The following is a 54,593-nucleotide window of genomic DNA, read 5'->3' as shown; positions in this document are numbered from 1 at the left end:
GCCGCCACGGTAGCCACCACGATCCGAGTTGCCGCGGTACCCACCACGGTCGTTACCACCACGGAAACCGCCGCGGTCGTTGCCGCCACGGTAGCCGCCGCGGTCGTTGCCGCCACGGAAGCCGCCACGACCGCCGCGATCTCCACGGTCTCCGCGGCCGAAAGACTTGCGGTCATCGCGATCATCGCGCTTCTTGGCAAGGCGCTCCTGCTCGCGCTCCTTCCAGTCCTCACCGATCTCGGTTGCGACGCCAGCCTCAATGCGATCGAGGAACGACGCAAGCACGTCTACCTCATCGTCCGTGAAGCCGTCGAGTGCAACGTTCTGGAGGTCACGCGGCTTGGGCTGCTCCTCCTGGCCCTTCTCGCCAAGCGTGACAGACTGGATGTTGTCATCCTCGTCCTTAGTGACAACGACGAGGTCATCGTTAGCCATGTTTCCAAGCGTAGTTCCGAGTGCGTCCGCACCAATGCCGAGGACTGTCGACATCTCCTCGACGGAAATCTCGCTCTTGAGACGCAGGAGCGCAAGCACACGCGCGACGTTGGCGTCGGTGGCCTCCTCCTGCTCCTTGCGGTTGTGGCGAGCAATGTTCAGCATGTGCTGGACCTCGCCGAGCTTCTCCATGATCTCTGCTCTTGTGGCCATGTACTAATTTCTCCTGTCTTGCGTGATGTGAGGGCCGTAGCCCCTTAAGTCCGTGCCCGTAGGCTGGGAATTGCCACACCGTTTCCTTTAGAAGCAACTCATTATTGCGGCAACGGAGGCTGCATTTTCTCGGAATTGTTGGCCTACGCAAATTGACCACCTGGGAGAGGCATGAGACAAAGGGACTGTCCCTTTGTCTCATTTGCAGGTATTTTCTCTTTTCTTGTAGACGGCGCGAAGCGGGTCTCTGGCGGCACGCGGTTGTTAGCCTTGGCTTATACCTGACGGAGCGCAGGCCCCGTGTGCTCGTTGCCTGCTACGTGACCGGTCACGCCGACCCGCACGTTCACGCCCTTGTTGGCCTTCTCTTTGTGGTCCTTCTGGTGGTGCTTGGCGTGGTGAGTCACAGAAAGATTGCCCAGACAACCAGGCATGTTGCTTGCAAGGGTATGAGCAGGGAGACACGCATCGACTGCTGCTTGGGCCTTGCCATGGTGGTGCTTCTCGCCATCGTGCTCGTAAGCCGCGGGAGCCTGATGCACGCGCGTATGGCGGAGGGCCTGAGCTGCGATGGCACCGTTGGGACGCCGGCCTTTGTCGCCCACGCCTGCGGTGCCATGCTCTTTTTGCTCTGTGCCCTGGCCCACGCGTGGATCAACCGAGAGCGCCTGGAAAAGCTGCTGCACTACACCGACGAGAAGGACTAGGCCACCGTCGACCGCGGGGGGCGCGGCAACGCGGGTCGTTCTCGCACGCTGCACCGTGGTGTTATTGCGCTGATTTCTAGCATTAGCAGTCCTGACGCTGCGAGGAAACACTCGGCGCATAGCCTGTTCAGCGTTTTAACAGACAGGTTAAGCCCATGGTTGGCCCGCCGGGCAGGAGGAGAGTCGCATGGCATCGTGGAGGCGCGTGGGCGAGCTCATTGCCCACAACATGGTGTTTATCGTCCCCCTCTGCCTGGTGCTGGGTGTTTGCCTGCCCGACACGTTCGCCGCGCTCAAGCCCCTGGTCACGTCCATGTTCGCCTTCGTGACCTTCCAGGGCTCTTTGGGGAACAACTTCTCCAACCTGGCTAGGATCTTCAAGCGACCCGCGCCCATGCTCGTTGCCATCGCAATTTCGCAGGTACTCATGCCGCTCATTGGGTGGGTGCTGGGTGGGCTTCTCTTCTCGGACCCAAACATCGTGGCTGGCATCGTCCTTGAGTACTCGGTACCCATCGCCGTAACGTCCACCATGTGGATAGGCATCTACGCTGGCGACATGTCGCTCGCGCTGGGCACGCTGCTAATCTCTACGCTCATCTCGCCCGTGACCATCCCCACCACGCTCAGAATCTTGGTAGGCGCCACGGTGCAGGTGGACGCTGCCGGCATGTTCTTTGACATGCTCGTCATGATTGCTCTGCCGGCCTTTGCCGCCACGGCGCTCAACCAAGCCACGCAGGGACGCGTGAAGACGAGCCTCTCCCCCGCCCTGGCCCCGCTTGCCCGCATCTTTGTGATTCTCGTCATCACGACCAACTCGACAAGCCTGCATGACTTCATCTTCAACCTCACTCCGGAGCTAGCTTGCGTCTTGGTGTTCATTGCGTTCATGGCGTCCTCGGGCTACATCTGGGGCTTTGCGGCCACGCGCCTCATGCACCTTGGTCGCGAGCAGGCTGTGACGCTGACATTCTGCTCGGCGCTCAGAAACATCTCGGCCGGCGCCGTCATCGCACAGGCGTACTTCCCCGCAGCGACCATGTTCCCCGTGATGACGGGCACGCTCTTCAACCAGTTCCTGGCTGCCGTCTTTGGACGGGTGTTCTCGCGCACGTTCACGCCGGAAGCTGACGAGAACGGTCTGCGTGCAACAGGCGCGGATACCCGGCAGCCGGAGGCCTCTCGGCCAGCGCGCGCCTAACGCGGCCCCAGCTGGCAGACGTAGTGGGACCCAGCGACCCACTGGCGGCTGAGAAAATCGCGCATGCAGAACTCGATGGCCTTCTCGTGATGGCGAACGAGCCAGCCAAAGGAGTCATAGCTGCCATCGTCGCTGAGGTAGGTCTCGCCCTGGGCGTATGCGTATGCCACGGACCCCGTGCCCACAAAGAGGTTGGCGCCGGGGACGCGCTGCACGACGTCGGGGTAGGAGTGGGTGTGTCCGCTAAAGAGGATGGCGCCCGGGTGAGAGAAGATGACCGAGCGCAGGTCATCGTCGTCCTCAAGGGAGTTCTCGTAGCCCCATCCGCCGGGGTAGGAGTCCGTGACGGTGTACTTGAGCGGCTCATGCACAAAGACGAAGGAGGGCACGGCCGCGGACTGGTCCTCGTCGAGAAGGCTCGAGAGCCATGAAAGCTGGGCGGTGCTGAGCTTGAAGGTGTCCGTTGAGGTGACGTCATAGGGCGAGACGTACTCGTCCGGGCCAAGGACGACCACGTGCGATCCGCCCACGTAGCGGTCGTAGTAGATGGAGCTTTCGCCGGTACGCTCGAGGAAGTTGGCGTGCAGGTTCTCGACGCTCTCCTGCGTGTGGGTGCCGTCACCCATCTGCTCGTGGTTGCCCATCACGCAGGTAAAGGACTCGGGAAACGAGAGGCCCGCGGCCTTCGCGCGCTGCTCGAAGATGTCGTACTGGTACTGGTAGCCGTTGTTGGTCATGTCCCCGTTGACCACGATGGAATCCACCGCGTCCCAGTTCTGTACGATGTCGTCGAGCGCGTTTCCGAGGTTGTTGTCGTAGTCTGGCGCATCGTCGTCCACGTGCGTGTCGCTCATGACCGCGAAGGACGAGACGAGCGAACCGTATGTTCCCTCGGCGACGGGCGCGGCATCCGCGAGCGGCTTGAGCATGAGGCCAGCCTCGCCTGCCGAGGCGGAATCTGCCGTACCAATTGCCGCGAGAGCTGCTGCCGATGCGCAGGTGATGGCGCCGGCCTGGAGGAACGTCCTTCTCGTGAGACTCATGGTGACCCCCTTCGTTCAGTTACCTTGAAATCCAAGGTATGACGTGGGGCTTAAACGCCGCTGAATCAGCGTCTTCAGGGACCCAAAATGGGCGAGGCCACACAGAGGGAGCGCAACGCTCAACGCTAACTGAAGCGGAGGTTGACGTTTGCTGAAAGCGACGAGAGAAGCACGAGGGGTCAGCGGCGCAAGGGGCGGGCAGCGCCACAGCGGGGGCTTCGTACGGAGTTGCTGCGAAAAGCGGCCTTCGGGTGTCACGCGACACCGGGGCACCACGCGTGCCAAGCCGTCACGCGGCGCCAAGGCGACGCCGCGCCCCTACAGGCGATCGGCCATGTCGCGTACCAGGCGCTCCGTGCCCGCCCAGCCAATGCAGGCGTCGGTGATGGACTTTCCGTACACGCCACCGCCCACGGGCTGGTTGCCATCAACCAGGTACGACTCCACCATGAAGCCGCGGAAGAGCCCCGCGATGCGCTCGGAGCGTCGCACGGAGTCAAGCACCTCGTCCACAATGCGCGGCTGCTCAAGCGGCCGCTTGCCGGAGTTGTCGTGGTTGCAGTCAATGACCACGGCGGGGAATTCGAACTTCTCGGGATCGTACCTGTCTGCCAGGCGTTCGAGATACTCGTAGTGGTAGTTGGGATAGGTCGCGCCGTCCGGCCCCACATAGCCGCGGAGCACCGCGTGCGCCAGCGGGTTGCCGGTGGTCTCAACCTCCCAGTTGCGGAAGATGAAGGTCTGCGGCGCCTGGGCAGCGTAAATGGAGTTGAGAAGCACCGCCGTGGATCCACCCGTGGGGTTCTTCATGCCCACGGGCATGGGCACCCCGCTCGCCACCAGGCGATGCTCCTGGTTCTCCACCGAGCGCGCACCCACCGCCACGTAGGCGAGAAGGTCGACGAGGTACTGGTAGTTGGCGGGATAGAGCATCTCGTCGGCAGTGAACATGCCGGTCTCCTCCACCACGCGCAGATGCATGCGGCGGATGGCCTTCACACCCTCGAGGAGGTCCGCCGGCGCCTCGGGATCGGGGTTGTGGAGAAGCCCCTTGTAGCCGGTGCCGCGTGTGCGCGGCTTGTTGGTGTAGACGCGGGGCACCACGAGGAGCTTGTCCTTGACCTCGTCGGCAAGCTTCGCAAGGCGCGTCACGTAGTCGAGAACCGAGTCCTCGCGGTCGGCCGAGCAGGGGCCAATCACCAGCAGGCGGCGCGGGGACTCGCCGCGAATGATGGCCGCCACCTCGGCGTCGAAGGCGGGCTTTCTCGCCGCCATGTCCGCGGAGAGGGGCATCTCCTCGCGGATCTCCATGGGGATGGGCAGGCGGCGCTTGAAGTTCATGGTCATGGTAGGAAGATCCTCTCGTCATGCTTATGGCAGCTCCTGGCAAGAAATGCCACCAAGGCAGCCGCGATTGGTGCCCCCCACAGTATGACGGGGACCCCATCCGACGTGCGGCGTCAACCGTCCACTCGTGCGTCTTCCGTAACATGCACGCAAGCCTGAACGCGCTGCGCAATCGGCGGGCATACTATGGCACGTGAGAGTCCGTCGGCGCACGCCGCCGGCAACCGCATCGGACCAAGGAGGCACCATGCCCTGCACCACCATCCTGGTTGGCAAGAATGCCAGCTACGACGGGTCGACCATCGTCGCCAGAAACGAGGACTCCTCCAACGGGGAGTTCAACCCCAAGCGCTTCTGCGTGGTGGACCCAGAGGGACGCACCAGCTACACCTCGAAGATCTCGCACCTAACGGTTCCGCTGCCCGTCGAGGACGGCGTGCGCTACACGGCCGTCCCCAACGCGGACCTCGCCCGCGGCCTCTGGGAGGAGTCGGGCTTCTCGGCACGCGGCGTTGCCATGAGCGCCACCGAGACCCTCACCTCAAACGAGCGCGTCCTGGGCGCGGACCCCATGGTGGTCTACCGTCCCGCCAAGGGGACGCCCGGCAGCGACGACTATGAGCCCGAGCAGCCCGGTGGCATTGGCGAGGAGGACATGGTCACGCTGGTGCTGCCCTACGCGCGCTCCGCTCGCGACGGCGTTCGCATCCTGGGCGAGCTCCTCGAGCGCTATGGCACCTACGAGATGAACGGCATTGCCTTCTCGGACGTCGACGAGATCTGGTGGCTGGAGACCGTGGGCGGCCACCACTGGATTGCCAAGCGCGTGCCGGACGACTGCTACGTCACGATGCCCAACCAGCTGGGCATTGACTCGTTTGACCTGGCAGACGCGCTGGGTGAGCAGGTCGAGCACATGTGCTCGCCTGACCTTGCCGAATGGATGGCGGCCCACCACCTTGACCTCGCGCTTCGCGCGGAGGGCGAGGGCGAGAACGTCTTCAACCCGCGCGACGCCTTTGGCAGCCACTCCGACGAGGACCACCTCTACAACACCCCGCGCGCCTGGTCGATGCAGCGCTTCCTCAACCCGCACGCCCAGAGCTGGGACTCCCCCGAAGCGCCCATGGGCCCCGAGGCAAACGACCTCCCCTGGGCGAGCGTCCCCGAGCGCAAAGTGACCATCGAGGACGTGAAGTACGTCCTTTCGCTTCACTACCAGGGGACCGTCTATGACCCGTACGGCAGCTTTGGCACCGAGGCCACGCGCGGCCACTATCGCCCCATCGGCATCAACCGCAACAGCCAGCTCTCCGTGCTGCAGGCACGCCCGTATGGCCCCGAGGCCACGCGTTGCGTGCAGTGGATTGCGTTTGGCTCCAACCCCTTCAACGCGCTCTTGCCTTTCTACGCCAGCGTGACCCAGACGCCCGCCTACCTCGAGCAGACCGACCCCAAGCGTGTCTCGACCGAGAGCTTCTACTGGGCAAACCGCCTGATTGCCGCCATGGCCGACGCCAACTACGGCGAGTGCGTGCCGGCGGTCGAGGCCTACCAGCTTGACCTGGGCTCTGAGGGAGAGCGCGTGCTGGCGGCAACAGATGCACTCGTGGCCAAGCAGGGCCTGGACGCCGAGGCGGCGCTGGACCTTCTCGAGAGCGCCAACCAGCATATGGCCGATTACGCGCGCGAGAAGACCGACGAGCTTCTCGCCAAGGTGCTCTACGAGCGCAGCATGCATATGGCAAACCGCTTCGCGCGCTCGGACGCATAGCGGAACGACAGGAGCAAGTCGCGGGGAATCAGGGCGAACGGGCAGCAAGAAGGGCGGTCGAGACGGACATGGGCATCTTCAGGCACGGGGAGAAACGCGCGGAGCGCGAGGCCGAGAAGATCCTTGGCGGCGACGGCTGGCGCGAGCTGCCCGTTCGCTGCGAACGGGACGGGCGAGGGGTGCAGGCGCGCCTTCTCGTACCCGATGACCCCGGTCCCCTACCCGTGATCGTGTGGGCTGGCGGGGAAGACGTGGCGGTAAAGCTGCCGCTCGAGGAGCTTGCATCGCGTGGGGTCGCGAGCTGCGTGGTGAGTGACGGCGGCATAGCGGCTGGCACGGCGTCGTCAAAGGTGTCGCGTGCCCTCGAGGACGTTGAGGCCGCCTCCGACGCCGTGGGGCGTCTGGAGCTGATCGACAACTGCCGCGTGTTTCTCGCCGGCGCCGAGCGTGGATGCGTAGTGGCGACGCTGGCGGCAACCCGTCACCCCCGCGATGTATCCGGGCTGGTACTGCTCTCGCCAGACTTTTCCTCTGAGGACGCGATCGGCAGCGACCTGGACGCAGGAGGCATCTGGGGAGGCATGCGTCGCTTCCGGGGGCCCGTGCTTGTATGCCGCAACGGGACCGCAAGCCACCGCGCCTTTGATGATGCGCGTCGAGCGGCAGAGGATTTCCCCAACGCGCGCCTTGTCACGCTTGGAGAGGGGCCGCGCGTGGTAGGCGAGGCCATGTGGCTCTCGCACGCTGTAGACGAGGTGGTCCGGTTTATCCGGCAGGCATAGGCTCCGTAGCATCGCCCCTCTCGGCACGGCGCACCGACGCACGCCAAACGCCAACCGTCAGGCAATGCTAGCTGTGTTGCTCGCCATTATTGCGCGTTTTTTCTCGCCAGAAGAACGTTTTCCCAGTTGAGCGATTTCATATCGTGGAATATCGCGCAATAAATGGGGGCGGACAATAGGCAACCGGCTCGAAAAGAGGCTCGGCAGGAGGGCAGAAACCCTCCCGTCGAGCCTCCATTTTTGGCGAGTGCGCGTTACGCGCGGGCGTCGGACTCCGCAGTGCCGCGCTTCTCAGCAAAGCCCAGACCCAGCAGCAGTCCAAACGCAGCAAAGACCACCGGGACCTTGATCGCGGCATACACTACCAGCGCAAACATGATGGCGGCCGAGTTTGTTGCCATCGTCGCAACGACGGGCGCAAGCAGCAGGAAGCCCAGCACGACCCAGCCCAGCGCGGCAAAGACCACGCGCGGCAGATTGGGCATGCGCAGGTGTGCGAGAGACCCCGCCACCAGCGCCACCAGCGCTCCCGCGGAGAACGCGGCGAGGCCGGACGAGACTGCATACAGGTAGCTCAGCGGCAGGCTGGTGCGAATCGTGGCGATGTTGGCGTCGGGATCTGCGTTGAACCATACGAGAAACGCGACGCTCACGACAAGCGCGGCGGCAAAGCAGATGACGGCGACGAGCACGGTCCTTTTCATGGCGACCTTCATCGGTCGGGACCCCCTTACGTGTCGGTTGCAGGAGGTGGCATTGTAGCCGGAGGGCATGGAGTCCTCGCGGAGGGAGTGCCCATAGCCATCTCCCACGCCACGTGAACGCGCCGCGACAGCACCTCTACCCCGACAAGCGTCTAAGATGGTGGGGCACGATTACCAACCCAACGGGAGGACGCATGGCACAAACCAACGACGACCAGCTCAAGGCCAAGGTCGACGCATACGTGGACGAGGTCTGGGAGGACGTTGTCGAAGACATCCGCACGCTTGTGAAAATCGAGTCGGTCGAGGACCTCTCGGCCGCCGAGCCCGGAAAGCCCTACGGCCCCAAGGCAAACGAGGCCCTGGTGGCAGCCGAGGGCATTGCCAGCCGCCTGGGCCTTGCCGTGACGGACCTGGATGGCTGCATTGGCTACGGCGAGGTCGCCGGCAAGGAGGGTGCGCCCTACGTGGCGACCATCGCACACTCCGACATCGTCCCCATAGGCCTTGGCTGGAGCGTTCCCGCGCTCGACGTGACGCGCCGCAAGGGCTACCTCATGGGTCGCGGCGTGCTCGACGACAAGGGTCCGCTGGTCCTCTCGCTCTGGGCCGCGCACTTCTTTGCCCTCCAGGTGAAGGAGACCGGCGAGCCTCTCCCCTATGCCCTTCGCTGCATCATCGGTAACAACGAGGAGACCAACATGGCAGACGTCGAGCACTACCTCGAGCGCTGCCCCGAGCCTGCCTTCTGCTTCTCTCCCGACGCCGACTTCCCCCTCATCTGCGGCGAGAAGGGCCTCTATGGCGGCAGCTTCACCTCCGAGCCCATGCTGGGCGGCGTGATCGAGGAGCTGGACGGTGGAACGGTCTCCAACGCAATCCCCGGCCAGGCCACGGCCCTTGTGCGGGTTGACGCCGAGGAGCTTCCCGAGGCAGCGAACGTGGATGTCGAGACGGCGGGCGCGGGGCTTGCCCGCGTGACGGCTCACGGCAAGGGCGGCCACGCCTCCATGCCCACCGGCACCGTAAACGCCATCTGCGTGCTTGCCGACTACCTGCTTGCCAACGTCCCCAACCTCACCGACGCCGAGAAGTGCTGGCTGCACCTTGAGCACGAGGTCTGTCACGCCAGCGACGGCAAGCCTCTGGGCATCGCGGCGGCAGATGACAAGTTTGGCAAGCTCACCTGCATTGGCGGCACCGTGCGCACGAAGGGCGACCGCTTTGTCCAGACCGTCGATTCGCGCTATCCCACCTCAACCTCGGGAAGCCGCATCACGGTGGAGCTCAGGCGCTTTGCCGCGCGCTTCAACGCGACCTTCGAGGAGAGCCGCGACGCCGAGCCCTTCTACATCGACCCAAGCTCGCCCGAGATCACGACACTGCTCAAGACCTACACGGAGTACACCGGCCGCGAGGGCAAGGCGTTCACCATCGGCGGCGGCACCTATGCGCGACACTTCCGTCGCGCCTGCGCCTTTGGCCCGCACGAGCCGTACGCAAAGGTGCCCTCCTGGGTGGGCATCGAGCACGGTCCCGACGAGGCCATCTCCGAGGAGAGCCTGCGCCGCGCGCTCAAAATCTACATTGTGAGCATCGCACGCCTCATGGAGCTGGAGCTTTCCCAGCCCGAGGCGTAGCCTGCGCCCAGACGGGCGGTCCGTCTCGCAAGCGAAGCGTCTAGACGGTGCCGCTGGCTTGGTTCATCTTGCCGCCAGTTGCCTGGCCCTCGCGGCCATGCGGCTGGCGGCGAATCTTTACGCTGAGGTACGTGCAGGCGCCGTAGAGAAGGGCGTCGGTGAGGGAGCTGGACTGGACGCTTCCCAGGCCGCCCGTGGTGAGGATTACCGTCACAAGCTGAACCACCGCATAGCCAAAAGAGATGGCAGAAATCAGGAGGAACGGCCCGATCTTCTCGGGCTGGTTGGCTCCACGCAGGCCAAGAAGGCCCACAAGCAGGTTGACCCCGGCGGACGCAAGGCCAAGCCCAAGGGCCTTGGGGGCAAGGTCGCCCGCAGAGAGACGAGACTCCGCAAGGGTGACTTGCGCGGAGGGGTCCATCTGCGAGACGGCGTACCACACGATAAGGGTGATCACGGCGTTGAGCACCGCCGTCACGATGATGACCTGCGAGATGAGCCTCAGTGCGCGCTGGTGACCGCCCAGCATGAAGGACTCCCCTCGCACGCCCTCGTCATGCTCGCGCTGCACGCGGTCGGCGAGCGAGGAGCACACCACCACGTAGGTGATGGTGGTCGAGAGCACGATGGGGTTGAAGATGAGGATGGTCCCCGCGCCCCAGCTCCAGAGAATGGCAACGAGAAGCACCAGGCCAACCAGATAGCAGAGGAAGCGATAGGGCCCAACGCGCCCGGAGTCGCGCGACGCGGCAAACCCCAGCCAGGCCGTCGCAAGGAGCAGTGCGCCAGCGGCAAGGGTGACAATGGCAAGGCCCATGGGCGACCAGCCGGAAAGCGTGACGCCGGCGATGGTGAGACCGGAGTCCGAGGCATCCGCCTGCCCCGTCACTGCCGCAAAGAGGATCAGGCCTCCGGCGAGCAGCACCACTCCGCCGAGAATGCCCATGACGGCAGAGACGATGCCGAGCGTCGCCTGTGCGGGAGTCTGCGGAACAGAGGCAACCTCGTCCTTCTCAGCAGCCGCCCTACGCAAGGGCGACGCCTCCCAACCAGCCCCAGCGCGGAGTGGCGGTGACGCCAAACTGGCTGATCCAGGAGTCCAGGCTCTGCGTGGTAATGACGCCGCTTAGGCAGTGCCTGACGGTACCGTTGCCCACGTAGATGCCAATGTGCCCGTACAGGCGCGCAGCGGCGGAGTAGGGCTCGGTAGGCACGGCGATGATCATGCCCGCCTGGATGGATGACCTGTTCGAGCTTGTGCAGTACGACCAGTACATGTCGCAGGCGTTGCCGCCAAACGAGCCCACGCCCGCGTTGGCAAAGACGTTGGAAACCCAGGCGGCGCAGTAGCCCGCGCCGGTAGCTCCCGTGCTGTACGCGGCCGAGATGACTGCCGCCTGGGAGCCGGAGGCTCCGGAGACAACGGTCACCGGGCCGCTTGAGCTACTCGAGGAGCGAGTGCTCGCCACGCGGCGGGCCTCCTCCTGCGCGGCAAGAAGCTCGGCGTTGCGCTGGTCGATGAGGCTCTGGACGTTGGAGTTGAGCTGGTCAACGAGGGTCTGGGCCTCGTCCTGCTTGGCCTGGACGTCAGCGAGCTGGGACTCCTGCTCGGTCTTGAGCTGGTCGAGCTGGTCCTTCTGGGACGTGAGGTCCGCCTGCTTGGACTCGAGGGCGGCCTTGTCGTCCTCGAGCTGCGCCTTCTGCGTCTCGAGGTCTGCCTTGAGGCTCTTGACCTCATCGATCATGGCGTTGTCCTGCTCGGACACCTTGTCGAGATAGTAGATGTTGGACGTGAGCTCCTCGAAAGATGCCGATGAGAGAAGCAGGTCAAGGGTGCTGGCGTTGCCGGACTTGAATGCCGCGGACATGCGCTGGCCCAGAACCTCCTGCTTCTGCTCGATCTCCTGCTGCTTGGTATCGATGTCCTGCTGCTTTGCCTCGATGTCCGCCTCTTTGGCGTCTATGTCCGCCTGGGTCTGGTCAATTTGAGCCGAGACGTCATCAATCTGGCCGACGGTATCTGAGAGCTGAGCAGAGAGGTCCGATACCTCCTGGCTGATATGGTCAAGCTGTTCCTGCGCGGCGTCGGCGTCCGACTGTGCGGCGTCGATGTCCGACTGGGAGGTGGCGAAGGCGGCAGCGGGGCTGGCAAATGCGAGCACGCCCGCGCCGATAAGCAGCCTGAAGGCATCCCTGCGCGTGACGGTACGCGCGGGAGCGAGTGCGTTGGACGCACGTCGGCTGCTGGTGCCGCTAGTCTGCATGAGGCCTCCTAGAGTACGGATGGGTTGCGTATAGGTCACGAATGCCATTCTACTCGTTCGCCTGGAGTCGGACGAAAAACACATGGGCCGGACGGCCAACGGCAGGCGGCGCAGCCGGGTTGCTGGCAGGCGCGCGATTGCCGGCAGCAGGCGGTGCCGTCGCCACAGCCCCTAGCGGTTCTCGATGCGCGCCACGTTGCTGATCACAATCGAGATGCTGCCATCCTCCTGGTGTGAGAACTCGATGTAGCCCGGGCGCTCGGCCAACTCTGAGGGGAAGGCAATCTCCACCCCGGTATCGGTGCGTATGCGATGCGTGCGCGTCAGACGGTTGGCGGCACCGCGGCGCACCGGCACCTCCTCGGGCAGCTCGCGCTCGCGAGTGCGCTCCTCGAAGCGCTGGGCCATCTCGGGATTGTCCTCGAACACCTCACGGCCAACGTCTGCGGGCTGGATTGCCTCGTCGGTGTCCGCGTGGCGGGCAAGCGCAGCCTTTGCGCGCGAGACCTCGACGGCAGGCGTAAGGCCGTACTCCTCCGAGAGGTCCTCCACGATGCTCGTGACCTCGTCGATGACCTCGTGGCTCGAGGCCTCTTGGGAGCACTGCAGGAAGAGCTCGGGGATAATCTGGCGCGATTCGCCGGCTACGCTGCGCTCCTTGTCGTGGAAGTCGATGGCCAGCGTATCAGCGTCGATGAGGACGTAGGCGTCAACCTTCTGGGTGGGGTTGGGCAGCGTGGCATCCTGCCGGGCAATCTCGTTGCCGTTCTCGTCCACCTCGTGGATGAACGCCTGCTTTCTGGGGAGAAGCACTACTGCAAAGAGCCGGGTTCCCTCGGACTCGTAGGCGTCTGCGACCTTGTCCTCCTCGGCGTTGTCGGAGGCGCGCATCTCGCCGGTGTCCGTGAAGTCCGCGACGAGCAGGTCGCACTGCTCGAGGTCCTCCGCCCGACGAAGCTCCTCCCAGAACCACTGGGCAATCTGCACGGAGAAGTCCACGAACGGCACCTGGCCGGCAAGGTACTCCTTGAGGCCGGAGGCAAAGTTGCTCTCGGGGGCAAAGGTGCCGTGCTTGCTCTCGGCGCTCGAGCGAATGCGGCGCAGGCGGCGGGTGACGTAGGAGCGCGTCTGGCGGTTGTCGAGGTCAAGCTCGCGCTCCGAGAAGAAGGTGCTGCCGCTATCAAAGTCAAAGACGTGCAGTATGGCGTGGCCGATCCTGAGCATGTGCCCTCGCATTCCCTTTGGTGCGCCGCTCGCCCCGTGCGGACCCGACGCGCGACCAACAAGGATACCGCAGCGGTATGCGGCAAGACAGCGGGGCTTTTTGCGAAGGCAGCGGTCGCCGATCGACGCAGAAAAGGGCGAGCGCCCTTCCGGGCGCCCGCCCACCTACGTGATACTTTGGACTCTCCCCCTTAGGGAGGTCGCTCCCGTGCGGGATGCGACAACAGTGAAAGGCACGTGCTATCTAAGATGGCTCGCTCGGTGCGAACCCGTTCTCCGTTCCTCTCGTGGTATTAGGAACCTGTCTGGGGTTGTCGGTTCTTCACCGACCGGAGAAAAACGATGCGCCTGCCCTCTTTGTGATTCACGTCGCTGCCTGTTCAGCGTATTCGCGGTGCCACCGTATCGACTTTGACATTGCGAGGGATCTGCTACCGCCTCTGGGGTGAATTCATGCATCCAAAGGCAGGCGCTTGTTTGAACTCTCGTCACTGCCCATCGGAATGCACCTCCTACCTCGGTCGTCCTTGCTGAGACGACTCCTTTACTTACTGTCTTTATAGCCAATCTCGAGGACTTTGAACCCTGGAGCACGCATTTGTGCCGCAAGCGGTGGCCTATTGTCCGCGACGGACACAGCCGTGCAAAGTCTTTGCCGAGGTGGGATACTTAGAAATTGGTGTGAGACCGAATGAATTGAGTCGCATCCGCCTACCTCGCATGCTCCTGGATACACCCGCAAACCCGCGATGGCATAATTACCAGAACCTTGCCTGTTGCTGTCAAAAATTCTTTTGCGCCCACCGATTAGCCCAGGCTTTTGCACTTCGCGAACATACCCTCTCCTTACGCGCGTTGGCACCGTGCCGCATGTCGAACGGCAGCCGTTTGCGGATGGGAGACTCTCGTGCAAAAGAAACTTATCGTCGCTGGCAGAACGCTTGACCGCCTCATATGCGCTATGCACGAGGGAGATGTGCTTTTCGAGCCGTGTCGGGTTTCGTCGCTGCCTCCGGGATCCTGTGTGAAATCGCAAGAAGAGTTCAACCAGGTGAGTCTCTATAACCTTCGCTGGCTGCTCGAAAGTCAGGGCAATCGGCCCCTGGAGCTTTTCGTATCCTCAAGTAGCGAGCGACGCGCAGACTCGGCAGTGCAAACATACGTACTTCCTCAGAGCCTTCCGCGAGGCGCGCTCGTCCACCTGAGAGACAACATCTATGCCCTCTCCCCCGAGCATTACTTCATCTGGAAATGCCGCCAGTTGCCAGACATGATCGCGAGGTTGCTCCTCTGCGACGAGCTGTTGGGCCGTTACTCTCGACCAACACCTGGTGAGACCAACCCCACCTGCACATACTTCAACGAACCCCTCACCTCAAAGCACAGACTTATGGCGTACCTCGATCGCGCAAAGGGAGTCTATGGAGTAAACCAAGCACGAGATGCAGCGTACTGGTCAGTCGACAACTCCTATTCGCCGATGGAAACCGCACTCGCTTCTGCAAATCTTCTGCCATTACGCCATGACGGCTGGGGTTATACGTTTCCGCAGCTCAATCCAATGCTCAGCGTTCCGGAGGACAAGCGGCACCTTACTCACTCAGATACCTTCATGCCTGACGTCTTCTGGCGGTTGTTTCGACTGGACCTTGAATACGACAGCAACGAGCGACACGACTCCATTGCCGAACGCAAGAAAGATGCCATACGCAAGAGCGACATCGAGACGCTGGGCTACAGAGTCATCCCCGTGCATCCCGAGGAGCTTTACAGCTTTGAAGAGGCGGAACGGCTCCGCCTCAAGATCGGCGAGCACATGGCGCGGACCTCAGGCCGGCTAATGAGGGAGCATCTTCGTAGGCTTGACAACCCCGAACTTGCAAAAAGAAGGCGAGCGCTTCTACAAAGGTTGCTCCCATAGGAGATAACTCGAAGCCGAGCAAGAAGCCTCAGGCAAATTACGTTCAAAAGTGAGGTTGTGTGTAAGTAGGTCGCGGCGAGAGATGCACATTTGGCTTACTTGGCGCGCGAAACCCAACCTAACCCACCATGGTAAGTAAGAAAACAATGAAAGGATCGCTCCCGGAATCCCTGGTGGCCGTTATAAATGCCCCGCGCTGTCCTGCACCAAGAAAAATAACCCACATATCCTAACTTTTGCACGTAATACTGGGGTTCCTGGGTGCGCAAGCGGTCTACGGGCGACCATAAGACGGTACAGGTGACCCCCAAAGTGAGGGCTTGGCAGCCTGCTGCGGATACTGTCCTTTCGGCGCCCGCCAAAACGACGCCGCAGCGCGGGTTTCGTACGGAGTTGCTGCCAAAAGCTGCCCTTGTAGAGCCAAAACGGCGCCATAGGGAGTGCTTTCGCAGCTTTCTCTGCTAAACATGTCCCTATGGCGCCACCGCACTAATACCACGGCGTTATCGATCGAACTCAAGGGTAACTATACCTGCGGCACCTCGCCGGTCTCGAGAATGCGCTCGAGTGCCGTCTCGTCCAGCACGGGCACGCCGAGCGACTGGGCCTTTGTGAGCTTGGAGCCAGCGGCGGCGCCGGCAACAACAAAGCTCGTGCGCTTTGAGACGGATCCCGAGACCTTGGCACCCAGCGCCTTGAGCTGCGCGCCCGCCTCGTCGCGGGTAAAGTGCTCGAGCGTTCCCGTGAGGACAAAGGTAAGACCGGCAAGCGTCTGCGGACGCTCTGGCTCGGCAACCTCCTCCTCGAGGACCACGCCCGCCTCGCGCAGGCGCTCCAATACGCGGACGTTCTCGGGTACCGAGAAGAACTCACGCACCGATGCCGCAATCTTGGGCCCAATGCCATCGATCGCAGCGATGTCCTCCTCGCTTGCGGCCATAAGCGCCTGGAGCGAGCCAAAGTGGCGAGCGAGCAGCGTGGCCACGTTCGCACCAACGTGGCGGATTCCCAGGCCAAAGAGGACACGCGCGAGGCCGCGCTTGCGGGACTCGTCCACCTGGGCCATGACCTTCTCGGCTATCGTGCGTCCAACGAGGATGTCCTCGCCCTCGGTGTGGTCCTTGGTGCTCGTCTCGTAGGCGCGGCCTGTGGGCGTTTCCGCCAGCGCGTCGACGGTGAGCTTGTCGTAGTAGTCGGCAACGTCGGTAAGCACGCCGTTCTCGACCAGGCGACCCACCAGCTCGTCTCCCAGCCCATCGATGTCCATGGCGTTGCGGCTTCCCCAGTGGATGAGACGCTCGACCGCCTGCGCGGGGCAGTCAATGGAAACGCAGCGGTATGCGACCTCGCCCTCCTCGCGCACAACGGGGCTTCCGCAGCTGGGGCAATGCGTGGGCATCTGGAACTCCTGCGCGTCCGCGGGACGCAGCTCGAGCACGGGGCCCACGACCTCGGGAATCACGTCGCCGGCCTTGTGCACCACGATGGTGTCTCCCACGCGAACGTTCTTGCGGCGAATCTCATCGATGTTGTGGAGCGTGGCTCGCGCAATGGTCGAGCCCGCAACGCTCACGGGGTCGAACTCCGCAACGGGCGTGAGCACGCCGGTGCGGCCCACCTGGATGCGGATGTCGCGAAGGACGGTGCGCTTCTCCTCCGGCGGGAACTTGAACGCGATTGACCAGCGCGGTGCACGGGCAGTAAAGCCAAGCGCCGCCTGGCTCGCGAAGGAGTCGACCTTCACCACCACACCGTCAATGTCGTAGTCGAGATCCTCGCGGTGCGCGAGCGCGGTGGCGCAGAAGTCGTGGACCTCGGCGGCACAGGTGCAGCGGCGGGCGTTGGGGTTCACGTGGAAGCCGCAGCTAGAGAGCCAGTGCAGGAACTCCCACTGGCTGGTCACCGAAAGCGGCGACTCATCGGCCACGGCATAGATGAAGGTCTCGAGGTCACGATGAGCCGTGATCTTGGGGTCCTTCTGGCGCAGGCTGCCGGCGGCGGCGTTTCTCGGGTTGGCAAAGGGCTCGCGGCCGGCGGCGTCCGCGGCCTCGTTCAAGCGGACGAACGAGTGCTTGGGCATGTAGACCTCGCCTCGCACCTCGATGGAACGCCCAAGCCCGGCATCTGCCACACGCTCGAGGCCCTCGGGCGCAAGCGCGCGGGGCACGTCATGGATCGTGAGCACGTTTGCCGTGACGTTCTCGCCCGTCGTGCCGTCGCCGCGAGTGGCGGCGCGCACGAGCTGGGCATCGGTGTACGTGAGGGCCACACCCAGGCCGTCAATCTTGAGCTCACAGGTGTAGGCCACGGGGTTCTCCGGCGTAGAGCCCAGGGCCTCGTCGGTACGGGCAAGCCAATCGTCCAGCTCGTCCAGGTTCATGGCGTCGTCGATGGAGTACATGCGGCTGGCGTGGCGAACCGGCTCGAACTGCTCGGAGACGTAGCCGCCCACGCGCTGGGTGTAGGAGTCCGGCGTGACCAGCTCGGGATTGGCCTTCTCAAGGGCGAGAAGCTCTTGGAGGTAGCGGTCGAACTGGGCGTCCGTCATCTCTGGCGCGTCAAGGGCGTAGTAGGCGTACGCCGCGTGGTTGAGGATGCGGTTAAGCTCGGCGGCACGGGCGCGCGCCGTGCGAGCAGGACCGTTGGGCGTCTCGGCAGGCTTTTGGGCCGAGAAGGACGGCACGCCGGCGTCGCCAAAGAGCGAGCCTTGCGTTCCGGCCGCATCCGCGTTGATGGTGTTGGTCTTCTCAGCCATGCTGTCCCCTCTCGTGCCCGGCAATTACCAAGCAAGGGTAGCGCAAACAGCCGACAGAATTGGGGCCGCGCCACAAAGGACGCGGCCCCACAACGTGCTGAGAAGTTAGTAGGCACCCCTGCCCGCGGGCCGCCTCCAGCGCGCGGACCCTACCCGCGGGCGGCCTCAAGCGCGCGGCGGCCCAGCTCGATGCAACCAAGGACGCCCTGGTCGCCCTTGCAGCCTGCCTCGACAATGTAGGAGTCGATGTCCGCCAGCTCGGGCGTCACGAGGTAGCCGTTAAGGTTCTCGAGCACCTTTTTGCGCACCAGCGGGAAGAGCTGGGTCTGCTTCATCACGCCGCCGCCAAGCACGATGCGCTGCGGCGAGTAGCACAGCACGTAGGTGGCGATGCCTTGGGCAAGATAGGTGCTCTCGAGGTCCCAGACCTCGGGGCGATCGGCCAGCTCGAAGCCCTTCTTGCCCCAGCGGTGCTCGATTGAGGGACCGGCAGCCAGGCCCTCAAAGCAGCGGTCGTGGTAAGGGCACACGCAGTTGCCCTCGTCGCCTGGCTGGACCTCAAGCAGAATGTGGCCGGCCTCGGGATGGAGCATGCCATGGAGGAGCTGCCCGCTCACCATGACGCCCGCGCCGATTCCCGTGCCAATCGTGAGGTAGACCACGGTGTCGAGGCCCTTGCACGAGCCGTACGTGACCTCACCCAGGCAGGCAACGTTGACGTCGGTGTCGTAGCCAATGGGAATGTTCAACGGATTGAATGCGCTCAGGAAGTCGAAGTTGCGCCACGCCGTCTTGGGCGTCTCGAGGATCTTTCCGTAGCTGGGAGCTGCCGGGTTCACACCCGTGGGCCCAAAGGCGCCAATGCCCAGCGCATCGATGTTGTGCGAGCCAAACCACGCAACCATACGGTCCACGCAATCATGCGGCCCTTGGGTGGGAATCTCTTCGCGCTCAAGTACCTCTCCCTCGGGCGTCCCCACAGAGAGGACCATCTTGGTTCCGCCAGCCTCGAGCGCGCCGATCCTTGCCATCTTATCCCCCGTTCGCCTGGTGGCGTCGCATTCCCCAGCGCTCGCCACGTGAGACATGCCGCGCTAAGCATAAGGGCCTCGCGGCGAAATGCCCGCGAGACCCTTAAACGGCTTGTTCTTCGTGCCGAGAAGCACAGGGCACAACTGCGCGCTACGCGACCGTCGCCTCGTACCCGGCTTCCTTCACGGCCGAGACAAGCGCCTCGTCCGTGACCTCGGGAGATGCCTCAACAACGGCATCCTTGTCCGCAAGCGAGACCTTGACCGAGCTCACGCCCGGAACGCCCTCAAGAGCCTTGGTCACGTGGGCAACGCAGTGTTCGCACATCATGCCCTCAACGTTAAGCTTCTTCTCCATGGCAACGCTCCTCTCCTTGGCGGCCGCGAGACTGGCAGCCGCATCCTTAACTTCGACCGTACCTGCGGCATCGTGCTCCGCAACGGCCGGAATGACCTTTGTATCAACAGGTGCCGCATCGTCCTTGCTAGCCTGGCTGGGCTTCCAGACAAAGAGCCTGAGCGCGTTCGAGACCACGAATACGGACGAGAAGCCCATTGCCGCCGCGCCCACCATGGGGTTAAGCGTCACGCCCAGAGGCGACAGCACGCCCATGGCCACGGGGATGCAGATCGCGTTGTAGAACAGCGCCCAGAACAGGTTCTGGCGGATGTCTCGCATGGTTGCGTGGCTCAGCTCGATGGCAGTGGCGACGTCTGCCGGATCGGAGTGCATGAGAACCACGTCCGCCGAGCTAATGGCAACATCGGTGCCGGCGCCAATGGCAATGCCCACGTCTGCACGCGCGAGCGCCGGGGCGTCGTTGATGCCGTCGCCCACCATGGCCACCTTGTGGCCCTGGCCCTGCAGCTCGCGGACCTTTTGCTCCTTCTGGCTGGGAAGCACGCCGGCCACGACCTCGTCGACGCCCACCTGGCGGGCAACGGCCTCGGCGGTTTTGGCCTGGTCACCTGTAAGCATGATGGTGCGCACGCCCATGCGGCGAAGGCGCGCCACGGCAGAGGCGGAGGTCTCCTTCACCACGTCAGCCACGCCGAGAAGCCCCAACGCACGGCCGCCAAGCGCAAAGAAGAGCGGCGTCTTGGCCTGTGCGGCAAGCTCGTCTGCCTCAGCGGCAAGCGCCGAAACGTCCACCCCGACCGATGCCATGAGGCGGGCGTTGCCCGCGATGGCGGGGACCCCGTCGATCGTTGCACGCACGCCACCGCCAGCAACCTGCTGGAAGTCCACCGCACCTACGCCCTTGTCCGCCCCGGCGTGCGACTCGTCCACGAAGTCGCAAACGGCCTGGGCCAGCGGATGCTCGCTCTTACGCTCGAGCGCCGCGGCAACGCGGGCAAGCTCCCTCTCGGCCACTCCCGCGGCCAGGCGCACGTCGGTCACGCGCGGCTTGCCCTCGGTGATGGTACCGGTCTTGTCGAGCACCACGGTGTCCAGGTCGCAGGCGCCCTCCAGGGCCTCGGCGCTCTTGATGAGAATGCCCACCTTGGCGCCGCGCTCCGTGCCCACCATGATGGCTGTGGGCGTGGCCAGGCCCAGTGCGCAGGGGCACGAGATAACCAGCACCGAGACGGCGTGGTTGAAGGCCGTCGCAAAGTCGCCTGGGGCAAAGACGGCAATCCAGCCCAGGAAGGTCACGGCAGCTATTGCCATGACCACGGGGACAAAGACGCCCGCGATCTTGTCAGCCTGGCGCTCGATGGGCGCCTTGGAGCTGGTTGCCTCATCCACAAGGCGAATGATGCTCGCCAGCGCCGTGTCATCGCCCACGGCCGTGGCCTCCATGGCAAACCAGCCGCGCTGGCTCACGGTGGCGCCGGTCACGCGGTCACCCACGCCCTTCTCGGCAGGAACCGGCTCACCCGTGATGGCCGACTCGTCGATCGATGCGGAGCCCTCACGGATCACCCCGTCAACCGGCACGGACTCGCCGGCACGCACCACAACGACATCACCCACGCGCACCTCGTCGGTGGGCACTTCGACCTCCTGGCCGTCACGACGCACGCGCGCCGTCTTGGGCGCGAGGTCCATGAGCGCGCTGATGGCCGAGGTCGTCTTGCCCTTGGCGCGGGCCTCGAAGTACTTGCCCAGCGTGATGAGCACGAGAATGGTGCCAGCCGAGTCAAAGTACAGCGAGTGCATCATGGTGTAGTGGGCACCTTCGAGGTCCAAGGCGCCAAGCGCCAGGGCCATCTGGTAGACGCCCACCAGGCTGTAGGCGTAGCTCGCCGCCGACCCAATGGCAATGAGCGAGTCCATGTTGGGCGAGAGGTGCGAAAGCGTCTTGAAACCCATGACAAAGTAGCTGCGGTTGACAAAGAGCAAGCAGGTGGCGAGAAGGAGCTGCGTCACCGCGGAGGCCATCATGCCCGCCATGCCGGCGAGACCTGGGACCTCCGGCCAGCCAAGCATGGGGCCCATGGCCAGGTAGAAGAGGGGCACGCCAAAGACGATGGACCAGATAAGCTGCTTCTTCTTGGCGTCTATCGCCCGCTGGGCACCCTCCCTGGGGTCGACGAACGTGGTGTGCGATGCTGAGCCGCTTGTTTCCTGACGCGCGGACGCGCCATAGCCCGCCTCCTCGATGGCGGCGACAACCGCCTGGGCTGTCTTGGGACTGCCGTCATAGTCGAGCTCCATCGAGTTCTTGAGCAGGTTGACGTTTGCCTCGGTCACGCCGGGAACGCCGGACGCAGCCTTGCCAACCCGTGCCGAGCAGGCCGCGCAGGTCATGCCCGTTATGTCGAACGTTTGCTTCATGGTGCTTGGTTCCCTTCGCTGGTGCGTCCCTGGGAGCAGGGAGTTTATAGCCGGCCTCGCCGCGGCGAGACTCACATGAACTTCTTGAAGAGGCGCATGACCTCGTCGACGACCTCGGTGTCGCCCGCCTGGATGCGCTCGACCACGCAGGTCTCGAGGTGGTCCTGCATGACCTCGCGACTCACCGCCTTCACCGCAGACTCGACGGCAGCGAGCTGCGTCAGGACGTCACCGCAGTAGCGGTCCTCCTCGACCATCGCCTTGATGCCGTTGAGCTGGCCGATGGCACGGTTGATGCGGCAGGTGACGTCGTGCTTGAGCTCCTCGGAGCGCGGCGTCTCCTTCTTGTGGGCGCACGCCCCGCAGCACTCCTGTGGCTCGGAACCCATGCTGGCCTCCTTTCTCGTACGCGTGGGGAGAAATACACCCCACGGGTATCTATCAACGCGAGAGGATATACCCCTTTGGGGTACCAGTCAAACAAGAATGTCGCGTTTCTGTGGGGTCCGGGTGACGGCGCCGCCCGGATCTTGGACGGTCGCGCGGGCAGCAGTGCCGCCCGGGCGCCGGAAGGCCGCGCGGGGCTACTCCACCGCGTCCGGCTCGACGGCGTTAGCGGGATCTCCCTCGTCATGCCCCGCAGGATTGGCGCCTTCCCCTACCGTGACCTTTTCCGCGCGCACCTGTGCAGCCTCCTCGAACGCCGCCTTCATGGTCTTGTTGCCGTGCGTAAGGCGCCTGATGGTGAGGTCTTCCGCCTTGTCGTTTGCGAGTCTCAGCTGATTCTCTGACTTGGTAAGGCTCTCCTTCACCTTCTGCAGCGACGCGATGGAGCGGTCTATCTGGTCGATTGCCTCCGAGAAGCGCTTGGAGGCCTGCTCGTAGTTGCGGCCAAAGCCCAGCTTGAACTTTTCGAGCTTCTCCTCGAAGTTGGTGACGTCGAGGTTCTGTTGGCGCACCTCGGCAAGCTCGCGTCGCGCCGAGACGGCGTTCAGGCCGGCGTTTCTCAGCAGGCTGATGATGGGCAGGAAGAACTGCGGGCGCACCACGTACATCTTGGGGTACCGATACGAGACGTCCACAATGCCCGCGTTGTAGAGCTCGCTCTCCGGCTCGAGCGTGGAGACGAGCACCGCATACTCGCAGTGCTTGTTGCGGCGGTCGCGGTCGAGCTTGGCAAAGTGGTCCTCGTTGCGCTTGCGGTTGACGGAGTTGTCGTCCTCGTTCTTCATATCAAACATAATCGAGACGATCTCGGTGCCGGACTCGTCGCACTCCCTAAAGACATAGTCGCCCTTGCTGCCGTCGACCACGTCGTTGTCCTTGTGGAACTCCGCGCGCGGGAACGCCATCATGCGCACCTTGTTGAACTCGGACTCGCAGTGCTGCTCGAGCGTCTCACCTATGAGCTTGACCGAGAGGCGCGAGCGCTGGTTCTTGATGCGCTCTATCTCGTCGTCGCGGTCGCGGATCTCTTGGTCCTTGTACTTCTCCTGCTCTACCAGGCGCTGGTTGAGCACGGCAATCTCTTGGTCCTTCTTGGCCGCGACCTCCTGAACCTGGGACTCGAGCTCGACCACGCGACGGTCGCGCTCGGCGGTGGCGCGCGTCACCGCAAGCTCCTGCGCACCCTTGGCACGCTCCTCCTGCGCGCGGAGCTGCTCGGTGAGGCGCGCGATGCTTGCGTCCCTCTCGGCAAGCTGGCTCGCGGACTCCTGCCGAGCCGCGGCAAGCTTCTGCGCTGCCTCGTTCTGGGCCTGCGCAAGCCGCTCCTGTGCGTTCTTCTCGGCGGTTGCCTGCTGAACCCTGGCCGATGCCTGTGCCTGTTCAAGCTGCGAGGATAGCTTTGCCACCTCGGCGCGCAGGGCCTCCTCGGCCTTGGCGCGTGCTGCCTCGACAGCAGCAGCCTCGCGCTGCTCCATAAGGGCGCGCTGCTCGTCCAGCTGGCGCTTGAACTCGGCGTCGCGCACCTGCTGCAGAATCTGCGCGTAGCCCGCCTCGTCCACCTGGAAGACCTTCCCGCAGTTGGGGCACTTTATCTCGGCCATGGGACCTCCTTTTGCGATATTCCTCACTCAAGGGTACACGGCACGCGCGACACAAATAAGCGAGACAGAAAAGCGCGGCGGGAGCCCGTGGACCCTCGCCGCGCCTGTTATCGCCGTATGCCGGATGCCGCGCTAGGCCGCCCAGCCCTCAGCCGAAAGGGTCGTGGCCTCGGCGTTTGTGGAGTAGCTCGCGCAGTTGCCGGTGGTGTAGGAGCCGGTGGAGTTCTGGCGCTGCTGCAGGCGCTCCTCGATCCACTGCTCGAGCTCGTCCTGCGTGGTCCCGTTGGTGCCATTACCGTTCAGCCCGGTGCCGTTGTCGTTCAGACCGGTGCCGTTGCCGGTGGTTCCATTGGTCGTGGAGGAGTTCTCCTGCTCGCGCTGGGCCTGCAGGGCCTCGTCGGAGCCAAGGGTGACGGTGAGGTCCTTGGTCTCGGTGCCGCGCACGACCGTCACGGTAACGGTGTCGCCAATCTCATGCGAACGCACCGCGAGGACCATGCCGTCGGCTGAGGTGATCTCCTCGCCGTCCATGGCAACAATGATGTCGCCCTGCTGAATGCCGGCCTGGTCAGCGGGGCCGTTGGCGACAACCTCGGCCACGTAGGCACCCTGGTTCACGGACAGGCCGTTGGAGCGAGCGTTCTGTGCGTTCACGGTCTGCATGGAGAGGCCGATGTAGGCGTGCGTGACCTCCTGGCCGCTGATGATCTTGTTGGCGATCTCGACGGCGTAGTTGCCGGGGATGGCAAAGCCGATGCCCGCAAACGATTCGGTCGAGGACGAGTAGAGCGTTGAGATGCCCACGAGCTGCCCCTGGTCGTTCACGAGCGCTCCGCCGGAGTTGCCGGGGTTGATGGCCGCGTCGACCTGAATGAGGTTGGTGTAGATGGTGTCGCCCGAGCTGGACTGCAAAAGCTCGTTGCGGTACAGCGCCGAGACAATGCCCTCGGAGACGGACTGGTCAAGGCCAAACGGGCTGCCGATGGTCATGACCCAGGAACCCACGTTGAGCTGGGAGGAATCGCCAACCTCGATGGGGGTCACGGAGTCGCCGTTGAGGTCCGCCTTGATAACGGCGAGGTCGGAGGACGAGTCGGAGCCAACCACACTGGCCTCGTAGCTCTTGCCGTCAATGGTCACGCTGATGGCGGTGGCACCGTCGATCACGTGGTAGTTCGTGATGATGTCGCCGTCGGTGTCGAGAATGACGCCCGAGCCCAGGCCCTGGCCGCTGTCGGTCGTGACGTTCACCGATACCACGGAGGGCATCGCCTTCGCGGCCACAGCCTCTGCCGTCGAGGCGTCGGTGTCGTTCGACGTGATGTTGATGGTGCCGTTGCTCGAGCTGGAGCCGCCTGAGGTCGAACCGGCGCCCGTCGAAGCCGAGGGCTTGCCAAAGAAGCCCGTGAGGCCAAGTACCAGCACGAGAACAAGCGCAGCCACGACACCCGAGATGGCGCCGGCAACGATGGGCTTGCTCAGGCCGCCTTTCTTCTCGAGCCCGGGCTTATCGTCCTTGCCCGTGCCGCCCGTCGCGGGAGGCTGTGACACGGGCAGCGGTTGCTGCGCCGTCTGGCCAGGCTGCTGCTGGCTTGCGTCAACGTAGCCGGCGCTCGGGGAGTACGCCGCGCCCTTGCCGCCGTAGTTCGCGTAGTCGTAGCCCTGCGTGGGCTGAGACTGCGTTGGCTGAGCCTGAGTTGGCTGGGCACCCTGACTCTGCTGAGGGGTCGAGCTGGCGCCTGTCATGCCCTCTCCAGGCTTGCCCGTGGAATAGTCTGCCATGGAAACGTCCCACCCTTCGTGTGTATCGGTCGCTTGGCGACCGGTCGCTTACGCAAGTGAATGTACCCCGATATTTAGGCGGAGCCACACTGGTCATGGCATCGTCACGCTCGTGAGACAAGGCTTTTGTGTTCCTGAAAATGCAGAGGCTCCCCGGTTGCTGTCGCGGCGCCGTCCGGGCAGCCGCGGCGTTGCCGGCGCGGCCGTTGCGCGCGGAGTTTATCGCTATTTCTTAAAACTGCGCCACCGCAACTGGGAAAACGTCCGAGCCGATTAAGAAAAAGCGATATTCTCCGCAGAGAAGCGGCAACAAAAAAGGGCTGCCCTGCGGCAGCCCCAGAAGTCACGTTACTCAAACTCCCCGTTACACGCGGAAGAGGTACCCCACGCCGCGGATGGTCACGATGTGCGCCGCGACCTGCGGGCCAACCTTGGAGCGCACGCGACGGATGTGCACGTCCACGGTGCGCGTTCCGCCGCAGTACTCGAAGCCCCACACGCGGTGCAGCAACGTCTCGCGCGAGTACGCACGCGACGGGTGCGTGGCCAGAAACGACAGGAGCGAATACTCCATGAGGGTAAGGTCGACGGGCTTCTCGTCAATGTAGACCTGATAGGTTGCCAGGTTGATGGTCATGTTGTCCACGGTCACAATGTCCGCAGGCGCGCTCTCCTCGCCCGGCCACAGCAGCAGCGAGCAGCGAACCTCCAGCTCGTCGACGCCGGCAGTGGAGAGAATGAAGTCGTTCTTGCCCTGCGTGGGCATGCGCATCGAGGAAAGCTTGTCCGGGTCCTGCACAAGCAGCATAGGAATGAAGCCGTTCTCGGCGACAAAAGAATCCACAGCGTTTAGCGTATCCTGCGACATTCCATCTGCGTCGAGAATGACGAGGTCAAACTCGTGACCAGAGGAGACAGCCTGAGAGAAGGTCTCCTCATTCGCTAGGGCAATGGAGACGTCGATGGCATGGGAGAGGTCGCGCATGCGGTCGTGCAGGCGCGTGGTACCCGATATGAGCAGGATGTTCTTGTGATGCACTCGTAGCCCCCTGCCGGTAGGTCAAAGCTGTTACAGCATGTTCATAGTCCAGGGAACAGAGTAGCACAGCAGCACACGCGGCTGGCAAACCACAACAAAAACCAAATGAAGTGCAGCTAGTAAGGGGTGCCTCGCTCGGCAACTGCCCACGAGGCACCCCCACATCACAAACTGTGCACATATCTTGCAACAGGGCGAACCTGTGCTACACGCCAGCGCATGCGCAGGCGCCGCACCCAGCCTCCTCGACGCTAGCCGATGGACCCCAGGAACTCTGCCGTGCGCGCGTTCTCGGGATGATCGAAGACCTTCTCGGGAACGCCCTGCTCCACAACCACGCCGTCCTCCATGAAGACAACGCGGTCGGCGACCTCACGAGCGAAGTCCATCTCGTGCGTGACCACGATCATGGTCATGCCGGAGTTCTCGGCAAGGTCGCGAATGACGTCGAGGACGCCGCGCACCAGCTCCGGGTCAAGAGCGCTCGTGGGCTCATCGAAGAGCAGCACGTTGGGGTGCATGGCCACAGCGCGGGCGATGGCCACGCGCTGCTGCTGGCCGCCGGAGAGCTGGGGCGGTTTGAAGTCGGCGCGATCTGCAAGGCCAACGGCCGTGAGCTGCTTTATGGCCTCGGCCTCGGCGTCTTCCTTGGAGCGCTTGAGGACCTTGGTCTGGCCAATCATCACGTTCTGCTTGGCGGTGAGGTGCGGGAAGAGGTTGAACGACTGGAACACCATGCCAACCTCACGGCGCAGCTTGTTGACGTCGGTCTTGCTCTGGCCTGTGATCTCTTGGTCCTCGATGAGGATGTGACCGGCCGTGGGGGTCTCGAGCAGGTTGATGCAGCGCAGCATGGTCGACTTGCCTGAGCCGGACGGCCCCAGGACCACCACGACCTCACCCGGCCACACATCAAGGTTGACGTCGCGCAGGACCTTGGTGTCATCGAAGGACTTGTTGAGGTGCTCGATGCGCACGATGGGGTGCTCGCCCTCGGTGAAGTGGTGCTTCGTAAGGGTCTGATCCGAGGCGAAGGCGAGACGGGCCGCCTCCTCGGCAGAGAGGGCGTCGGGCACGACGGGCGCGTCCTCGTGCGAATGATGGTGCTTACTCGCCATCTGCGACACCTCCAAGGTCGACGGTGGGATGCGAGATAAACGGCGCCGAGAGGGCCGCGAATACGTCGCCGGCGGGCTTGCTGGCCTCGGTGTGGGAGACCACGGCTGAGGCGGCCAGCTCCTCCTCGGCCTCCTTGGGCTCCTTCGACGCCCCAGCAGCGGCGCGACGCTTGGGCCTGGGGCCGCCGCCACGCTCGGAACGGGCGATGTTGTTCTCGACGATGCCAACAACCTTGATGAGCGGTAGCGTCACGATGAGGTAGTAGATGGCAGCCGCCATGTACGGTGTGATGTTGCCCGAGGTGGTAGTGAGGTTCTTCGAGAACATCATGAGCTCCATGACGCCCACCGAGGAAAGCAGCGACGTGTCCTTGTACGAGGTGATGAAGTCGCTGGTCACCGTAGGAATCACGCGGCGGATGGTCTGCGGCAGGATGATAGAGGTCATGGTCTGGAAGCCGTTCATGCCCAGAGAGGCTGCGGCCTCATACTGGCCCTGCGGGATGGACTGGATGCCCGCACGGAAGATCTCGGCCAGGTAGGCTGACGAGTTCACGGCCATCACAATGACGCCCAGGACGTTGTTGTCAATGTTGATGCCAACCATGGGCAGGCCGAAGAACATGATGTAAATCTGCAGGAAGAGCGGCGTGCCGCGCAGCAGGTTGATGTAGCAGATGGCGATGGCACGCAGCACCTTGTGACGGCTGGTCTTGAGCATGGCGAAGGCCAGGCCAAGCAAGATGGCAAAGGGATAGCAGATAAGGACGATGCACAGGCACACGAGCCAGCCGGGGAAGAGCGACGCGAACGACGTCAACAGCAGCTGGGGCTTGAAGAACATGCCCAGGAACGGGTTGGAGTTCCAAGCCGCGACCCAGGGCTGGGCGTCAAGCCAGTTCACGGCCGCCTGAAGCGGCGTGTTTGCGATCACCGTGATGGCAGCGGAGTCGTCGAGCGCGTGCGACTGGCCGTCTGCGGTGGTGTAGCTGCCCGAGACCACGTAATCGCCGCCCTCTGCAGGGAACTGCATGCCCGTGACCTCGAGGCGCACGAGCGAGCCGGCAGGGATGTCCTCGGAGAACTGCACGCTCATCGAGTTGCCCGCGGAGGTCGCGGTGCCCTCGATGCTCGTGCGGTTGAGACCGTCGAGCACGGTAACGCGCGTGCTGGCGTGGTCGAAGGTCGCGCCGTCCGGGAGGCTCAGCGTGACCGTGGAGACCTGCTCGTCGTCGCCGACGGTTCCCTCCCAGGTGAGGCGCGTGTCAATGGCGCCGATGACGCCGGTACCGCCGTCCTCGTTGGGGCGCGCAGTCGCCTTGTTGGTGCTCATGGCAAGCGCGCTTGCGGGCAGGGCGGCGAGCGTGGCGACAAGGACGAGTGCGGCCGCAAGGGCGAGGGCAAACGCGGGCACGCGCCGGGTGCGGCGGCACTCCCCTCTCGTCATCGCGTTCTCATGCATGTGTGCCAAGGTGATCTTGCTCCTGACTGGAAAGCGGGGCCACGTGGCCCCGCCGTCGAATCGCTTCCTCAGTTGTGCCTGCTAGATGGTCGAGCCGAACCACTTGGTCTCGATGGAGTCCATCGTGCCGTCGCTCTTCATGTCCTCGAGCGCCTTGTTGATGGCCTTGGTGAGGTTGGGGTTGTCCTTCGAGACCGCGATGCCGTACTGCTCGCCCGTGGGGATTTCCTCGATGATGTCCAGGTCGGAGAAGGAGTTGGAGAGCATGTACTTGGCGACGGGGAGGTCGACGACCATGGCGTTGTAGAGGCCGGTCTGGACGCCGGTGAGGGCGGCCGTGACGTCGTCGACGGGGACGCGGGTGGCGTTGGGGAGGTTCTCGGTGATCCAGTCGTCACCGGTGGTGCCGCCCTGGCAGACAACCTGCTTGGAGGCGTCGTTCAGGGTCTCCTCGGTCTCGGCGGAGCCCTTCAGGGCAACGATGGCCTGGTTGGAGTCGAGGTAGGGCTCGGAGAAGTCGACGGAGTCCTCGCGCTCGTCGGTGATCGTGATGGCAGCGATGGAGACGTCGGCCTTGCCGCCCTGCTTGATGAGGGGCACGAGGGTGTCGAACTTCTGGTTGGGCAGGTACTCGCACTGGAGGCCCATCTTGTCGGCGACGGCCTTGATGACGTCGACGTCGAAGCCCTCGGGATCGCCGGTCTTGTCGTCCATGTACTCGAACGGGGCAAAGCCCAGCTCGGCGACGACGGTCAGGGTGCCGTCCTTCACGAGCGTGTAGGAGTCGTCGCTCGAGGAGGTCGAGGCGCTCGAGGAGTCCGTGCTCGCGGAGGAGCTGCTGGTGGAGCTGCCACCGCAGCCCGCGAGGACCGCGCTGCCCGCAAGTGCGCCCGCGGCGAGAATGAACTGACGCCTGCTCATGGAGTTCTTCATGGTGTTCCCTTCCTATTGCTTGTCTTCCCGCCTTGGGCGGTCGGTGTTTCCCCCATTGTTGCCGCCCGACGTTACGGGCGATGGACCCGGACCGTTACAGGTCTGCTCCAAACCACTTGGTCTTGAGGTCCTTGAGCGTGCCGTCCTCATCGAGCTGGGCAAGGGCATCGTTGATGGCGCTCGTGAGCGCGGGGTTGGACTTGGAGACAACGATGCCGTACTGCTCGCCCGTGGGAATCTCGATGGAGACCTGGCAGTCGGTGAAGGAGTTGTTCACGAGGTACTTGACCACGGGAAGGTCGGCCACGGCCGCGTCGTAGAGGCCGGACTGGACGCCCGTGAGCGCCACGACAGGGTCATCGAGCGAGACGCACGTGGCGTTGGGGAGGTTCTCCTGCACCCAGGACTCGCCGGTGGTGCCGGCCTGGACGGCGACCTTGACGTCTGCGGAGTTGAGGTCGTCCTGCGTGGTCTTGGTAGCGGTCTTCGCGGTCACAAGGCCCTGGTTGGAGTCGAGGTAGGGATCGGTGAAGTCGATCTCCTGCTTACGCTCGTCGGTGATGGTGAAGTTGGAGACGCCCACGTCGGCGGTGCCGCCCTGCTTGATGGTGGGGATGATGGTATCGAACTTCACGGGCGAGAGGTACACGCTCGTGAGGCCGAGCTTCTCGCCGATCGCCTGCATGAGCTCGACCTCGAAGCCCGCAGGCTGGTTGGTCGAGGTGTCGGTGTAGTCGAGCGGCGGGTTGGCGAGGTCGGACGCGATGGTGAGCTGTCCGTCCTTGACCAGGGTGTAGGTGTCCTGCGAGGCTGAGGCAGCATTTGAGCTGCTAGAGGTGCCCGTTGAGGACGAGGCGGAGCCACAACCGGCAAGTGCCGCCGTGCCCATGGCTGCCATTGCGCACGCGAGAAAATCGCGACGCGTGAGTGACGCGAGCTGCTTCATGAGATGCTCTTCTCTCTGACGTGAGGGGAACATTACGGCCTTGATACCACCCCTCCGTAGGTCAAGTAGTTTCGCTCAACGGTTTGGCGAACGGCTGGTCTTGTCAGTTTCTTAACAAGATTGACAAAGAGTGAGCTGCCATTTTGCTGCAATTTATGGATATATCTCAATTCTTATGCCAGTTTATTGAATACTTTGAGCATTATCTGTAATTGCTGCTGAATTCCTATGCAATAATGCGTATAAGATGCTGTCTCTAGACGAGCCTCTGGAGCTGGGAGGAACATCGAGGCTTCACGGGCCCGCATGGTCGGGCTGACAGACACTGACGGTTGGGATACGGTTTTCCAGGGCATCCTCGAGTATTAGGCGATTCAATTACTGATAAAACGCAGGTCAGCGTTTTGATATTGTTGGCATAGCATATAAGGGTTTTAATCAAAACTGCTGCCAACCGGAAATGCCAAGGCAGTTCGAGGCTCGACACCTCTCTCGCCCACCAGCTGACGCCGCCTGCTCCCCGGCATACGCCCCCGAAATCGTGCCGCCGGTGCCGCATCGCCAGCGCCGCTCCGCTCAGTCTCCTCCGAATTTATTGTGCGTTATTTCTCGCATTTTCTACGTAAGGCCAGTTGAGCTATGGGTTATGAGGAAATATCGCGCAATAATCAGCTGCAGGGAACAGGTGGCAGGAGAACGTGAGACAAAGGGACTGTCCCTTTGTCTCACAAGAAAGGTGCCCGCCGGAATCCCAGCGGGCACCCAAAGCAAAGCCATTCTCGGCGAGAAGACCGTACCGTTACACGCCGCCGTAGTAGTGCACGCGCTCCCAGTCGGTAACGGTGGTGCAGAACTCATCCCACTCGCGGTGCTTGCTCTCGACAAGGTAGTCGAAGATATGCTCGCCCAGCGTCTCTCGCATAAGCTCAGACTCCTCGAAGCGCTCGACGGCCTCGCCAAGCGTGCGCGGCAGGCGCTCGATGCCCTTGGCGGCGAGCTCGCGCTCGCTCTGCGAGAAGGTGTCGACGGTTGCCTCGTCGGGAAGCGGCAGCTCGTCCTCGATGCCCTTGAGACCAGCAGCCAGCGTGACAGCCAGAGCAAGGTAGGGGTTCGCCGTGTTGTCGGGGCTGCGAAGCTCGACACGGGTCGCCACGTGCTTGCCCGGCTTGTGCGTGGGAACGCGCACCAGCGCAGAGCGGTTCTTGCGGCCCCACGTGGCGTAGTTGGGCACCTCGCCGGAGGTGATGAAGCGCTTGTACGAGTTCACCGTGGGGTTGGTGACCAGCGTAAACTCGGGCGCATAGCGGAGAAGGCCCGCCACGAAGTGCTGCGCCAGCTCTGAGAGGTGCGCGGGGTGCTCGGTCTTGGGCGCCCAGAAGAGGTTCTCGCCATCGTGGTCGAAGAGCGACATGTAGAGGAACATGGCAGAACCCGGCGCATCGGAGAGTGGCTTGGGCATGAACGACGCGAAGAGCCCCTCGGCCGCTGCCTCCTGCTTGATGACGAGGCGAGAAGACATGATGTTATCGGCGCAGCTCACGGCCTCGGTGAAACGCAGCTCGATGACGTTCTGGGACGGTCCACTGCCGTGGAAGGAATACTGCACGGGCACGGACATCTTCTCGAGCGTAAGCGTGGTCTGGCGACGCAGGTCGTTGGCGACGTCGGTAGGCGTGAGGTCGAAGTAGCCGGCCTTGTCCAGCGGCACGGGCTCGACGTCGTTGTCAAAGTAGAAGTACTCGATCTTGGGGCCAACGTTAAAGACGTAACCCTCACGGTCTGCGCGCTCGAAGACGCGATCGAGGCAACCGCGCGGGTCGCCGGCGAAGGGCTCGCGAGAAGGAGTGCAGATGTTGCAGAACACGCGAGCCACACCGCTCTCGGCGGGGCGCCAGGGCAGGAGTTGGAAGGTCTCGGCGTCGGGGAAGGCGAGCATGTCGGACTCCTCGAGGCGAGCAAAGCCATCGATTGATGAGCCGTCGAAGCCAATGCCCTCCTCGAAGGCCTCCTCGAGTTCCTCGGGCGAAATCGCGAACGACTTCAGCGTGCCCAGGACGTCTGTGAACCACAGGCGAACAAAACGAATGTCGCGCTCCTCAACGGTGCGCAGAACGAAATCAATGTCCTTCTCGGTGCTCATGAATCTCCTCCCGAAGGTGCGGGCGCGGGTGCAGTCTCAATCGCATCTCACGTTCCCACAACCGTATTTCACGCCTGTTTCTGCCTGCCCATCGGTGGGAATTATGACGTGGGAGACACTTTGGAGCAACCGGAGGCTCCGTAAATGAGCGAACTATCCAGCGTTGTGGTGTGCCGACGCAGGCTCATCCAAGGCTTCGCTTGCTCGGCGAAGCATGTCGTCGGCAGCGCGGCAGCGGCCACCGTTGTAGCGCGCCGTGCAGCCGGTATCACCACAGGTGCTGCATTCGCTCGCCTTTCCGCTCGCGATCGAGCGCACGCAAAGGACCGTCACAACGGCAACGCCAAGGATGATGACAATATCAAGGGGATTCATGGTTGCCTCCCTCATGCAAGCTACAAGTTAACCTGTGTCAACTATACCCTTTTGCGTCATACTATCCATAGGTGTGCGAAAGCGCACGAAAAAGCCCAAGAGAAGGGAAGCCCATGGCTGACGACCAGAACATGCACCTCGTGATCATTCGTCACGGCGAGTCCGAGTGGAACAAGCTCAACCTCTTCACCGGTTGGACCGACGTCGACCTCACCGACACCGGCCGTGCGGAGGCGGCTGCCGGCGGCAAGGCACTGAAGGAGCAGGGCTTCGACTTCGACGTCTGCTACACCTCGCTGCTCAAGCGCGCCATCCACACGCTGAACATCGTGCTCGACCAGATGGACCGCGCGTGGCTACCCGTTCACAAGACCTGGCGCCTCAACGAGCGTCACTACGGCGCACTCCAGGGCCTCAACAAGGCCAAGGCCGCCGAGGAGCACGGCGAGGAGCAGGTTCTCATCTGGCGTCGTTCCTTCGACGTCCAGCCACCTGCGCTCACGCCCGGCGACGAGCGCGACCCGCACGTCCAGGCCATGTTCCGCGACGTACCGCAGGAGGACCTCCCCTACACCGAGTGCCTGAAGGACACCATCGCCCGCGCGTGGCCGTACTTCGAGCAGGAGATCAAGCCGCAGCTCGAGAGCGGTAAGCGCGTTCTTATCGCCGCCCACGGCAACTCGCTGCGCGCCCTTGTGATGCAGCTCGAGCACCTCACCCCCGAGGAGATCCTCAAGGTCAACATCCCCACGGGCGTTCCTTGCTCCTACACCTTCAACAAGGACTGGAACATCCTCGACAAGCACTACATTGGCGACCCTGCCACCATCGAGGCCAAGATCAACGCCGTCGCCAACCAGGGCAAGGCCAAGAAGTAACACCGGCTGTTAGTGCAGCCCAGTGTCCCCCGGCAACTCACGTCGCCGGGGGATTTTTTCTGCCGCGGGATTCATCTGCCGGGGAGAATAATCCCGCAATACTGCCGGGCGGGATTTTTCTCCCCGGCATTTCAATCCCGCGTGCGCCAACGAGAACTAAATCGCCGTTTTCGCGCTGCGAAACGTTGCTATCTGTCGAAATCGTTCTCGTTAGCTATGCCAAGGGCCCTGCTCCCCACAAGACGCTCCGCAAAGCGCGCATCTCGTAGGGAACAGGGCCCTTGCCTACCGTAGCTCGTGACTAGCAGATCTTGTGGACCCAGCCAAACTTGTCCTCGATCTCGCCAGACTGGATGCCGGTGAGCGTCTCACGCAGCTCCTTCATGACGGGGCCGACGTTCTCCATACCGCTCTTGAAGACGTAGTGCACGTCGTCGTTGTCGACCTCACCCACGGACGAGATGACGGCAGCGGTGCCGCACATGCCGGCCTCGACAAACTCGTCGTCCAGGATCTCCTGGAACTTGACGGGGCGCTGCTCGACCTTCATGCCCAGCATCTTCTCGGCCACGTCGACCAGCGAGCGGCGCGTGACGGAGGGAAGGATGGAGTCGGTGAAGGACTGCGGCACGACGAGGGTGCCGTCCTCCTTGACGAAGAGGATGTTGGCGCCGCCGGACTCCTCGACGTAGGTGCGGGTCTTGGGGTCGAGGAACATGTTGTCGGCGTAGCCCTTGGAGTGGGCCTCGACGCTGGGGTAAAGGCTCATGGCGTAGTTAAGGCCGGCCTTGATGTTGCCGGTGCCGTGGGGTGCCGCGCGGTCATACTTGGAGACCTGCAGCTTGACGGGCTTGACGCCGCCCTTGTAGTACGGGCCAACGGGCGTCACGAGGATGCGGAACTGGTACTCGTCAGCAGGCTTCACGCCAATGACGTCGCCGGTCGCGAACATGAGCGGGCGGATGTAGAGGGTAGCGCCAGAGCCGAAGGGCGGGACGTAGGCGGCGTTTGCCTTGACGACCTCCTCGACGGCCTTCACAAAGCGGTCCTTGGGGAACGGCGGCATGCAGATGCGCTTGGCGGAGTTGTACATGCGCTCGGCGTTCTGGTCCGGGCGGAAGCAGACGATGTCGCCCTTCCTGGTGGTGTATGCCTTGAGCCCCTCGAAGACCTCCTGGCAATAGTGGAGCAGGCCGGCGCACTCGGAGAGCGTAACGGTGTGATCAGGCGTCAGCGTGCCCTCGTCCCAGGCACCGTCCTTGTAGTTCGAGACGTAGCTGTAGTCGGTATGCATGTAGGCAAAACCGAGGCTACCCCAGTCGATGTCCTTCTTCTCCATTGGAATTCCCCTCTCATCCGACTCGCGCGCAGGTGCTGGCGTGCGTTCAACCAGATTAGGACGCTGAAACCTAACAGTCGCAATCATTGCAGAGCTTGTAACAAATCCAACAGAGGACCGACACGGTAGGGCGAGAAGAACGTGGGCAAGGTAGAGTGCGCACACCAATGCCGCAGAATTCCGCCGTTTAGGACGACTTAACCGTTCGGATTCCGCGGCACCTCCTTCGATGCCGCATGATTTCGCCGTTTAGGGTGCCCTAAACGTTCGGAAAAATCCTAAAAGGCGAGAATACGCGGCATGGCCGAGGACCGTGCCGAGGCACGCACCGTCGCCCGAGCCCGGCGTCACTCCACGGTCTCGTACGGCAGGCGGTCCACGAGATACCCGCGCGCCGCGAGCGCCGCGCCTATCTCGTCCAGCGCCTCCTCGGTGGGGGCGCTCACATGGTGAAAGTGGTAGCCGGAGGTCACGCGCGAGAGGGGCGTCGACCTGCTCGACGCAATGTCGGCCAGGTAGCGCTCGACGTCGCGCCGGCTCGAGACGTTGAGCGGCACGGAGATGACCCCGTAGGTGCGGTGGTTCACCACCACGTCCTCGACGGTGCCACCGAGGTCGACAATCAGATTGAGCTCGTCTTCTATTTGCTCCTCGGTGTGGTGCACCTTGAAGATGCGCCGCGGCGAGCTGTGCCTGCGCAGCACGTAGCCGCGGTGCGTGGACTCCAGCTCGACGCCGCTGCGCCTGAGAAGCGCCACGTCCTGCACGATGACCTGCCGGCTCACGCCAAGCTCGCGCGCCAGCTGACCACCAGAAATGGGCTCCCCGGCATCACCGAGGAGCGCCACGATTTTTGCCCTGCGATCTTCTCCGCTCATGCTCCTCAGCCTAGCATGGATTTGACGTCACGGTGAGGTGCTTGAGCGAGAGGTCGAGGATGGGCGCGGAGTGGGTGATGGCGCCGGACGAGACGTAGTCCACCCCCAGGCCCGCAAGATGGGCCGCGCGCTCCATCGTGACGTTGCCCGAGACCTCCACCTCGGCGGCGCCGTCAATCACGCGGATGGCCTCGCGCATGGTGTCCAGGTCCATGTTGTCCAGCATGATGATGTCGGCGCCGGCCTCCACCGCCTCACGGACCTGCGCGATCGTCTCGACCTCCACCTCGATCTTGCGCACGAAGGGCGCATACGCGCGTGCCGCGGCCACGGCCTTGGCAACTCCGCCAGCCGCGTCGATGTGGTTGTCCTTGAGCAGGACGCCGTCGGAGAGGTTGTAGCGGTGGTTGCCGGCACCACCCACGCGCACGGCCTCCTTCTCGAAGACGCGCATGTTTGGGCAGGTCTTCCGCGTGTCCACCAGGCGCGTGCGCGTGCCCGCAAAGAGCGCGGACATGCGGCGCGCCGCCGTGGCAATGCCACTCATGCGCTGCAGATAGTTGAGAGCCACGCGCTCGCCCGAGAGGAGCGCGCGCACGTGGGCCCGCACGCAGCCAAGGTCTTGGCCGGCCGTGACGTCTGCGCCCTCCTCGACCGAGAACTCGCAGGTAGCCGTGGGGTCCAGCAGCTCGAAAGTGCGCGCGAACACATCCAGCCCACAGATGACGCCATCCTCCTTGGCAATGAGGCGCACCTCGCCGGTGGCCTTCTCGCCAATCACCGACGCCGTGGTGACGTCCTCGCTGGTGATGTCCTCGCGCAATGCCGAGAGAATCAGCGGCTCTGCCTGCAGTTTTAGTGTCACCGAGTTCATGAGGCATGCCTTTCTCGTACGATGTCGCGCGCGGCGAGCCGAGAGAAGACGAGGCTCTCGAGAAGCGAGTTGCTCGCCAGGCGGTTTGCGCCGTGCACGCCGTTGCAGCTTGTCTCGCCCGCCGCGTAGAGGTGCGGCAGGGTGGTCTCGGAGTTTGCGCCCACGTGGATGCCGCCCATGAGGTAGTGTTGCGCCGGCACCACGGGAATGGGCTCGTGGCGGATGTCGTAGCCCTCCTCGAGGCAGTGCTGCCAAATGTGAGCAAAGTGCCCGCAAATCACGTCCTCGGGAACGTTTTCAAACGAAAGGCGCACGTAGCGCGAACCCTCGCGCTCTATCTGGTCGTAGATGGCCTTCGACACCACGTCGCGAGGCTGGAGCTCGTCGCAGAAGCGCTCGCCTGCAGCGTTGAGCAAAATGGCACCCTCGCCGCGGCAGCTCTCGGAGATGAGGAAGGCGCGGCCGGGCTTCTCGGTATAGAGCGACGTGGGGTGAATCTGCACGTAGTCCATGTGGTCGAGCGTCACGCCGTGCGCTGCCGCCACGCGACACCCGTCACCGGTGAGGCAAGGGAAGTTTGTCGAGCGCTCGTAGAGGCCGCCGACGCCGCCTGTAGCGAGAATGACGTCGCGTGCGCGCAGCTCCAGGTGACGGCCGCGCGCGTCGTGCGCCGCGATGCCCACGCAGGAGCCGTTCTCGACGAGAAGGTCATCCATGCACACGTGCTCGTGGATCTCTACGTTGTCAAGGCGGCGCACCTGCGCGAGGAGCTTGGTTGTGATCTCCTTGCCGGTAACGTCGGCGTGGTGGAGGATGCGCGGACGCGAGTGGGCGCCCTCGCGGGTGTAGTCGTAGGAGCCGTCCGGCGCGCGGTCAAAGTTCACGCCCAGGCGCACCAGGTCGCGGATCACGTCGCGGCTCGACCAGATCATGGTGTCCACGCTCTGGGCACGGCACTCTCCGTGGCCGGCGCGCATGGTGTCGTCGAACCAGGAGTCGTAGTCGTCCTGGTCGCGCATCACGCAGATGCCGCCCTGCGCGAGCATGGAATCGCAGCTCTCCAGGTCTTCCTTGCAGATCATGGTCACGCGCAGACCACGAGGCAGGTTGAGCGCCGAGTAGAGCCCGGCCACGCCACAGCCCACAATGACGACGTCGCTCACAAGCGCCTTCGGATGCGTGGTCGCAGCGTTCTTGCCCGCCTGCGCAGGTGTCTGAGCGCTTTGCGCCGGCCTCTCAATCACGGCAGTTGGTGCCATGTCTCTCACCTCCCTGCCAGCTCGAGCATGCGCTCGAGCGGCTCGACTGCTCGCTGCGGATCTGCCGGCAGCGCGACCTCCCCGGTCATGTTCTCCAGGCATGCCACGAGCTTCTCGGGCGTGACCATGGCCATGTTTGGACACACGGGCGCTGGCTCGGGGAAGCAGATGCGCTTTCCCTGACCCTTGGTACGAAGCGCAATCTGATCCGCCACGCCAACCACCGTAAGCACGATGAACTCGCGCTCCTCTCCCGTAGCGATGCGCTCGATGATTTGCTTGGTGGAACCGATGAAGTCAGCCTCGTCAAGCACCTCGCGCGTGCACTCGGGGTGTGCAAGAATCAAGGCGTCCGGATGCGCCAGTTCCAGCGCCTCGACCTCGGCGACGCCGATCTTGTTGTGCGTGGGGCAGTAGCCGCGGTTCAAAATCACGTGCTTCTCGGGCACCTGCTCCGCCACGTAGCGGCCGAGGTTCATGTCGGGGATGAAGAGGATGTTCTTCCCAGGAAGCTCGCGCACCACCTTGATGGCGTTCGACGAGGTAACGCAGACGTCTGCCCAGCGCTTGACCTGGGCTGTTGTGTTTACGTAGGCCACGACGGCAAGGTCGGGAACCTCAGCGCGCACGCGATCGACGTCCTCCTGGCGCACCATATGGGCCATGGGGCAGTCTGCGGCAGGCTCCGGCATAAGAACGCGGCGCGCGGGGTTAAGGAGCTTCACGCTCTCGGCCATGAACGAGACGCCGCACAGCACAAAGACCGGCGCATCGAGAGTCTTGGCAAGTCGGGCCAGGTAGAACGAGTCGCCAACGTAGTCCGCAAGGCGCTGCGTTTCCGCGGGAACGTAGTAGTGCGCAAGAACCACGGCGCCTTTCTCGCGTTTAAGACGCTCGACCTTCTCGGCGAGCGCTTCGCTGCGCCCTGTATGGTCTTCCTCCACGATGCTCCCCCTTGGTTGGCGCGGTCACTGGTGCGACAGTATGCACTCTGTCTTGCCATCTGACAAGACAGTTCTAGAAAGCGCACAAAGAGGGGGTCACGCAGACGCCAAAGCGGGGAATTCATAAACAATTGTTGAGAAATGCACGGCTGATGGATGCTTCTGCGAAGCAGCCAGGGCTCCTCGTTGCACAAAAAGGCTCTATCGGACGGCGAAAACGAAACCTCTGCACAAAAATGCTCTATCGGACAGTCCTTATCAGCATATATATCAAATACTGAACTACAGTTTCCACATTATTGCATAGTTAACTAATAGTATCCGATAAAGCGGGTCTTAAGTTTTCCATTTGGCACTATCGCGCCGAAGCCACTGTCCGATAACCCATTTTTATGCAGCAAGGCAGAAAACTCCGTCCGATAGAGCCTTTTTGTGCAGCAGACCCCGGAGACCGTCTAGCTTGTCACCCCTCCGCCATGTAAACACGTCGCCAATCGTCAGCAAAAACCGACAACCGCCCGCGCTCAACCCTCAGCGCGGGCGGTTCAGACAGATATTGTTCGGCCGATCCAGCCGCAAGGCCACGCCGCCGCGGCGCGAAGACGCCCCCCTACGCGCCCTTGAGCACCACAGAGCGCACAACGCCCGCCGTGTTATCGCACGCATCCAGCAGGTTTTCCATCTGGTCGAAGAGGCGCGTCCACGTAACGGTATAGCGGCCGTTGGGCTCCTCCAAGAACAGTCGACGCAGCGCGTTCTGGTAGACCAGGTCACCCTCGTCCTCGATGTGGCCAACAGCGATGGCCTTCTCCATGACCAGCGTGTCCTTCTTGTAGTCGGGCAGGTGGTCAATCATCACGTGAATGTCCTTGACGGCCGTCAGCGTAAGGTTTGCCATCTGTGGACCCTCCTTGCGCATCTCGTTCACGTTAAAGAGGTCCAGCCCCGAGGCAATGGCGTTCATGTAGTCCACGATGTCATCCATGGCAAGCGCGAGGTCGTTGATGTCCGAGCGCTCGATGGGCGTCACGAAGGACGAGTACAGCTCCTCCATGATGTGCTTGACCTTCTCGTCGCACTTGTTCTCGTAGACCTTCATCTGCGGAATCTCGGACGTCGTGTCGGGGAAGTCCGTGATGATCTTCACGTACTCCACGGCCGAGTCCTCGATGCGCGCGGCGAAGTCCTTGAGCAGGGTGTAGAAGATGTCCTCTTTCTTTGCACGGGGCATGGGTTCTCCTTAGAAAACGACGAGGAAAAGCTTGGTGAGCAGGTATCCAATGAGGCCGCAGCCGGGGAACGTAAAGACCCAGGCAAGGACCATTTCCTTGGCGACGCCCCAGTTAACGGAGCGGACGTTTTTCGCCGCGCCGGCGCCCATCATGGCAGCGGTCGACGTGTGGGTTGTCGAGACGGGAAGGCCGGTGAGCGTGGCGATGAGCAGCGATGCCGTTGCGCTCACCGAGGCAGCGAAGCCCTGGTACTGCTCGAGCGAGACCATCTCCATGCCCACCTTCTTGATGATGCGCTTGCCGCCGATGGCCGTCCCGATGGCCATGGCACCGGCGCAGATGACCTCAATCCAAAGCGGGAACTGCGCGCCGTCAACGGACATTCCCTGCGAGAGGAGCACGGCCATCATCGCGGTGGACATGAACTTCTGGCCGTCCTGAGCGCCGTGCATGGTAGCCATGCCCGCAGCGCCCACGACCTGCCACTTCTTGAAGATGCTGTTCATGCGGCGTCGGTCCGCCTGCCGGAAGATGATGGGGATGACCTTGGCGATGATCCAGCCGGCGCCATACCCCAGGACCGAGGAAAGCACCAGACCATAGATGACCTTGACCCACTCGCCCATGTTCACGCCCTCAAGCCCGCCGTGCACGGCAAGCGCAGCGCCGGTAAGGCCGGCGATAAGGGCGTGGCTCTCGGACGTGGGGATACCAAAGACCCAGGCGATAGACGCCCAGGTCACGATACCTACGGTTGCGGCCGCCAGAGCAATGAGGGCGGCGTGGGTGTCGCCACCAAAGTCCACCATGCCGCTCATGGTGTTGGCAACGGCCGTGGAGATGAGCGTCATGCCAATGAGACCCACAAAGTTGCATATCACGCTCATAGTGATTGCTTGGTTGACGCCAATGGCACGCGTGCCAACGGGCTCGGCGATGGCGTTTGCAGCGTCCGTCGCTCCGTTCACGAAAATGGTCCCAACGACCAGGACCATGACCAATGCGAGGAACGGGTTTGTCTGGACGGCCGCGACAAACTGGGAGAAGCTGACCATGTAGGCGTCACCTTTCGATTGCTGGCGCAAGCATCATACCTGATGCAACTAAACGTGGGGCTCTCGCTGGCCGGTTACACGTTACTGACATTCCGGTAGCGATTCCATAACGTAACGCGAGAAAGCGAGGGGTACGGCTCGCACGGGGCACGTGAGCTGGCCTTCTACTACACTGGTTGCGATTAGGACGAGAGAAGGGGAAGTATGGACGAGAAGACACACGAGCCTCGGCGAGGCGGGCATGCGGGTTCGCAGGCGCACGGAGTGCGCGGCCGCGGGACGCGCGACGGCTACGGCCACGGCGCCCACGGCACTCACGGCCGCAACGGCGCCCACGGCGGCAAGCCCGTCTCGGCGCACAAAGGCCCGGACCGCTCGGCGTTTCTCCCCGTCTCGCGCGAGGACATGGCCGCGCGCGGCTGGGACCAGTGTGACTTCGTCTTTGTGAGCGGCGACGCCTACGTCGACCACCCCTCCTTTGCGTGCGCCATCATCACGCGCGTGCTCGAGTCGCACGGCTACAAGGTGGGCGTCATCGCGCAGCCAAACTGGCGCGACCCGGCAAGCGTCACCGTCCTGGGCGAGCCACGCCTGGCGTTTCTCGTATGCAGCGGCAACATGGACTCGATGGTCAACCACTACACCGTGGCCAAGCACCGCCGCCCCAAGGACTTCTACTCCCCCGGCGGCGAGATGGGCCTGCGCCCCGACCACGCGGACGTGGTCTACGGCAACCTGATCCGCCGCACGTACAAGCACGTGCCCATCGTGCTGGGCGGCATCGAGGCGTCGCTGCGACGACTCGCGCACTACGACTACTGGTCGGATTCGCTCAAGCGTTCAATTCTTCTGGACTCCGGTGCCGACATCATCTCCTACGGGATGGGCGAGCGCTCCATCGTCGAGATTGCGGACGCGCTCGACGGCGGCGTGGACGTCCACGACATCAGCTGGATCGCCGGCACGGTCTACCGGGCAAGAACCACCGAGCAGTGCGTGGACCCCGTGACACTACCCACCTGGGAGGCCATGCGCGCCGACAAGACCGAGTACGCGCGCAGCTTTGGCATCCAGTGCAGAAATCTCAACCCGTACCTCTCGCACCCGCTGGTCGAGGAGTACGAGCACGGCGTCTACGTGATTCAGAACCCGCCCGCAAAGCCGCTCACCACGCCGGAACTCGACGCGGTCTACGAGCTGCCTTACGCCCGTGCCGCGCACCCCATGTACGACGCGGCCGGTGGCATCCCGGCCATCGCCGAGGTGAAGTTTTCGCTCTCGAGCAACCGCGGGTGCCTGGGAGAATGCTCGTTCTGCGCGCTCAACTTCCACCAGGGGCGCATCATCCAGGCGAGAAGCGACGAGTCGCTCGTGGCCGAGGCCACGGCCATGACGCACGACCCCGACTTCAAGGGCTACATCAACGACGTCGGCGGACCAACGGCAGACTTCATGCAGCCCGCCTGCCCCAAGCAGGCCAAGGCCGGCGCATGCGTCGACCGGCGCTGCCTTGCGCCGGAGCCGTGCCCCAACCTGCGCGTGACCCACGAGCGCTATGTGGGCCTGCTGCGCAAGCTCCGCGCGATCCCCGGCGTCAAGAAGGTCTTCATCCGCAGCGGCATCCGCTTTGACTACGCGCTCTACGACAAGGACCACACCTTCATCCGCGAGCTGGCCGAGTACCACACGTCCGGCCAGCTGCGCCTGGCTCCCGAGCACGTGTGCGACGACGTGCTGCGCGTGATGGGCAAACCCTCGAACGACGTCTACGAGCGCTTTGTCCACGAGTTCGAGAAGGCTTCGCGCGCATGCGGCAAGGAGCAGTACGTGGTGCCCTACCTCATGAGCTCGCACCCAGGGTCGACGATGGAGGACGCGGTCAAGCTGGCGGAGTTCTGCCGCGACCTGGGCTACAACCCCGAGCAGGTGAGCGACTTCTACCCCACCCCGTCGACGGTGAGCACCTGCATCTACTACACGGGGCTCGACCCGCGCACCATGAAGCACGTCTACTGCCCCACCAACCCGCACGAGAAGGCCATGCAGCGCGCGCTGATCCAGTACCGAGACCCCAAGAACTACGACCTGGTGGTGGAGGCGCTGCATCGCGCGCACCGAGAGGACCTTATCGGCTACGGGCCAAAGTGTCTGGTGAGGCCCGAGCGCCCGCGGCCGCAGCGCGTTCGGGGCGGCAAGGGGAACGGCGGGGGCCACGGCGGGCACGCTGGCGGCGAGCGTTCGGGCGGCGGGCGCCATAGGGCGCGTTTCCGCAGCTAGGACGTACGAGACCCTCACTGTGGCGTCAATCTGCCGAGAAGCGACGACCGCGCCGCGCACGGCCCACTACCAGTCGAACCCGGGCCCGTCGAGGATCCGCTCGAACGCGTGCTCAACGGTGTCGGTGTGGTACCGACCAAGCGGCAGCACCAACGGCTGCGACGTCTCCATCGTTATGGGACACCCCGCCCACTCGAGCATCTCTATGTCATTCTCGGCATCGCCAAACGCCATGCAGTCCTCGGCCGCAATCCCCAGGCGCCCCGCCAGCGCCGCCAGCGCAACTCCCTTGTCGACACCATTGGGCATGAGGTCAAGCCACTGCAGGCCCGTAACCTTGACCGTGCATCGCGTGCCAAAGCGCTCGTACCAATGACGTTCGCGCGGCACGCCATCGGTGCAGTATGCAGAGACCTTCATGAACGGCTCTGGAATATGCGCTAGATCGTCAAGCTCGGTCACGTTGTAGCCGGTCACGTTGACAAGATGATCCACCAGCTCCGGCGCGCCCGTGCGCACGTAGACCGTCCGCATCCCCGAGACCACCGGCTCGCAGCCGGGATCTGCCAGCATGTCCTCGATGATCTCGCGCGCCAGACCGTCATCCATCGTGGCACGGTAGACCAGCTCGTCGCCGAGAATGACAAGCGAGCCATTCTCGCACACATACGGAATCCTATCCGCCACGGGCGAGAAGAGCCGTCGCAGGTTGGTGTACTGCCTGCCGGACGTCGGCACAAACGTAATCCCCGCATCGACGATGCGCTCGACAAGCCCCAGCATCTGCGGCGAGAAGCACGGCGCCCAGTTCACGAGCATGGTGCCGTCGATGTCGCTGGCGATGAGCCTGGGCGTGCGCATGGGTCCTCCTTGTAGGTGAGGCAATGGGCGAGAAACGCGCACCCACCCTACCACGTCGTCTGGCAGGAAAGGGCGAGGGGGCGAGCCGCACGTGAACCATTGATGCGTCAACTTTATGACGAGAAGCGCTGTCCCCTTTTGCACCCGCGGCTCGCGTTACGCTGAGAAGGAATAGTTGATACGTCAACGGACCTATGAGACAAAGGGACTGTCCCTTTGTCTCATTGGAGGTGGCAACCATGGAGCAGGAGGGACGCTCCCTCGAGGACATGCACATGCTGCTCTACCGCGCGTATCACGCGCAGACGAACTACCTGCGACCACGCATGGCACGGCTGGGCCTCGGCCCCGGCCAGCCCAAGCTTCTCGCCTACCTGGCCGTGCACGGCACGAGCACGCAGCACGAGATGGCGACGTACTTCGAGGTAGACGACGCCGCGATATCGCGCATGCTCGACCTTCTCCGCCAGGCGGGGCTCATACGCACCGCGCGCGGAGAAGACCGCCGCACCAAGACCGTGGAGCTCACGGCAACCGGCCACGGCGCCCTTGCCGCCTGGGACAACGTCTGCGACGAGGAGCAGGACGCCATGCTCGCCGGCCTTTCCGCCGAGGAGCGCAAAACCCTTGCAGGCCTCCTCGAGCGAATCCACTCCAACCTTGCCGCCGCAAACGCCCCGCAGCCCCAGGCGGCGCAGCCGGCTCCCAGGACAACGGCCCCAAGGGAGGCGCGCGATGAGTGACCTCGCCCTCGTCTCCCGCTACCTCAGGCCCTACCGCAGGCAGTTCGTTCTCGCCGCGCTCTGCGCCTTCACCGAGGCCACGCTCGAGCTCTGCATCCCCTTCGTGATGGCGAGCATCGTCGACGTGGGCGTGTCCACGGGCGACATGGGACTCGTCCTTGCGCTCGGCGCCCGCATGGTGGCGCTCGCCGTGTGCGCAGGCGCCCTGGGCATGGGCTACGCGCGCTTCTCCGCCGAGGTTGCCATGGGACTTGGCGCCGGTCTCCGCGAGGCCGAGTACGCCCACGTGCAGGGCTTCGCCTTCTCCAACCTCGACGACTTTGACACGTCGTCGCTGGTCACGCGCATGACCACCGACGTCACCGTGATTCAGAACGCCCTCGTGATGGGCTTCAGGCCCATGCTGAGAGGACCGGTCATGCTCGTGTGCGGCCTCGTCATCGCCTGCACCATGAGCGCCAAGCTTGCCGTGGTCTTCTTTGTGATCCTGCCCGCGCTGGCATGCGCCCTGGCGCTTATCGTGCACCATGTGGCCCCGCTCTTTGGCGCCATGCAGCACGCGATGGACCAGCTCAACGACACGCTTCAGGAGGACCTCGTCGCCATCCGCGCCATCAAGGCCTACGTGCGCGAGGGCTACGTGGCCGAGCGCTTCGAGCAGGTCAACGCGCGCCTGGCAAACGCCGCCACGCGCACCTTTAGGACCGCCGTCATCAACACGCCCGTCTTCACGCTCTCGATGAACGTGGCAAGCGTGGCCCTCCTCTGGTTTGGCGGCCAGATGATCATGGCGGGCGAGATGGGCGTGGGCACGCTCACGGGATTTATGAGCTACGTGCTTCTCATCATGAACTCGCTGATGATGATCTCCAACGTGTTCCTGCTGCTTGCGCGCGCCGTCACGAGCATCCACCGCGTGAGCGAGGTGCTGCGCGAGAAGCCCGCCATAGAGAGCCCCGCGCACGGCATCAGCCGCGTGACCACCGGCGACGTCACCTTCCGCGACGTCTCCTTCAAGTACTCGCCCACGGCCGAGAAGGACGTCCTCTCGCACGTGAGCCTGCACTTCCCCGCCGGCTCAACTGTTGGGGTGCTTGGCGCCACGGGCTCGGGCAAGACCTCGCTCGTGCAGCTCATGGCGCGACTCTACGACGCAAGCTCGGGAAGCGTCGAGGTGGGCGGCCACGACGTGCGCGAGTACGACCTTGCCGCGCTGCGCGATGGCGTGGGCATAGTGCTCCAGAAGAACGTCCTGTTCACGGGCACCGTCCGCGACAACCTGCGCTGGGGCAACGCCGCGGCGACGGACGAGGAGCTGCTCCGCGCCTGCCAGCTGGCCTGCGCGGACGAGTTCCTGGACCGCATCGGCGGGCTCGACGCGGACCTGGGCCACGGCGGCGGCAACGTCTCCGGCGGCCAGAAGCAGCGCCTCTGCATTGCCCGCACGCTGCTCAAGCACCCGCGCGTGCTGGTCTTCGACGACTCGACCTCCGCATGCGACATGGCCACCGACGCCCGCATTCGCAAGAACCTCGCCCAGCTCAAGAACGTCACGAAGGTCGTGATTGCCCAGCGTGTGGCCTCGGTCATGGACGCCGACCAGATCGTGGTCCTTGAGGACGGACGCGTACACGCCACGGGGACGCACGAAGAGCTGCTCCGCACGGACAACATCTACCGCGAGCTTTACGAGTCGCAGGTGGGCGGCACCGCAGCCGCAGGCGGCACCGCGCCCGCAGCCGGCACCGCGCCTGCCGGGGCCACCGCAACCGCAGCCGGCACCACAGCCGCCACCAGGAAGGAGGCCCCCAATGCCCGGTAGAGGAGGCGCCCCCGCGGGCCCCAAGAACCTGCGGCACACGCTGAGAAGGTTCCTCTCGTACCTAGGCCACGCCCGCTGGCAGCTTTTGGCCGTAGCGGTTCTGGTCTGCGTGACAGGCGGGGCAAACCTCGCCGGAACGTACATGATAAAACCCGTGGTAGACGCCGTGGGCGCGGGCGACTGGACGCGCTTCGTCCATCTCGTTGCCGCAACTGCCGCCATCTACGCCGCGGGGGTCGCCGCAAGCGTGGGCTACACCCAGACCATGGTGCGCGCGGCGCAGCGCGTCGTCTTCGACATTCGCCGCGACCTTCTCGGCCACATCGAGACGCTTCCGCTCTCGTGGTTCGACCGCACGCGCAACGGCGACGTGATGAGCTACTTCACCAACGACGTAGACACCATCTCCGAGGCGCTCAACAACGGCTTTGCCAACATGGTGCAGGCGGCCATCCAGACCGTGGGGACCATCGTGCTCCTAGTGGTCCTCGACTGGCGGCTCACGCTCATCACGCTGGCCTGCGACGCGATCATCGTGGCCTACGTGCGCTTCTCGGGCAGGCGCTCCAAGCGGCTCTTCTCGCAGCAGCAGCGCACGCTGGGCGCGCTGGACGGCTACGTGGAGGAGATGATCGCCGGGCAGAAGGTCGTCAAGGTCTTCAACCACGAGGGCGAGAACCTCGAGGGCTTCCGTGCCCTCAACGAGGACCTGCGCAGGAGCGGCACCGGCGCCCAGGCCTACGCCTCGACGATGGTACCGGCGACGGTGGCCATCTCGTACACAAACTACGCCGTGGTGGCCGTGGTGGGCGCCGCGCTCGCCATAGGCGGCCACATGGGTGTGGGCAGCCTGGCCAGCTACCTGGTGTTTGTTCGACAGGCGGCCATGCCCATCAACCAGCTCACGCAGCTGGGCAACTTCATGCTCACGGCGCTCGCCGGCGCCGAGCGGGTCTTTGCCGTGATGGAGGTGCCTGCCGAGAAGGACGAGGGCGCGGTCACGCTGGAGCGCGTGGACGCGGTCGACGACGCGGCGGACGACAACCGCCGCATGGCCGCCGGTGCCGCGGGCTGGCAGTGGCGTCGCGAGGACGGGAGCGTGGTTCCTCTCGCCGGCGACGTACGCTTTGACAACGTCACCTTTGGCTACGACGAGGACCAGACGGTACTTGCGAACCTCTCGCTCTTTGCGAAGCCCGGGCAGAAAATCGCCTTTGTGGGTTCAACGGGCGCGGGCAAGACCACCATCACGAATCTCATCAATCGCTTCTACGACGTGCGCGCTGGCGAGATAACCTACGACGGCATCAATATGCGCGACATCAAGAAGGCATCGCTTCGCTCGTCTCTGGGCATCGTGCTGCAGGACACTCACCTCTTCCGCGGGAGCATCGCCGACAACATCCGCTTTGGCAAGCTCGACGCCACCGACGAGGAGGTGCGCCACGCCGCACGCGTGGCAAACGCGGACTCGTTCATCTCGCGCCTGCCGCAGGGCTACGACACGCAGGTCACGACCGACGGGGCGAACCTCAGCCAGGGACAGCGGCAGCTCATCGCCATCGCTCGCGCGGCCGTGAGCGACCCGCCCGTGCTCATCCTGGACGAGGCCACCTCGAGCGTCGACACCCGCACCGAGGCGCTTATTGCCCGCGGTATGGACGCCCTCATGCGCGGTCGAACGGTCTTTGTGATTGCGCACCGGCTCTCCACCGTGCGCAACGCAAACGCGATCATGGTGCTTGAGCACGGGCGCATTGTGGAGCGCGGCACCCACGAGGAGCTGCTCGCGCAGCGCGGCGAGTACTGGCAGCTCTGGACCGGCACCCGCGAGCTGGAATGAGACAAAGGGACAGTCCCTTTGTCTCATTGCCGCCCCCTCATCCTGCGAACAGGGCCTCTCCCCGATTAAGGTCCCCGATCACCTGTCCTAGCTGCTATTTGTGAGGTGTCGGGAAGTTGACGTGGAACGAGGGGAGCGGGCATGGCGTACAAGAAGGAAGAGCGGGACGAGATTATTGGCAATATCGTGCTTGCCGAATGGGAGTTGTTCCAGGCGGTGCAGAACGTTGGCGGGCGGGCAGACTGCCAGGACATGCCCAATACCTTCTCGGCCATGCGCCGCGCACAGTTTGACGCCTGGCCGGACGAGGCGCTCGACTCCTACGCCGACGACCTCGCAGACGCCATCCAAGCCGGCAGGAATCCCGTCGCCGAGAAGTACGCCTACATGATGGAGTCGACCCACCCGGAGGAGTTCGCAGCGCTTCGCGACTCCGTGCCGGAGGTCCCCGCCGAGAAGCGCGCCCTCATCGAGCAAATCGTAGAGATCGAGCTTGGGTGGGCAGATCAGCTGGCGTCGACGTATCCGCACTTCACGGGCAGGGGCCGTCCTGTGCGCAGCAGCGCGGACACGCACGAGGTCACCTCGATCGAGACCTACTCCAGAGGCGAGCTTTCCACCTATTCAGAGCGCACGCTGCGCGTGCTTCTCGCCCACTATGGCGCCCTCGCCAGCGAGGGCGTGAACCTGCAGGAACGTGTGGCTGCGGAGGAAGCCCGTGCATACGGCTATCCCAACCTGGCCGCGGCCGACGAGGCCATCGCTAAGGGGACCATGTCCGAGCAGGGGCTCGACCCAGAGTTCGAAGTCTCCTTTGGCTGCTGCGGCTGCTGCGACTAGGGCTGACGCAATGCGAGAAGACGCAGACACGCCCGCGACCGGTCTCGCCTTGTCGCGGGCGTTCTTCGAGGCAACAGTAGACGAGCTTCTCGCAGGCGGCCACGAGTACCTGCAAGATCGTATGGCGGCAGGTCTCGTGGGCGCAGGTTCCGAGTGTCTGGGCTTTGACGACGAGACGTCGCGCGACCACGACTGGGGACCCGGTTACTGCGTGTGGCTGGACCCGGCAGACTGGCGGGAGGCGGGCACGGCTCTCCAGGAGCGCTACCGCGCGATTGCCGCGCGCGGCTTTGCCGGCTTTCCGCCGCGCGACACCACCTCCGAGCACATGGGAGAGAGACGCGTGGGCGTCTTTCCCGTGGACGGGTTCTACGCGTGGCTTCTGGGGTCACCGGGACTGCCGTCGAGCATTGACGAGTGGCGACGCATCCCCGAGCGCGCGCTTGCCGCGGCAACCAATGGCGAGGTCTTTCTCGACACAAGCGGCCGCTTCACGCGCGTGCGGCAGCGACTTCTGGCCTACTACCCCAAAGACCTGCGGTTGAAGCTCATTGCACACGACTGCGCCATTGCAGCCCAGGCAGGGCAGTACAACTTTGGACGACAGGCGCGTCGCGGTGAGAAGCTCGCCGCGCTCTCGTGCCTCTCACGCTTTTCTGAGTCCGCAACGCATGCGGTCTATGCGCTCTCGCGCCGCTACTCGCCGTTCTACAAGTGGGCACCACGAGGGCTGGACGGCTTGGGCCCCGTAGGGCGTGACGTGCACGAGGCACTCGGCGCGGTGCTTGCCGCGTGGCGCGCGGGCAACGTCGAGCTAGCCGAGCGCCAAGTCGAGCGCGCAAGCAACACGCTGATTGAGGTGCTGCACGCAGAGGGGCTCTCCCAGAGCGAGGACGGCTTCCTCCTCGCACAGGCCGTTGAGGTGAACTCCCACATTTGTGACGAGATGCTGCGCGCGACGGACCTCATGGCTCCCGTTACCGCGTAAGGGACCCGCGCAAGGCATCGACGCGTGCGGCGCCCCGGGCATCTGAAGTGCGCGAGAAGAACGAGGCCGCGTTGCCCAGGGCGGTGCGAGCATCATCCGGGTTCACGGGAAGGCCGGCCTCAAGGATGTCGAGAACCTCTTCGTACGCCGAGCGCGCGGAGGGTACGTCCCCCATGCGATCGCGTAACGTGGCCAGAGAATTGAGAAGCGAGGCAAAGTGGGGACCACGACGAAGCGACCCGTCGCGATAGAGGTCACAGGCGGCATCGAGATAGCGGGCCGCCTCGGGGAGGCTGTTCTCGCCCATGAGGGCACTCGCCACGTTGACAAAAGCCGTGGAAAGCTCGAAGGCCGGCGAGCCGTTCTCGCGCACGATGTCCAAGGCAGACTGGTATCGCGCCCGGGCGCCCGTCGGATCGCGACGCGCCATGCAAAGATGTCCCTGGTAGTTGAGACAGGCGGCATATTCGAGAGAGTGACGACTGGAGAAAAGCACGGATGCCTCAGCGAGGGCACTGGCGCACTCGTCCAGGCGGCCGTCGAGGCGGTAGAGTTCGGCGAGATTGTCCAGACAGGTAGCGTAGGCATCGCTGCGACCGGCCAGCGCCTCGATGCCCTCGAGCGCGGCGTGGAAGGACTTCTCGCCATTCTGGTAGTCTCCGCGCGAACGATAGAACGAGCCAAGCTCGTTGCAAAGAGTCACGTATTCCGGGGAGGCCTCGCCACAGGAGAGCGAGACTTCGTCGCGCAGGGAGAGAAGCGCCTGCTCAAGAGCATCGGGATCTGTGCGGTGAGTCTGCCAGACGGCATCAACGCGAGCGAGTACGTCCATGGTGACTCCTTGGGAAGAGGTGGGTGTGACCACATGGTTAGCATAACCCCAGCTCTGAATGTGAGTGATGGGCTTACGGCAGAGCGGTCGAATGAGTTCGAGGATTATTACATCCTCGGAGGCTGAGGGTACCGCTTTTTCGCGTCTGGGCTGGTTCTCCTTACCGCTCCAAGGCTTCCGTCCGCACTGCGGAGCACGTCGAGACGAGGCCACTCGCCCGCAAGCGCAACGACCTCCCGGCCGTCCTCAGTAGTGCAGAGAACAACGTCACGCGCTCCGCCAACTCCCCGCACGAGTTGAGAAAGGCGCAGGTTGGAGCCGGTCATCACAGCTCTCTCCGAGAACGCAAGGCGACCAGCTTTTGAGTCCTGCAAACCGTTCCCCTTATCGCATCCGGTGTCATCGCTTCTCATTATCGATGTCACATCGCTTCCCCGCGATGCCGAGGGTAAATGCCGTACCAGAAAGGACATGAAGAAACGACCGGCAGAAGTCTATTACCGCTGGGACAATTGCTTTCTGGCTCTTTATGCGCCTGGCTGCCTGCTGCGGGCTCCGTGCACAGCCAGAACCCCTCTGAGGGCGCCGCGTGCAACCAGAATTCCCATCTCTACGTGCAAAAGTGAGGTTGTGTGGGTTATTATCCCCGCCGACGGCGGCAGCCCGCCACCGCGGACCGCCACCCACGGGCCCCAGGGGCGCATGATCGACATCCTTCCAGTTGCCGGGCCCGGACGAGCAGGGACGCGCATCCCCTCGGGCCCATGCCGCCCCGGGGACGGGTGCCGCACTTACACACAACCTCGGTTTTGCACGTAATTCGGACCTCGGAAGTCGCACGAGCCGGGAGATGCCGCCCAATTCGCATGGAGGCGCGGCTCGCCCCCCTGCCCTACTGGCAGCGGCACAGACTCGTCGCTAAAGGACGCAGCCGCTACTTTCCCGTCCCGTGGAGGACGGCGCCAAAGGTGCGCTTGAAGATGTTCCAGTCCAGCGTCGCGGATGCATGGGCGCACATAGTAGAGCTCCAGGGACTGACGACGCCCGGACGCATAGTCGGCATCGTTTCTCGCCTCTACCTGCCACCAGCCCGTGATGCCGGGCTTACAGCTCAGGAACCCGCTTGCACGGTCTCCGTAATGCACAATCTCCTCGTCCACGATGGGACGGGGTCCCACAATGGACATGTCTCCCCTGAGCACGTTGATGAACTGCGGGAACTCGTCCAATGAGGTTTTGCACAGGATGCGGCCAATGCCGGTAACGCGAGGGTCGTTGTCCACCTTGCGCTCGGTCTGCCACTCGCGCAGCTGCTCTGGCGTGAAGTACTTCTCGACGTCGTTCGCATCCGCAACCATGGAGCGGAACTTGAGCAGCCTGAAGTGCTTGCCTCCAAGCCCCAGGCGCTCCTGCGAGTAGAACGGCGCGCCCTTGCTCTGCAGCGCACGGGCCGCCTTGGCGATGGCGCGCATGATCATCATGATAGCAACGTCGATAAGGACAAAGTAGCGAAGCATCAGGCGAGAAGGACTCGGCTGGACGTGAAGCGCCACAACCATCACCGCGATGCCCACGAGCAGCCAGATGTTGTAGCTGAGTACGACCTCAAACTCCTGGATGCCCGTGCGCTTCATGAAGCCGCGGTTGCGGTGTACCGTAAAGTTGAGGAAGGTGACCAGGAGCATCAGGGTAAGGATGACGTAGTTGCCGATGCGGGTTTCGTCTCCGGTGATGCCTAACTGGCCAAAGCGCAGGGCAAGGGCAATGTAGTAGGACGCCATCCCACAAACGACATCAAGCACCCAGAGTAACAGGCGACGAACAAATCTGGGCAGTTGGCTAGCTTGAGCGCTAAGAAATTGCCCGGCATGTACGGGGTGCACCGGAAAGGAACACGACGTATTGGGATGGCGATGTGGTTCATCCCCGCATACGCGGGGAGCACGCCTGGCGGGGGGGTCGCTGGTACTCCCTGCCGCGATCATCTCCGCATACGCGGGGAGCACCACAGTATGGGATAACTACAAGTACCGTGGGACGGGATCATCCCCGCATACGCGGGGAGCACCTTGGTGCTGCCGAGGTCGCGCTGCCAGTCGTGGGGATCATCCCCGCATACGCGGGGAGCACAAAGCCTTCCAGGTGCTCGACAAGGCGGGCGCGGGGATCATCCCCGCATACGCGGGGAGCACCCACGCCATGTGCAGCGCGTAGATGTTGGGGTCGGGATCATCCCCGCATACGCGGGGAGCACCCGGC

At 63.7% G+C, this 54,593-nt stretch carries 43 protein-coding genes and 1 CRISPR repeat array; of the genes, 13 read left to right on the top strand and 30 right to left on the bottom strand.

The features are described 5' to 3' along the window. On the bottom strand, nucleotides 1–648 hold a 648-nt coding region (locus BMX94_RS10655; RefSeq protein WP_177171414.1), incomplete at its 3' end, for a winged helix DNA-binding protein. Nucleotides 649–950: 302 nt separating this feature from the next. Here BMX94_RS10655 and BMX94_RS10130 point away from each other — a divergent pair. Together BMX94_RS10130 and BMX94_RS10125 are read left to right on the top strand one after the other, a co-directional pair. After that, nucleotides 951–1,355, top strand: coding sequence for a hypothetical protein (locus tag BMX94_RS10130; RefSeq protein ID WP_091006204.1), 405 nt, complete (start codon nucleotides 951–953; stop codon nucleotides 1,353–1,355). Between the two features lie 187 nt (nucleotides 1,356–1,542). Then, nucleotides 1,543–2,559 carry a bile acid:sodium symporter family protein gene (locus BMX94_RS10125; RefSeq protein WP_091006201.1) on the top strand — a complete coding sequence of 339 codons (1,017 nt, stop codon included), beginning with the start codon at nucleotides 1,543–1,545 and terminating at the stop codon, nucleotides 2,557–2,559. Here the strand turns inward: BMX94_RS10125 and BMX94_RS10120 are convergent. Both BMX94_RS10120 and BMX94_RS10115 read right to left on the bottom strand, forming a co-directional pair. Continuing rightward, the gene (locus tag BMX94_RS10120) at nucleotides 2,556–3,602 is read right to left on the bottom strand and encodes a metallophosphoesterase family protein (protein ID WP_091006197.1); all 1,047 of its coding nucleotides are present in this window, start codon (nucleotides 3,600–3,602) and stop codon (nucleotides 2,556–2,558) included. The two genes, BMX94_RS10125 and BMX94_RS10120, sit on opposite strands and share 4 nt — an antisense overlap. Nucleotides 3,603–3,920: 318 nt before the next feature. Next, a complete protein-coding gene (locus BMX94_RS10115) occupies nucleotides 3,921–4,949 on the bottom strand; it encodes a 3-deoxy-7-phosphoheptulonate synthase (RefSeq protein ID WP_091006193.1) in 1,029 nt (342 codons plus the stop codon). A 247-nt stretch (nucleotides 4,950–5,196) separates the two neighbouring features. Here BMX94_RS10115 and BMX94_RS10110 point away from each other — a divergent pair, with 247 nt between their 5' ends. Both BMX94_RS10110 and BMX94_RS10105 read left to right on the top strand, forming a co-directional pair. Then, a complete protein-coding gene (locus BMX94_RS10110; RefSeq protein ID WP_091006191.1) occupies nucleotides 5,197–6,723 on the top strand; it encodes a C69 family dipeptidase in 1,527 nt (508 codons plus the stop codon). Nucleotides 6,724–6,791: 68 nt separating this feature from the next. Continuing rightward, a complete protein-coding gene (locus BMX94_RS10105) occupies nucleotides 6,792–7,505 on the top strand; it encodes an alpha/beta hydrolase family protein (RefSeq protein WP_091006189.1) in 714 nt (237 codons plus the stop codon). Nucleotides 7,506–7,759: 254 nt separating this feature from the next. On the opposite strand, the gene BMX94_RS10100 is transcribed toward BMX94_RS10105, so the two are convergent. Further along, on the bottom strand, nucleotides 7,760–8,209 hold the full coding sequence (locus tag BMX94_RS10100) for a hypothetical protein (RefSeq protein WP_143052314.1): 450 nt from the start codon (nucleotides 8,207–8,209) through the stop codon (nucleotides 7,760–7,762). Nucleotides 8,210–8,403: 194 nt separating this feature from the next. Between BMX94_RS10100 and BMX94_RS10095 the strand changes: the two genes are divergently transcribed. Continuing rightward, a complete protein-coding gene (locus BMX94_RS10095) occupies nucleotides 8,404–9,849 on the top strand; it encodes a Sapep family Mn(2+)-dependent dipeptidase (RefSeq protein ID WP_091006183.1) in 1,446 nt (481 codons plus the stop codon). Between the two features lie 40 nt (nucleotides 9,850–9,889). Here BMX94_RS10095 and BMX94_RS10090 read toward each other — a convergent pair whose 3' ends face one another. The 3 genes from BMX94_RS10090 to BMX94_RS10080 all read right to left on the bottom strand — a co-directional run bounded on the left by BMX94_RS10090 (nucleotide 9,890) and on the right by BMX94_RS10080 (nucleotide 13,337). Continuing rightward, nucleotides 9,890–10,882 carry a hypothetical protein gene (locus BMX94_RS10090; protein ID WP_091006180.1) on the bottom strand — a complete coding sequence of 331 codons (993 nt, stop codon included), beginning with the start codon at nucleotides 10,880–10,882 and terminating at the stop codon, nucleotides 9,890–9,892. Continuing rightward, nucleotides 10,875–12,113: a coiled-coil domain-containing protein gene (locus BMX94_RS10085; protein ID WP_091006177.1), complete on the bottom strand. Its 1,239-nt coding sequence runs from the start codon at nucleotides 12,111–12,113 to the stop codon at nucleotides 10,875–10,877. Before BMX94_RS10085 ends, BMX94_RS10090 begins: the two co-directional genes overlap by 8 nt. Before the next feature lie 171 nt (nucleotides 12,114–12,284). Further along, nucleotides 12,285–13,337, bottom strand: a complete 1,053-nt coding sequence (locus tag BMX94_RS10080; protein ID WP_091006175.1) for a nucleoid-associated protein — start codon at nucleotides 13,335–13,337, stop codon at nucleotides 12,285–12,287. 907 nt (nucleotides 13,338–14,244) lie between these two features. Between BMX94_RS10080 and BMX94_RS10075 the strand changes: the two genes are divergently transcribed. Beyond that, the gene (locus BMX94_RS10075; protein WP_091006172.1) at nucleotides 14,245–15,258 is read left to right on the top strand and encodes a hypothetical protein; all 1,014 of its coding nucleotides are present in this window, start codon (nucleotides 14,245–14,247) and stop codon (nucleotides 15,256–15,258) included. Between the two features lie 526 nt (nucleotides 15,259–15,784). On the opposite strand, the gene ligA is transcribed toward BMX94_RS10075, so the two are convergent. The 13 genes from ligA to BMX94_RS10010 all read right to left on the bottom strand — a co-directional run bounded on the left by ligA (nucleotide 15,785) and on the right by BMX94_RS10010 (nucleotide 33,669). Then, nucleotides 15,785–18,013, bottom strand: a complete 2,229-nt coding sequence (gene ligA / locus BMX94_RS10070; RefSeq protein ID WP_091006170.1) for an NAD-dependent DNA ligase LigA — start codon at nucleotides 18,011–18,013, stop codon at nucleotides 15,785–15,787. A gap of 149 nt (nucleotides 18,014–18,162) precedes the next feature. Further along, on the bottom strand, nucleotides 18,163–19,044 hold the full coding sequence (locus BMX94_RS10065; RefSeq protein WP_091006167.1) for an ROK family protein: 882 nt from the start codon (nucleotides 19,042–19,044) through the stop codon (nucleotides 18,163–18,165). 151 nt (nucleotides 19,045–19,195) lie between these two features. Continuing rightward, nucleotides 19,196–21,826 carry a heavy metal translocating P-type ATPase gene (locus BMX94_RS10060; RefSeq protein WP_091006163.1) on the bottom strand — a complete coding sequence of 877 codons (2,631 nt, stop codon included), beginning with the start codon at nucleotides 21,824–21,826 and terminating at the stop codon, nucleotides 19,196–19,198. A gap of 71 nt (nucleotides 21,827–21,897) precedes the next feature. Next, nucleotides 21,898–22,215 (bottom strand): metal-sensing transcriptional repressor, encoded by a 318-nt coding sequence (locus BMX94_RS10055; protein WP_091006161.1) that lies wholly within the window; start codon nucleotides 22,213–22,215, stop codon nucleotides 21,898–21,900. Nucleotides 22,216–22,410: 195 nt separating this feature from the next. Then, nucleotides 22,411–23,874: a DUF2130 domain-containing protein gene (locus BMX94_RS10050; RefSeq protein ID WP_091006158.1), complete on the bottom strand. Its 1,464-nt coding sequence runs from the start codon at nucleotides 23,872–23,874 to the stop codon at nucleotides 22,411–22,413. Between the two features lie 132 nt (nucleotides 23,875–24,006). Next, a complete protein-coding gene (locus BMX94_RS10045) occupies nucleotides 24,007–25,656 on the bottom strand; it encodes a trypsin-like peptidase domain-containing protein (RefSeq protein ID WP_286160090.1) in 1,650 nt (549 codons plus the stop codon). A gap of 364 nt (nucleotides 25,657–26,020) precedes the next feature. Continuing rightward, nucleotides 26,021–26,695, bottom strand: coding sequence for a response regulator transcription factor (locus tag BMX94_RS10040; RefSeq protein ID WP_091006155.1), 675 nt, complete (start codon nucleotides 26,693–26,695; stop codon nucleotides 26,021–26,023). A 251-nt stretch (nucleotides 26,696–26,946) separates the two neighbouring features. Next, the gene (locus tag BMX94_RS10035) at nucleotides 26,947–27,813 is read right to left on the bottom strand and encodes an amino acid ABC transporter ATP-binding protein (protein WP_091006152.1); all 867 of its coding nucleotides are present in this window, start codon (nucleotides 27,811–27,813) and stop codon (nucleotides 26,947–26,949) included. Beyond that, nucleotides 27,803–29,275, bottom strand: coding sequence for an amino acid ABC transporter permease (locus BMX94_RS10030; RefSeq protein ID WP_091006149.1), 1,473 nt, complete (start codon nucleotides 29,273–29,275; stop codon nucleotides 27,803–27,805). Before BMX94_RS10030 ends, BMX94_RS10035 begins: the two co-directional genes overlap by 11 nt. Nucleotides 29,276–29,356: 81 nt before the next feature. Next, the gene (locus tag BMX94_RS10025) at nucleotides 29,357–30,208 is read right to left on the bottom strand and encodes an ABC transporter substrate-binding protein (RefSeq protein WP_091006146.1); all 852 of its coding nucleotides are present in this window, start codon (nucleotides 30,206–30,208) and stop codon (nucleotides 29,357–29,359) included. A gap of 94 nt (nucleotides 30,209–30,302) precedes the next feature. Further along, on the bottom strand, nucleotides 30,303–31,154 hold the full coding sequence (locus BMX94_RS10020; RefSeq protein ID WP_286160089.1) for an ABC transporter substrate-binding protein: 852 nt from the start codon (nucleotides 31,152–31,154) through the stop codon (nucleotides 30,303–30,305). A gap of 799 nt (nucleotides 31,155–31,953) precedes the next feature. Beyond that, nucleotides 31,954–33,294 (bottom strand): glutamine synthetase family protein, encoded by a 1,341-nt coding sequence (locus BMX94_RS10015; protein ID WP_091006143.1) that lies wholly within the window; start codon nucleotides 33,292–33,294, stop codon nucleotides 31,954–31,956. A 153-nt stretch (nucleotides 33,295–33,447) separates the two neighbouring features. Then, nucleotides 33,448–33,669, bottom strand: a complete 222-nt coding sequence (locus BMX94_RS10010) for a hypothetical protein (RefSeq protein WP_091006141.1) — start codon at nucleotides 33,667–33,669, stop codon at nucleotides 33,448–33,450. Nucleotides 33,670–33,782: 113 nt separating this feature from the next. Here BMX94_RS10010 and gpmA point away from each other — a divergent pair, with 113 nt between their 5' ends. Further along, nucleotides 33,783–34,547, top strand: coding sequence for a 2,3-diphosphoglycerate-dependent phosphoglycerate mutase (gene gpmA / locus BMX94_RS10005; protein WP_091006139.1), 765 nt, complete (start codon nucleotides 33,783–33,785; stop codon nucleotides 34,545–34,547). 301 nt (nucleotides 34,548–34,848) lie between these two features. Here gpmA and BMX94_RS10000 read toward each other — a convergent pair whose 3' ends face one another. The 7 genes from BMX94_RS10000 to BMX94_RS09970 all read right to left on the bottom strand — a co-directional run bounded on the left by BMX94_RS10000 (nucleotide 34,849) and on the right by BMX94_RS09970 (nucleotide 42,128). After that, a complete protein-coding gene (locus tag BMX94_RS10000; RefSeq protein ID WP_091006136.1) occupies nucleotides 34,849–35,886 on the bottom strand; it encodes a branched-chain amino acid aminotransferase in 1,038 nt (345 codons plus the stop codon). A 347-nt stretch (nucleotides 35,887–36,233) separates the two neighbouring features. Next, nucleotides 36,234–36,764 carry a transcription repressor NadR gene (locus tag BMX94_RS09995; RefSeq protein ID WP_091006134.1) on the bottom strand — a complete coding sequence of 177 codons (531 nt, stop codon included), beginning with the start codon at nucleotides 36,762–36,764 and terminating at the stop codon, nucleotides 36,234–36,236. A 10-nt stretch (nucleotides 36,765–36,774) separates the two neighbouring features. Continuing rightward, a complete protein-coding gene (gene nadC / locus BMX94_RS09990) occupies nucleotides 36,775–37,638 on the bottom strand; it encodes a carboxylating nicotinate-nucleotide diphosphorylase (RefSeq protein ID WP_091006131.1) in 864 nt (287 codons plus the stop codon). Next, nucleotides 37,635–38,897: an L-aspartate oxidase gene (locus tag BMX94_RS09985; RefSeq protein ID WP_091006128.1), complete on the bottom strand. Its 1,263-nt coding sequence runs from the start codon at nucleotides 38,895–38,897 to the stop codon at nucleotides 37,635–37,637. The genes nadC and BMX94_RS09985 overlap by 4 nt, the downstream gene beginning before the upstream one ends. 5 nt (nucleotides 38,898–38,902) lie before the next feature. Next, nucleotides 38,903–39,841 (bottom strand): quinolinate synthase NadA, encoded by a 939-nt coding sequence (nadA, locus tag BMX94_RS09980; protein ID WP_091006125.1) that lies wholly within the window; start codon nucleotides 39,839–39,841, stop codon nucleotides 38,903–38,905. Nucleotides 39,842–40,451: 610 nt separating this feature from the next. Beyond that, the gene (locus BMX94_RS09975; RefSeq protein WP_091006123.1) at nucleotides 40,452–41,072 is read right to left on the bottom strand and encodes a DUF47 domain-containing protein; all 621 of its coding nucleotides are present in this window, start codon (nucleotides 41,070–41,072) and stop codon (nucleotides 40,452–40,454) included. A gap of 9 nt (nucleotides 41,073–41,081) precedes the next feature. Next, complete coding sequence (locus tag BMX94_RS09970; RefSeq protein WP_091006120.1) at nucleotides 41,082–42,128, bottom strand: inorganic phosphate transporter; 1,047 nt, start codon at nucleotides 42,126–42,128, stop codon at nucleotides 41,082–41,084. 204 nt (nucleotides 42,129–42,332) lie between these two features. On the opposite strand from BMX94_RS09970, the gene BMX94_RS09965 reads away from it, so the two are divergent. Continuing rightward, a complete protein-coding gene (locus BMX94_RS09965) occupies nucleotides 42,333–44,405 on the top strand; it encodes a YgiQ family radical SAM protein (protein ID WP_091006119.1) in 2,073 nt (690 codons plus the stop codon). 66 nt (nucleotides 44,406–44,471) lie between these two features. Here BMX94_RS09965 and BMX94_RS09960 read toward each other — a convergent pair whose 3' ends face one another. Further along, entirely contained in the window at nucleotides 44,472–45,266 is a 795-nt protein-coding gene (locus BMX94_RS09960) for an HAD family hydrolase (protein ID WP_091006115.1), read from the bottom strand. Nucleotides 45,267–45,505: 239 nt separating this feature from the next. Between BMX94_RS09960 and BMX94_RS09955 the strand changes: the two genes are divergently transcribed. The 5 genes from BMX94_RS09955 to BMX94_RS09935 all read left to right on the top strand — a co-directional run bounded on the left by BMX94_RS09955 (nucleotide 45,506) and on the right by BMX94_RS09935 (nucleotide 51,502). Continuing rightward, nucleotides 45,506–46,009, top strand: coding sequence for a MarR family winged helix-turn-helix transcriptional regulator (locus BMX94_RS09955; RefSeq protein ID WP_218138487.1), 504 nt, complete (start codon nucleotides 45,506–45,508; stop codon nucleotides 46,007–46,009). Then, a complete protein-coding gene (locus tag BMX94_RS09950; protein WP_091006112.1) occupies nucleotides 46,002–47,831 on the top strand; it encodes an ABC transporter ATP-binding protein in 1,830 nt (609 codons plus the stop codon). Before BMX94_RS09955 ends, BMX94_RS09950 begins: the two co-directional genes overlap by 8 nt. Further along, the gene (locus tag BMX94_RS09945; protein WP_091006109.1) at nucleotides 47,821–49,674 is read left to right on the top strand and encodes an ABC transporter ATP-binding protein; all 1,854 of its coding nucleotides are present in this window, start codon (nucleotides 47,821–47,823) and stop codon (nucleotides 49,672–49,674) included. The genes BMX94_RS09950 and BMX94_RS09945 overlap by 11 nt, the downstream gene beginning before the upstream one ends. Before the next feature lie 141 nt (nucleotides 49,675–49,815). After that, on the top strand, nucleotides 49,816–50,514 hold the full coding sequence (locus BMX94_RS09940) for a DUF4125 family protein (protein ID WP_091006105.1): 699 nt from the start codon (nucleotides 49,816–49,818) through the stop codon (nucleotides 50,512–50,514). Between the two features lie 10 nt (nucleotides 50,515–50,524). After that, entirely contained in the window at nucleotides 50,525–51,502 is a 978-nt protein-coding gene (locus BMX94_RS09935) for a DUF4037 domain-containing protein (protein ID WP_091006103.1), read from the top strand. Here the strand turns inward: BMX94_RS09935 and BMX94_RS09930 are convergent. Next, complete coding sequence (locus tag BMX94_RS09930; RefSeq protein ID WP_091006100.1) at nucleotides 51,492–52,334, bottom strand: tetratricopeptide repeat protein; 843 nt, start codon at nucleotides 52,332–52,334, stop codon at nucleotides 51,492–51,494. The genes BMX94_RS09935 and BMX94_RS09930 overlap by 11 nt on opposite strands. 791 nt (nucleotides 52,335–53,125) lie before the next feature. Next, nucleotides 53,126–54,115, bottom strand: coding sequence for a sugar transferase (locus BMX94_RS09925; protein WP_218138486.1), 990 nt, complete (start codon nucleotides 54,113–54,115; stop codon nucleotides 53,126–53,128). Between the two features lie 135 nt (nucleotides 54,116–54,250). Further along, a CRISPR array of direct repeats spans nucleotides 54,251–54,588; the repeat unit is 29 nt; unit sequence GGGATCATCCCCGCATACGCGGGGAGCAC. Nucleotides 54,589–54,593 lie beyond the last annotated feature (5 nt).

The sequence above is a fragment of the Olsenella sp. KH3B4 genome, from assembly GCA_900111695.1.
Taxonomy (GTDB): domain Bacteria; phylum Actinomycetota; class Coriobacteriia; order Coriobacteriales; family Atopobiaceae; genus Tractidigestivibacter.
This window is presented reverse-complemented; position numbering and strand designations above follow the sequence as displayed.

Excerpts from the sequence above, each read along its gene's own strand:
- BMX94_RS10125 (WP_091006201.1), top strand. The coding sequence starts at position 1,543 with ATGGCATCGTGGAGGCGCGTGGGCGAGCTCATTGCCCACAACATGGTG.
- BMX94_RS10120 (WP_091006197.1), bottom strand. The coding sequence starts at position 3,602 with ATGAGTCTCACGAGAAGGACGTTCCTCCAGGCCGGCGCCATCACCTGC.
- BMX94_RS10115 (WP_091006193.1), bottom strand. The coding sequence starts at position 4,949 with ATGACCATGAACTTCAAGCGCCGCCTGCCCATCCCCATGGAGATCCGC.
- BMX94_RS10110 (WP_091006191.1), top strand. The coding sequence starts at position 5,197 with ATGCCCTGCACCACCATCCTGGTTGGCAAGAATGCCAGCTACGACGGG.
- BMX94_RS10105 (WP_091006189.1), top strand. The coding sequence starts at position 6,792 with ATGGGCATCTTCAGGCACGGGGAGAAACGCGCGGAGCGCGAGGCCGAG.
- BMX94_RS10100 (WP_143052314.1), bottom strand. The coding sequence starts at position 8,209 with ATGAAAAGGACCGTGCTCGTCGCCGTCATCTGCTTTGCCGCCGCGCTT.
- BMX94_RS10095 (WP_091006183.1), top strand. The coding sequence starts at position 8,404 with ATGGCACAAACCAACGACGACCAGCTCAAGGCCAAGGTCGACGCATAC.
- BMX94_RS10085 (WP_091006177.1), bottom strand. The coding sequence starts at position 12,113 with ATGCAGACTAGCGGCACCAGCAGCCGACGTGCGTCCAACGCACTCGCT.
- BMX94_RS10080 (WP_091006175.1), bottom strand. The coding sequence starts at position 13,337 with ATGCTCAGGATCGGCCACGCCATACTGCACGTCTTTGACTTTGATAGC.
- ligA (WP_091006170.1), bottom strand. The coding sequence starts at position 18,013 with ATGGCTGAGAAGACCAACACCATCAACGCGGATGCGGCCGGAACGCAA.
- BMX94_RS10065 (WP_091006167.1), bottom strand. The coding sequence starts at position 19,044 with ATGGCAAGGATCGGCGCGCTCGAGGCTGGCGGAACCAAGATGGTCCTC.
- BMX94_RS10060 (WP_091006163.1), bottom strand. The coding sequence starts at position 21,826 with ATGAAGCAAACGTTCGACATAACGGGCATGACCTGCGCGGCCTGCTCG.
- BMX94_RS10055 (WP_091006161.1), bottom strand. The coding sequence starts at position 22,215 with ATGGGTTCCGAGCCACAGGAGTGCTGCGGGGCGTGCGCCCACAAGAAG.
- BMX94_RS10050 (WP_091006158.1), bottom strand. The coding sequence starts at position 23,874 with ATGGCCGAGATAAAGTGCCCCAACTGCGGGAAGGTCTTCCAGGTGGAC.
- BMX94_RS10045 (WP_286160090.1), bottom strand. The coding sequence starts at position 25,656 with ATGGCAGACTATTCCACGGGCAAGCCTGGAGAGGGCATGACAGGCGCC.
- BMX94_RS10035 (WP_091006152.1), bottom strand. The coding sequence starts at position 27,813 with ATGGCGAGTAAGCACCATCATTCGCACGAGGACGCGCCCGTCGTGCCC.
- BMX94_RS10030 (WP_091006149.1), bottom strand. The coding sequence starts at position 29,275 with ATGCATGAGAACGCGATGACGAGAGGGGAGTGCCGCCGCACCCGGCGC.
- BMX94_RS10025 (WP_091006146.1), bottom strand. The coding sequence starts at position 30,208 with ATGAAGAACTCCATGAGCAGGCGTCAGTTCATTCTCGCCGCGGGCGCA.
- BMX94_RS10020 (WP_286160089.1), bottom strand. The coding sequence starts at position 31,154 with ATGAAGCAGCTCGCGTCACTCACGCGTCGCGATTTTCTCGCGTGCGCA.
- BMX94_RS10015 (WP_091006143.1), bottom strand. The coding sequence starts at position 33,294 with ATGAGCACCGAGAAGGACATTGATTTCGTTCTGCGCACCGTTGAGGAG.
- BMX94_RS10010 (WP_091006141.1), bottom strand. The coding sequence starts at position 33,669 with ATGAATCCCCTTGATATTGTCATCATCCTTGGCGTTGCCGTTGTGACG.
- gpmA (WP_091006139.1), top strand. The coding sequence starts at position 33,783 with ATGGCTGACGACCAGAACATGCACCTCGTGATCATTCGTCACGGCGAG.
- BMX94_RS10000 (WP_091006136.1), bottom strand. The coding sequence starts at position 35,886 with ATGGAGAAGAAGGACATCGACTGGGGTAGCCTCGGTTTTGCCTACATG.
- BMX94_RS09995 (WP_091006134.1), bottom strand. The coding sequence starts at position 36,764 with ATGAGCGGAGAAGATCGCAGGGCAAAAATCGTGGCGCTCCTCGGTGAT.
- nadC (WP_091006131.1), bottom strand. The coding sequence starts at position 37,638 with ATGAACTCGGTGACACTAAAACTGCAGGCAGAGCCGCTGATTCTCTCG.
- BMX94_RS09985 (WP_091006128.1), bottom strand. The coding sequence starts at position 38,897 with ATGGCACCAACTGCCGTGATTGAGAGGCCGGCGCAAAGCGCTCAGACA.
- BMX94_RS09975 (WP_091006123.1), bottom strand. The coding sequence starts at position 41,072 with ATGCCCCGTGCAAAGAAAGAGGACATCTTCTACACCCTGCTCAAGGAC.
- BMX94_RS09970 (WP_091006120.1), bottom strand. The coding sequence starts at position 42,128 with ATGGTCAGCTTCTCCCAGTTTGTCGCGGCCGTCCAGACAAACCCGTTC.
- BMX94_RS09965 (WP_091006119.1), top strand. The coding sequence starts at position 42,333 with ATGGACGAGAAGACACACGAGCCTCGGCGAGGCGGGCATGCGGGTTCG.
- BMX94_RS09960 (WP_091006115.1), bottom strand. The coding sequence starts at position 45,266 with ATGCGCACGCCCAGGCTCATCGCCAGCGACATCGACGGCACCATGCTC.
- BMX94_RS09955 (WP_218138487.1), top strand. The coding sequence starts at position 45,506 with ATGGAGCAGGAGGGACGCTCCCTCGAGGACATGCACATGCTGCTCTAC.
- BMX94_RS09950 (WP_091006112.1), top strand. The coding sequence starts at position 46,002 with ATGAGTGACCTCGCCCTCGTCTCCCGCTACCTCAGGCCCTACCGCAGG.
- BMX94_RS09945 (WP_091006109.1), top strand. The coding sequence starts at position 47,821 with ATGCCCGGTAGAGGAGGCGCCCCCGCGGGCCCCAAGAACCTGCGGCAC.
- BMX94_RS09940 (WP_091006105.1), top strand. The coding sequence starts at position 49,816 with ATGGCGTACAAGAAGGAAGAGCGGGACGAGATTATTGGCAATATCGTG.
- BMX94_RS09935 (WP_091006103.1), top strand. The coding sequence starts at position 50,525 with ATGCGAGAAGACGCAGACACGCCCGCGACCGGTCTCGCCTTGTCGCGG.
- BMX94_RS09930 (WP_091006100.1), bottom strand. The coding sequence starts at position 52,334 with ATGGACGTACTCGCTCGCGTTGATGCCGTCTGGCAGACTCACCGCACA.
- BMX94_RS09925 (WP_218138486.1), bottom strand. The coding sequence starts at position 54,115 with ATGGCGTCCTACTACATTGCCCTTGCCCTGCGCTTTGGCCAGTTAGGC.